We start from the raw sequence: 44,422 nt of genomic DNA, 5'->3' as shown, positions 1-44,422 counted from the left end.
CTAGGTGCTAAAATCCTAACAGAGCATTTAAACATCTTTGTTGGATTAACAGATGAGGCACAAAAAGCAGAGATTATGGTTGAAAAAGAAGAAGAGAAAGTTCTTGAAATGACGATTGAAGAGCTTGACCTTTCTGTACGTTCTTACAACTGCTTAAAACGTGCTGGCATTAACACAGTACAAGAGCTTGCGAATAAAACAGAAGAAGATATGATGAAAGTACGTAACTTAGGACGTAAATCTCTTGAAGAAGTGAAAGCTAAACTTGAAGAGCTTGGTCTAGGACTACGTAAAGACGATTGATAGATAGCGAATTAGTAACGAAGGAGGGAAATACTCATGGGATATCAAAAATTAGGTCGTACAAGTGCACAACGTAAAGCACTTCTTCGCGATTTAGCAACTGACTTAATCATCAGTGAGCGCATTGAAACAACAGAACCAAAAGCAAAAGAACTTAAGTCTGTTGTAGAAAAACTAATCACTCTTGGTAAACGTGGAGATCTACATGCTCGCCGTCAAGCTGCAGCATACATCCGCCACGAAGTAGCAAACGAAGAGACTGGTCAAGACGCTGTTCAAAAACTTTTCAGCGACGTGGCTACTCGTTATGCTGACCGTCAAGGTGGCTACACTCGTATTATGAAACTTGGACCTCGTCGTGGTGACGGTGCTCCAATGGCTATCATCGAGTTAGTTTAATATATGAAGTTCTTAGGGCGTATGGATTCTCTTCTTTTTTAAAGAAAGTGTCTGACGCCCATTTGAACAATATAGGTGCTACAAGGGCGTGACAGTTATTCTCAACTGCTCAATGCCCTTTTTTTATATGTTGAAACGAATTAGCCTAGAGGAGCATAGTAGAGGGGGCTGTATATGTCAAACTCAGTCATAGAAGTGAAAGACTTGTATTTTCGGTATGAAGAAGATGGACCTTATGTGCTAAACAATTTATCTCTTAATGTTTATAAGGGAGAATGGCTTGCAATTGCAGGACATAATGGCTCAGGAAAATCAACACTTGCTAAAATTTTAAACGGCCTCATTCTACCTGAACAAGGTTCTGTGAAAGTAGCAGATCTTATGCTTACAGAAGATTCTGTATGGGATGTACGTCGCCATATTGGAATGGTATTTCAAAATCCTGATAATCAATTTGTAGGTTCAACAGTTGAAGATGACGTTGCTTTTGGGTTAGAGAATAATGGCTTTCCATATGAAGAGATGAGAAAAAGAGTAGAGGAAGCAATTGAAGTTGTTGGAATGAAAGGATTCGAGAAGTATGAGCCACATCGTCTATCTGGTGGTCAGAAGCAGCGAATTGGTATTGCTGGTGTTGTCGCAATGGCACCTGATGTTATCCTTTTAGATGAAGCAACATCAATGCTTGATCCAAAAGGGCGTAGTGAAGTTCTCGAAACCATTCGTTTGTTAAAAAATCAGCGCAATTTAACGATTATCTCCATTACCCATGACCTCAATGAAGTAGCGAAAGCTGATAGAGCAATTGTCCTCAATAAAGGAGAACTTTTTGCAACTGGAACACCTTCAGAGATTTTTGAACTTGGCAGCAAATTGACTGAGATTGGCCTTGATTTTCCACTTGCTAGCCAAATTAGTCATGTTCTGCGGGACAAAGGAATTTCTTTAGAACATATTCATTTAACGACGGACAACTTAGTGGAGGAACTATGGAGATTATATTCAAAAATGTAGAACATCGTTATCAGCTTAAAACGCCTTTTGAACGATTAGCATTAGAAGATGTATCGCTATCCATTCCCTCTGGTCAGTTCGTATCGTTAATCGGTCATACAGGCTCTGGTAAGTCAACAGTTATCCAGCATTTGAATGCCCTTTTGAAGCCAACTAAAGGGAGTATCCAAATAGGAGATCGTATCATTGAAAGTGGTAAGAAAGAAAAGCACTTAAAAGAAGTTCGCAAACGCGTTGGCGTTGTCTTTCAGTTTCCTGAACATCAGCTCTTTGATGAGACTGTTGAAAAAGATATTTGTTTTGGTCCGATGAACTTTGGGGTTTCAGAAGAGGAAGCGAAGAAAAGGGCAAATGAGCTTGCTACAATAGTTGGTTTGCCAAAGGAAGTTCTACAGAAATCACCGTTTGATTTAAGCGGTGGACAGATGCGCCGTGTGGCAATTGCAGGGATTTTAGCAATGGAACCGCAAGTGCTTGTTCTTGATGAGCCAACAGCAGGACTTGATCCAAGAGGGCGTAATGAGATTATGAATTTGATTTCCTCTTTAAATAAAGAACAAGGGTTAACGATTGTACTTGTAACGCACAGTATGGAAGATGCAGCACAATATGCAGATCGCATTATTGTAATGGATAAAGGGAAAGTTTCAATGAGCGGAACACCAAAGGAAATCTTTAAGCAACATGAAAAGCTTAAAGAGATTGGATTAGATATCCCAGAGCCTCTCCAGTTCATATTGGATCTAGAACAGCGTTTGGGCGTCTCCCTTAGTCATGATGCTATTACATTTAAAAAGGCCGTAGAAGAGGTCACAAAGCTTTTTGGAGGACAAGCTCATGATGAATAATATGATTATTGGTCAGTATGTTCCAGGAGATTCTTTTATTCATCGTATGGACCCTCGAGCAAAGCTTATTATCGTTTTTTTCTATGTAGCTGTTATTTTTCTTGCGAATAATATTGTAAGCTACAGCATTATTGGTTTGTTTGCTATTTTAGCAGTACTTGTGAGTCGAGTTCCGATTTATTTCATTATTAAAGGACTAAAGCCAATATTGTTTATTATTATTTTCACCTTTCTCCTTCATATTTTTATGACGAGAGAAGGAGAAGTAATCGCAGACATTGGTTTTCTGAAGATCTATGAAGGCGGAGTTATTCAAGGGATTTATATTTCGCTTCGGTTCTTATTCTTAATTTTACTTACAACCCTGTTAACTCTTACAACAACACCAATTGAGGTAACAGATGGCATGGAGACCCTTTTACATCCATTAAAGAAAGTCCGTTTCCCTGTTCATGAATTAGCACTTATGATGTCTATTTCACTTCGTTTTATCCCCACTTTGATGGATGAAACAGACAAAATTTTGAAGGCTCAAACAGCACGTGGAGTAGATTTTTCGAGCGGACCTATTAAAGATCGCCTCAAAGCTGTTGTTCCACTCTTAATTCCGCTTTTTATTAGCGCTTTTAAACGTGCAGAAGAGCTAGCAACAGCTATGGAAGCAAGAGGGTATCAAGGTGGAGAAGGACGGACAAAGTATCGTCAGCTTAGCTGGGGGTCTATTGATACTATGGCCCTTATCATATTTGTTATTGTTGCTGCTGCTCTATTTATCGTAAGAGTCTAGGAGATGTGAGAGATGCGAAGAATTCAATGTACTGTAGCATATGACGGAACACTGTTTTCAGGCTATCAAATTCAGCCTAATGGCCGTACTGTGCAAGAAGAGATTGAAAAGGCCCTTACCCGTCTCCATGGAGGTAAGGAAGTGAAAATCCATGCCTCAGGACGCACAGATGCGTCTGTCCATGCTAAAGGGCAAGTGTTTCACTTTGATACTACAAGCACTATTAGCGTAAACCAGATTGAGCGCGGAGCTAATGCGCTCTTGCCAGAAGATATTGTAGTAGTTGATACAAAGGAAACGTCAGAAGATTTTCACGCTCGTTTTAGCGTGAAAAAGAAGGAATACCGTTACAAAGTGCTTTGCAGCAAAAGTCGCGATGTGTTCTTAAGGCATTATATGCACCATGTTCCATACGAGTTAGATCGTAAGGTGATGAAGGAAGCTATAAAGGGCGTAATTGGTACACATGATTTTACAAGTTTTTGTTCAGCAAAGACGGAGATAGAAGATAAAGTGAGAACAATCTATGAAGCGGAAATTATTGAAGAAGGGGACGTGCTTACATTTAGATTTGTAGGAAACGGATTTCTTTATAATATGGTCCGAATTTTAGTGGGAACACTTCTTGATCTTGGTAGCGGAAAAAGTTTTACAAAAGATATTTCAGGGATGCTAGAGGCGAAAAATCGCACTCTAACAGGCAAAACTGCACCTGGACATGGGCTATACTTGTGGAAAGTTTACTATGACAACTAAACCTGGTGTAACATCCTCTTGACATTGGGAATACAACAGGCTAATATAACATATGTATGTAATTTTAAACCCACGATTAGCCCCGGAAATTAATCGTGTTTAAAATAAAACGTTCGAAAGTTGAAATTCTAGGAGGGTAAAACATGCGTACAACTTATATGGCGAAAGCAAGTGAAGTAGAGCGCAAATGGCTTGTAATCGACGCAGAAGGTAAAACTTTAGGTCGTCTTGCTAGCGAAGTTGCTTCTATTCTACGCGGGAAACATAAACCAACTTACACACCACACGTTGATACTGGTGATCATGTAATCATTCTTAATGCAGCAAAAATCGAATTAACAGGTAAAAAATTGACTGACAAGATTTACTACCGTCACAGTCAACATCCAGGCGGACTTAAATCTCGCACGGCTCTTGAAATGCGTACTAACTATTCAGAGAAAATGCTTGAACTAGCAATCCGTGGAATGCTTCCAAAAGGTAGCTTAGGTCGTCAAATGTTTAAAAAATTACATGTGTTTGCAGGAGACACTCATCCACATGAAGCACAAAAACCAGAAGTTTACGAACTTCGCGGATAATACGTAAGGAGGGAATTATATTGGCACAGGTACAATATTACGGAACAGGTCGTCGTAAAAGCTCTGTTGCTCGTGTACGTCTAGTACCAGGTAACGGAAACATCGTTGTTAACGGTCGTGAAATCGAGAACTATCTTTCATCTGCAGCACTAAGAGAAGTTGTAAAACAACCTCTTGCTGCAACAGAAACTCTTGGGAACTATGATGTATTAGTAAACGTAAACGGTGGAGGATTCACTGGTCAAGCTGGAGCAATCCGCCACGGTATCGCTCGTGCACTATTACAAGCAGACCCAGAATATCGCGCAACACTAAAACCTGAAGGTCTATTAACTCGTGACGCTCGTATGAAAGAACGTAAAAAATACGGTCTTAAAGGCGCTCGTCGTGCACCTCAGTTCTCAAAACGTTAATATCTTTTATATATCAACGTTTTACAACCCTTTCTCGTATTTTCGAGAAAGGGTTTTTTATTTATTTAGATGTAAAATGACTACCCTTTGAATCCCCAACCTAAGAAATTAGGTTTTTTACTTTTATTATGTTCTAATCTGATAAAAAGAGAATATAACTCCTCCCCATGTTCAATAAGTTCCTCAATTTTGGAATTAGTTGCTTCTAGTATTTTATCTAATGTATTAAATTGAATTCCATTACTTTTACCATTTGAAATATGGCTCAAAGCATTCTGAGAGATTTCTGTAATCTCATGAAATTCAGTCATAGTTATACCTTTTTGTTTCAACAGTTGCTTCATATAATAATACCTTTAATGTATTTTTTAATAGAAATTTCATGTAATAAAGCAAGGAAAAAACGTATTCTACAGCTAAAAAGGCTACAAAGGAACTTTTATTTAACATGGAAGAAGTTCAATTTTACTGAGAAGGATATCAGCGCGGTGGAAATGAATATTTTATCAAGCGTAGAGACTTTAACCGTCATTATCATTTCAGTCACTTGGTTCGTTACGATGCTCCAAAGCGTCCAATTGCTTGGTGCAATGCTTATGCTTATATTTGTCACGAGGCTGTCGATTGGAGGAAATAAAGCCGTTGTTGAAGGTAAAAGTGTTGAGCATATGAATAGCTAAAAATAATACACTAGTTTTGATGATTCAGCCGCCGATTCAGGCGTTTTTTTATAATGATCCTGTTTTCGTTTTGAACGGTTTTTTCCCGTTCCTTTAAATTAGGCTTTTGTATCAGTAACAATACCCATCTATTGTACATAATTTGTTGAAGAGTATTTGAAACATTTAATGTATTCATCTGGTGTACAGTTTTTTCGATTTAACTCGGTTGTTCCCGTTTTAAATTGCTGACACCTTTGTTAATTTATTTGAGGAGGAAAAGAAAATGAATGATTTCCAAAATGAACTTCAAATGTTGAATGTTGGTGATTTCCAAGCGACTCAGGCAGTCACTTGGGATCAAAATCAGTACTATACCGATCAGGATCGACAATTTGTTGGTGTGGGATTTGGTTTTGGCCGATGCTTTAACTGTTTTAACTGTTTTAACTGCTTTAGTTGCTTCCGTTGTTTTAACTGCTTTAGTTGTGCTCGTTGCTCACGTTGCTCACGTTGCTCACGTTGCTCCAGATGTAGCGGCGGTGGCCGTTGTGGTGGCGGCAGCTAAGCCGATTAGTAGTTTATTCTTCTATTTGAGAAGGTCCCCTGCATTGTTGCAGGGGTCTTTCTCTATAAGATAAGACATAACGGACAAATTGCTGTACATACGATGATAGTGGTAGTGTTATTGAACATTTATGGTTACAAGGGGTAAGGAGGAGAGAGATGACAAATTTGAACCCTTCTATGCGTTTGAAAGTGAAGAGGGACACGTTCTATCTCCCTGAACCAAACAGAGGTGTGTATTTTCGAAACAACTTAAGTTCATTCCGTATCGAAGGCAGTGGGATCGATCAGTGGATTGAAAAGTTGTTACCGATGTTCAATGGGGAGTATACTTTAGGGAGTTTGACTAACGGTTTGTCTGGACCATATCGGGATCGGGTATATGAAATTGCAGAAGTGCTGTATACGAATGGGTATGTTCGAGATTTAAGCCAGGACCTTCCGCATCAATTGTCGGATTATCACCTTAAAAAGCATGCATCTCAAATTGAATTTGTGGATAATTTAGTTGGTTCTGGAGCGGCCCGTTTTCAAGCTTTTCGTCAGAACAAAGTGCTGGCAGTTGGCTCTGGTCCTATTTTAAATTCATTGGTCTCTTCGTTGATTGAATCTGGTTTGACTAAGGTCCGGGTGCTAATCACAGACGAGGTTCCGACCAATAGACAGAGGTTAAAAGAACTTGTGGAACATGCACGAAAAATAGACCCAGAGGTTGACTTAAAGGAGATTCCACAAAAGAAGGAGGGGTGGCGAGAAATAGTGAAGCCCTTTGATTCGATTTTGTATGTGAGTCAGGAGGGTGAACTAGAGAAACTTAGACAGCTTCATATAGTTTGCAGGGAAGAGAAGAAAATGTTTCTCCCCGCTATATGCCTGCAACAGGTAGGTTTAGCAGGTCCATTAGTACATCCAGATTCCGAGGTGTGTTGGGAGACAGCATGGCGCCGTTTACACCATTCTGCCTTATTCAAAAATGAGCAACCCCCTGCCTTCTCTGCCACTCCAGGCTCGTTGTTAGCCAATGTAATCGTATTTGAATTGTTTAAAGAGGTTACAGGAGTCATAGGATTGGAACAGAAGAATAGGATTTTTCTTCTGGATTTAGATACATTAGAGGGAAACTGGCATTCATTTTTATCTCATCCACTGGTAACAAGTGGTATATCTGCAGAATGGGTTGAAGATGTCGGAAGCCGTCTCCAAGTAGGCTTAGAGAAAGTTGAGTCAGGTAAATTACTTCTTTATTTCAACCAGTTGACATCAGAGGAATTGGGAATCTTCCATATTTGGGAGGAGGGAGATTTAAAGCAGCTTCCGTTAGCTCAGTGCCGCGTTCAGGCAGTCGACCCGTTGTCGGATGGACCAGCTGAGTTGATGCAAGACATTGTCTGTTCAGGTTTGACTCATGAGGAGGCAAGAAGAGAAGCAGGACTAACTGGGATTGAAACGTATGTGTCACGAATGGTCAGTTTAATCGTTAATACTCTGCCACTAAATAAAAATGTTGATGGAAGTGTAGTAGTACCGGAGGACATTGTCGGGGTTGGAGCTGGTGAATCTTTTGTGGAAGGTGTTGGCCGTGGGTTGCAAAAGTGTTTGGCAGAGGAGCTTAGCAAGCAACAACTTAATCAAAAGTATTCTGTCTCTCGAGTACAGTTGAGTTTTATAGAAGATGAGAGATGTCGGTTCTATTTAGAGGCACTGACTACGATGCAGGGAGCACCAATTATCGGAAGAGGAAAGGAAGTATTCGGTTTTCCTGTAGTATGGGTAGGTACAAAAGATGGATGGTATGGTAGTGCAGATTTAAATATAACAATGGCATTACAGAAGGCATTACAGCAGGCACTTATCAAAGTGCAAAACAAATCGAATACCTCTAATGAACTAGCTTGTGAGGTAACGTCCGTACTTTTGGAAAACAAAATGCCAGTTAGTCTTAGCATTCCTGCGTGTGAAGAGAAGATACAAGCGGACGTCTTACAGGGAGCTATGGAAATATTGGAACAAAACGGAAAACGGGTCTTAGTATTTGAATTAGGGATTGAACCTGTTTTTAAAGAGCAACTAGACGGAGTGTTTGGTGTTTTGCTGCGAGAGGAGGGATCACATTGAGTTCCTTCGTGTTGGTTGTCGGAGAAGGGGTGCTAGCGGACCTTGTAAGCGAAGAACTGTCAGCACACCATCTAGTTATTCGTAAGCCCAATTTTGACGAAGGCGTTCCAAAAAATATTGATTTGGCCCTTTTTTTGGATGACGATTGGGAACCCTCTGTTCACCAAAAGGCGGAAGAAGTGTTACGAAAGACTGGTACCCCCTGGCTCAGAGGCTTCGTTTCATTTGGAGAAGGTGTAGTTGGTCCGCTCGTACGACCAGGTGCAGCAGGTTGCTCTCAATGTGCGGACATGAGACGTCTCATGGGAGGATGTGACCGCACAGAGATGTGGCAGGTGAAACAGAGGCTGGCTGTGACCGGAGGAATGGGAAGTGACCCGTGGGCTTCAAGTATCGGACTTTTGCAAATGGCTTACCTGATTGGGGTTGAGGTACAGAATTTATTACAAGGTGATCAGGCTTATTCGGAAGGTAAGATATGTCTAATTGACTTGAAAACACTGAAGAGCTCATGGCATTCTTTTCTGCCCAACCCATTGTGTTCGGTCTGTGGTCGATTACCCGACGATTCACAGACATTATCCCGAATTTCACTGCAGCCAAGCCTGAAACTCAGTTCCAGTATTTTCCGATGCCGTCAGTTGGATGAGATGAAAAAAGTTATTGTTAAAGACTATCTGGATAATCGTACCGGCCTTTTGAATAGTAAAATGTATGACCTAGTGACTCCATTTGCTGATGCGAGCGTCAATCTTCCTATGTTTGCCGGGGATGAGGGAACAGCTGGCCGGACTCATTCATACGCAGAAAGTGTGTTGACAGCCATTTTAGAGGGATTGGAGCGGCACTGCGGTTTAGAACCACGTGGTAAACGGACAGTGATCTATGATAGTTTTCGTAACCTGAAAAATCAAGCGCTCAATCCATTGAAGGTAGGCGTCCATGCAAAAGAACAATATGCGCAGCCTAGTTTTCCATTTAAATCGTTCGATCCTGATCGTTCTATTAATTGGGTATGGGGTTATTCGTTGTTAGAAGGGCGTCCAATTCTAGTTCCAGAACTCCTTGCCTATTACAGTGTTGGATGTGGGTCACAAGGTTTTATCTATGAAACTTCCAATGGATGTGCGCTAGGAGGAAGTTTAGAGGAGGCCATTTTTTATGGAATTATGGAAGTGGTCGAGCGTGATTCATTCCTGATGACTTGGTACGCGAAGCTGAACCTTCCGCGACTGGATCCTTTTACAGCTGACGACCAGGAATTGGAGTTAATGGTCGGACGGATGCGAGCGGTCGCTGGGTATGATTTATATTTGTATAACTCCACGATGGAACACGGTATTCCAAGTATTTGGGCAATTGCTAAAAACAGAAAGGAAAAGGGATTGAATCTCATCTGTGCGGCCGGAGCTCATCTGGATCCAGTACGGGCAGTGAAAAGCGCAGTTCAAGAGCTTGCTGGTATGATGCTGAACCTTGATGAAAAATTTGAGGCGAACCAGGAGGAGTATGAAAGAATGCTGCATGATTCTTCACTAGTGCGGCAGATGGATGACCACGGCATGCTGTACGGTTTGCCGCAAGCAGAAGAGCGCTTAAGCTTTTTGCTTGACGACAATGGCCCAATGCGATCTTTTAAAGAGGAGTTTAAGTGGAAGTCAAATCATAGGGATCTTACCGATGATTTGCAAGACATCCTTCAGGTGTTCCGTCAGTTAAACCTTGATGTAGTTATAATAGACCAGACGACGCCGGAAACGATACGAAACGGATTGTATTGCGTAAAAGTACTGATTCCGGGGATGTTGCCGATGACATTCGGGCATCACCTTACCCGCTTGACGGGACTTGAGAGGGTATTCCGAATCCCTATGGAGCTTGGGTATACGAATAAACCATTGACACCCGAACAACTCAATCCACATCCCCATCCGTTTCCATAAGAAGTGATTAGGAGGTATAGGATGAGCCTGGAAGAATTTCTATACAATCTGCATTTTGATATTGATAAGGCAAATCAGCCGAACTGGGAAGCGGATTGGGAGGATGCACCACTGGCATATAAACTTTATCGTGGATTACCGGTTGTTCCACTGTCCACGGAAGTACCGCTGACGCTTACTAGAGGAGGACCTCCCGCAAGATTGGACCTTAATAGAGTCAGTCATTTTCTCTGGTATGTATTCGGTTTTACTCAATTGAGCCAATCAGCCTTTCCAATGGATTCCACGGAGCAAGATTCCTACCCTTTGCAGTCGTATCGGCGGTTTGCTCCTTCTGGTGGAGCGTTGTACCCTAACGAATTGTACGTATATTTGAAGGTAGAGGGACTCCCTGATGGAGTCTACCATTATGATGTAGCACACCATAGCCTGGTATTGCTGCGGGAAGGGAATTTCGATTCCTATTTAGCCAGAGCTTTAGGCAATCGGTGTGATATCTCCTCGTGTTTTGGTATTGTCTTTGTGTCTACAATGTTCTGGAAAAATTTCTTTAAATACAACAACTTTGCATACCGACTCCAAGGGTTGGATGCTGGTGTGCTGATTGGACAATTAATGGAGGTAGCGAAACGGTTTGGCTTCGCCTCAGGGGTTTACTTTCAATTTCTTGATACCGCAATCAATCATCTGCTTGGACTATCCGAGCAGGAGGAGAGCGTATATAGTATAATCCCACTATCGGTGGAAGCCACCATTTGGTCTCCTACCGGAAGGGACCTATACGAAGATATTATATCGGAGGAATTGAGACAAGAGCTGCCAGCGATTCAACCAGAACATTTCGAGCGGTCACTTAGTGTTAAAGAATATCCAATGATAACTGCGATGAACGCAGCTTCTAAGCTGGATTCCACACGTTCATTTCGGGTGATCGGGGGGAGGGGAACTGCGGAACGTAGGGATCCCGCGGTGGCATTGCCTAAAATAGAGCCCCTGTCGTATGATCTGGCCGAGGCATGCGGAAATCGGTTTTCTCCCGACATGGATTTCGTGTTGAGGATGGTGAGTCAACAACAACTGGCCACCCTTCTCCTAGAAGCAACGGCTTCTTTTTTATACCGAAATGATTTGGATGTAGTATATAGGAGTAACGTCCCTCGTGTAACAATTTACAGTTGTTTATATAATGTTGAAGGTATTTCAAATGGGGCGTATTATTATGACAGCACAGAACACATGTTAAGAGAAATATGCCCAGGGGACCATCGACTCCATTTACAGACTGGGATGTCTCTGGATAATGTGAATTTGCTCCAGGTACCACTTTGCCTGCATGTAGCTGGTGACAAGGAATTTTATAAAACAGAACTAGGATACAGGGGCTATCGAATCCAACAGATGGAAGCAGGCATGCTCGTGCAACGATTGCTTTTGGCAGCACAAGCTCTCGGGATGGGAGGGCATCCGCTTCTTGGATTTGATGCGAATTTGAGTGATGAACTCTATAAAATGGATCAACAAGGAAGGACCAGCCTAATCCAAATTCCAATTGGTCCCTATCGCCCTCGTCCTTGGCTGAGGGGAAGTTTGCACAGCTGATGAAGGTATAGGGCAATATGTACTTAGTTGTAGGTTAAGAAAACTACTCCCATTAAAGTGTCCATATACTCCACATAAAATGAAATAACACCCATATTTAAAACAGCACTCCACCATCTGGCAAGTGCTGTTTCTTTTTAACTTGGTTTTAATAGCGAAAAAAGCCTGATAAATCAGGTTTTTAGTAAATCATTTTATTTCTAATTTTTTCATATTTAATATATAAATGAAAGAACGTAAAAAATACGGTCTTAAAGGCGCTCGGCGTGCACCTCAGTTCTCAAAACGTTAATTTTACGTTTTGCAAAACCCTTTCTCAGATCTCCGAGAAAGGGTTTTTTTATTTAAACAAATTCCTCTTCTTTAACAATGTATGCAATAGTATTAAAAACTAGCCGTTGTTTCTTTAACTACAAGTTAGTATTTTAAAACACATGAGTATATTGCTTTTTTATTGGCACCTGAGGCATTATTATTAAGATTACAGTGTTAATTAGAATACACAAAAGTGGAAAGGTGAAATACATTTTACTTTTATTTATGACAGGTACGGAATCTATGAATACTCTTTCCAATACATATAAGTTATTGCTACTTGTAAGGTCTGTAAATGCCGTTGTTGGAGCTTCTATGCAAGATAATATAAAGGCTAAATAACCAAAGGAGAAGAACGGTAATGAGTAAAATTATAGAAGATGAACATTATTACAATAACTGCTACAAATTTAGAGACGATATATTAGAATTTGAACGAGTATATATGGTGGATGAGTACCAATTTAATAAAGAGACGTATGAAATGCTAGGGAAGGTATACAAGATCTTGCCATGTTATTTAAGAGATCATGTTGATTCCCCTCATTGGTATGGTTGTGAAGAGAAAGGGGATCAATACTTTATTAGTGTTTCATTTGAAATGTCTGGACTACAATTCTGGGGGAAAGTGCCCATTACACAATTTTCACAATGGGAAAAAGCTTTGCATGAGGGGATAGAAGACTTTCCTTTTAAATATCAATCATAAAGACCGTGATTCTGAAGGAGGATACGATAAATGGAGATAGGAATTAGCACCTTTGTAGAAACAACTCCAGATGTAAGGACAGGAGAAGTAATCAGTCATGCACAACGAATTCGAGAAGTGGTAGAGGAAATTGTTCTGGCAGATCAAGTTGGATTAGACGTATTTGGGGTAGGAGAACATCATCGGGAAGACTATGCTGCTTCTTCTCCTGCTGTTATATTGGCAGCAGCGGCTTCACAGACCGAGAATATTCGCTTAACAAGCGCTGTGACTGTTCTTTCCTCAGCAGATCCTGTTCGCGTTTTTCAAGACTTTGCAACACTTGACGGCATTTCAAATGGGCGTGCTGAGATTATGGCAGGGAGAGGGTCTTTTATTGAGTCATTTCCGCTCTTTGGTTATGATTTAAGAGATTATGAAGAACTGTTTGATGAAAAGTTAGATTTGCTCTTAAAGCTACAAATGTCTGAGAAGATTACATGGAGCGGAAAGCATAGACCAGCTATTGAGAATTTAGGTGTCTACCCAAGGCCTGTTCAAAAACCGTTACCAATTTGGATTGGAAGTGGAGGAAACCAAGAGTCTGTTGTAAGAGCAGGGCTTCTTGGTCTTCCACTTGTGTTGGCGATTATCGGGGGCAGCCCACTTCATTTTGCTCCGCTTGTGGAGCTATATAAAAAAGCAGCAGAGCATGCAGGTCATGACTCATCTAAATTAAAAGTGGCTTCCCATTCTCATGGGTTTATTGCAGATGATACAGAAACAGCTGCTGATAAGTTTTTCCCTCCTACACAATATGCGATGAACAAACTTGGAAAAGAACGTGGTTGGGGACCTTATAACCGCTCAAGCTTTGATGCGGCCCGAAGTTTTGAAGGAGCTCTTTACGTAGGGGATGCAGATACAGTAGCGGAGAAAATCATTCACTTGCGTAAGAACGTTGGGATAGAACGCTTTATGCTTCATGTTCCAGTTGGGACAATGCCACATGAAGATGTCATGAGAGCCATTGAACTTTTGGGGACAAAAGTAGCGCCAAAAGTGAAGGAAGAGGTTGCTCGTTGGGAATCCGTCCAATAGGAAAGGTTCAAAATACACATATAAGGGATGGCTAGATGCCATCCCTTATATGTGTATTTTTTAGTAAGTTTTCATTTATTGATTTATGAAATTTCTCTACTTCTTGACGGATATTAATAGTTGGTTCCCATGAGTGAATTAAGTCAATGACTTTTTCATTTAAATCATATGCTTCCTTGTACTTTCTTTTTCGAGCAAGTATTTGAGCTTTGCCATAATAGCAGTAGATAAGCTCAATTTGATTTGGTTTATTTTGATTATAAAGAAGGTTATTGAACATCTTTTCTGCTTTTTCATAGAAATCGCAATGCATATAGGCTAATCCTAGGTTGAAATATGCTTCAATCGTTTTTTCGCCTCCATATAACATGCTCTTCTCATTTGCTAATTCATAAAAATGAATAGCTTCTTTATAATTTTTAGTCAGTAAACAAAAGTCTCCTTGCATTAATAAAACGCGATGTTTGATAACAGGTACAACAGGGACATTATATATCTTCTTTAATATTTTCTTTGCTTCTTCTATCCGGTCTATTTTTAAAAAAAATTTTGATTTTAAAGCAAGTCCCCAAATCTTAAGATCGTGCGCTTCTTGATGAATCTCATCTGTTGCTTTTAATATGCGGAGTCCTTCTTCTATTTGACTATATGCCTCTTCTAACTTATTGACTTCCATAAGGGCCCATCCAATGATATCAATTCGAATTAAAGCCTCAGAAACTTTATCATTCAGTTGATGAGCGTAATCAGCAGCCTCTAACCCATACTGAATTCTTAGCGGTAGGTTAACCCGACTTAGAAAATGGCTGAGACGGATGATTAAATTCATTACTAATTCTTTCTCAGCATGATTACTTGCCCATTCTAAAACTTTTAAAATATTAGGCCATTCTTGTTTAATTTTATCTAAATCTCGTCCAAGTAAATAGCTCCAATATATGAATTGTGGTTTTTCCCGTTTTAAATGGGTATCTAAATACTCAATATAATACTGGCTCCAACGCTTTCTTGAGTTTTTCTTAAAATCCTCATCAGCATCTAAATGTTGTTTACCATAAGTTACTACTGTTTGATGTGCTAAATAATGTGGTTTATCCCCAATATAATTCTGTTGTACAAGAGCATGAGTACGCAGCTTCTCAACAGCATAATGAAATCTTCGAGAGTCCAACCCAGCGGCTGTAGCCCAACTTTTCTCGTCGGGGGGTCTATGAAAGAAACATAGCACTTGCCATAGCCGTTGAGTATCTTCATTACACTTTCCCCATGTACTGCCAAATAAAAAATCAAATAGCTCAACAAGGGAGTAACCGGCATTTCTTATTTTTTGGATAAGTTGTTCAACAGGGATATTATTATCTAGAATATAAGCAATGCTAAGTGATAGTGCTTTAGGATTGCCAGCAGTAGCTAAAATAAGCTCCTTTTGAACATTTAGAGGAATACTCGATAATTGCTCTATCTTTGTTTTTTTGTTTGAGGAAAGGTAAGTTTGGATATGTCGACTTATTTCATAAGAGAAGAAATCCGATGCTTCCTCCTCCTCAAACCCTTTAAGTTGAATCGTATTTATTTCTAAAAAGCCTGCTTTATATTTTTGATTTAAATTTTCACGAGCGGTTAAAATGACCTTCACTCCTTGAGGAAGGCCCATGACAAACTCGTAAATCTCACTTTCAGCTGTGTCGATACTATCTACAATAAGAAGTAGAGGTTGTTGTTGAGAATAAATTGCTAAGACATTTCGAACAACAAGGCGTTTTTCTGCAATAGATTTGTCAATTTGCTCTGCACGTCCTAGCTGGTAGGCAATCGTATCTAAGAAGTCATTAAAACTTAATCCTTTCCAATCACCATTAATCCAAATAATATGTTTAAATACAGGCCAATCCTGGTTTCTGTTTATCTGTTCAATACATAAATATGCGGCTTCAAGGGCTATTGTAGTTTTGCCCATGCCTGCCCATCCTGCAATAAGACAAACTGGAGAAGGAGAATGAATCCATTGTCTAATAACTTCTAGTTCATGGTGACGACCAATAAATTGTCCTGATCCGCGGGTAGGCAAGTTATGCATTAACGGCTCTTCCTTTAGCTCAGGCTTTGGATGAGAGGGAGGGGAATCAAATAGTTTTGAAATAACCTCGTTGATTTCTCCTTCATTTGGTGGACCAAATGAAGAATCACTTCTCAATATCTTTGCTTTCCTAAAACAAGAAGCTACCCAAACAGGAATTGGTGGTGTAATAGTAGGAATTGAAGTTGTTGCTAATACATTTGTGAACCATTCTTTGTTCATATACTCTTCCTTGATAATAGTCCACAGGATCCCAAAAAGTTTTCCATCGTCTATCCGTCCTGGAATATATTTTAAACCCATTTGTCCCATCCAACTCTTAATGGTGTTAGAAGACACACCTATTTGATACGCAATCTTATCTAAATAAGATTGACCTAGAGAAGCGCTCTCACTTCTGTTTCTTTTTATTTTGTAATTAGGGTGATGCTTTAATGACTTAACACCCTTTGATAGCAAGGCGGCAAACTCCTCATGCTGTTCAAGTTCAGCCATATTGCCCACTCCTGTCTTGGTTATAAAATGAAAAGTACAGTGTGACTGTACTTTTATACAGCGTAAAAGGCTACTGTACATCTAGATGAATATATAGAATGAAATTGTATAATACAGATTCCAAAATGTATGCACTTACATCATAATTCTAGGGAGTATTATAGTCAACTTGAGAAACGAAGAGTGTTATACAGAAAAGGGATTCATATTCTTAACTCTTTTATTAGAAAGGAAAATGATGATGACTAACAATGTACCTACAACAATGAAAGCAGCGGTTATGCATAGTATAAGAGATATTCGGATTGAAACTTTACCAGTGCCACAAATAAAGGATGATGAGGTTTTAGTTAAAGTAATGGCTGTGGGAATTTGTGGTTCCGATTTACATTACTATACAGATGGACGAATTGGTCACTATAAAGTAGAAAAACCAATTATTCTTGGCCATGAATGCGCAGGAGAAGTAGCCGCTATTGGAGCTAATGTTAATCGAGTGAGAGTTGGGGATCGTGTTGCAGTTGAACCTGGTGTCACTTGTGGGACATGTGAAGCCTGTAAGGAAGGAAGATATAATCTTTGTCCAGATGTAGAGTTTTTAGCAACCCCTCCTGTTGATGGAGCATTTGTTCAATATATAAAAATGAGACAGGACTTTGTTTTTCAAATTCCAGATACTCTTTCATATGAAGAAGCAGCTTTAATTGAACCTTTTTCAGTAGGAATTCATGCAGCAGCAAGAACAAAGCTTCAAGCAGGCGAGACAGTAGCTATCATGGGAATGGGACCAGTTGGTTTGATGGCTGTTGCAGCAGCTAAAGCAGTTGGGGCACGGAAAATCATCGTGACAGACTTAGAACCATTGCGACTTAAAGCGGCAAAGGAAATGGGAGCAACACATACGATTAATGTTGCAGAACAAAATCCTATTGATGAAATTAGCAAGATTACAAATGGTAAGGGCGTAGACGTTGCGTGGGAAACAGCGGGAAATCCAGCCACCCTTCAATCTGCGCTCTCCTCATTACAGCGTGGTGGGAGACTTGCTATTGTAGGGTTGCCTGCTCAAAACGAAATTCCTCTTAATATTCCATTTATCGCAGATAATGAAGTTGATATTTACGGTATCTTCCGTTATGCCAACACATATCCAAAAGGAATTAACTTTCTCTCTTCAGGGATAGTTGACGCTAAAAAATTAGTTACTGATCAATACGGATTAGAGGATACGATGGAAGCTATGGAACGAGCACTCAACCATAAAAATGAATGTTTAAAAATTGTTGTGTATCCAAATCAATAAATAGAGAAGGGAAAAGAAGGACGCAGGTTAATATCTTTTAATCTGCATAACAAAACATCACAATGAAAACGGATTCTAGGGGTGTAGTTTATGATAGAGAGGGAACGAACCGCAATAGAAAGGAATTTGAATAAGACGCTTTCTTATTCAAATTCTCGCTTATCATGGATAGAACGATTTGGGTATGGACTTGGTGATATGTCCTACAATATTATCTTTCAGTTCGTGAATGCTTATCTACTTTTTTATTACACAGATATTGGTGGAATCTCACCTGGGATTATTGCAACATTATTTATTGTTGTGCGTGTACTAGATGCTATCTTTGATCCTATAATGGGTGTCATTTTAGATAAAACCAATACAAGATGGGGAAAAGCAAGACCATATTTATTATGGGTTTCAATTCCTTTTGGATTATTCACTGTACTATGTTTTACAACACCGAATTTTGGTGCAAATGGAAACATAGCTTATGCTTATATTACGTATATCCTATTAGGGATGACATTTAGTATGCAAACAATCCCTGTTAATAGTTTAACAGGACGCATCACAAACAACATCCAAGAAAGAACAATATTAACAACAACACGTATGATTCTTGTTTATATTGGAATCCTTCTGTCTATCTCATGTGCAACATCACTTGCAATGGCCTTAGGAGGAGAGAATCAGGCTGTTGGATTTCAATTAACAGCTATCATTTATGCAGCAGTAAGTATTGTTCTAAATCTTACGAGTTTCTTTACCGTTCGAGAGAGAGTTGCACCGAAAAAAAGCAAGAAACACGGTGTTAAGAAAACGCTATCAGTATTATTTAAAAATAAACCATTACTTATTCTAGCTTCATCCTTTTTAGCCTTTGCCATTGGATTTAATATTAAGCTAAGTACAATGGTGTACTACTTTACGTATAATGTTGATCGTAAAGATTTAGTGTTTATGGGAACACTGCTATTTTTCGGAGCAGCTTTAATTAGTAATTTATTTATTCCGTACTTCTCTGATCGGTGGGGAAGAAAGAACGTTATGATCATAACAGCAGCCCTATCGCTGTTTACTTATGCTGGATTGCAGTTAACACCATATTCGTCTCTCACCTTAATCTTTATTTTACTCTTTGCTTCAGGTTTTTTTACAACACCTCTGAATACACTTGCTTGGGGGATGGTTGCAGACTGCGTAGACTATGCCGAATGGAAAACAGGAGTAAGAGCGGATGGAGTAGTAATCTCTAGTATGAGTTTTACAAATAAACTAGGGGTTGCTTTGGCTGGATCGTTTGCAGCACTTTATTTAGGAAAGAACGGATATGTGGCAAATACCGAACAAACCATCACTTCTTTAGATGCTATTAAAAGTATGAATGCATTAGTGCCAGGAGTATTTATACTACTGTCCATTATTATTATTTGTTTCTATCCTTTGAATGAGAAGAAGTATAAAAAGATGATGGAAGAGTTAAATCAAAGACCTTCCCATAAATAAGAAGAAACATATGTTATGCCTTTTTAAAGTCAAAAAATAAAATGAGAGTGATAAAATGCAAAACACCGTAAAGAAAAACTCATCAGTTGTTTGTATTGGGGAGCTATTAATTGATTTCTTTTGTACAGATATTGATGTTGATTTAACAAGAGGAAAACAGTTTTTAAAAAATGCTGGGGGTGCACCTGCTAATGTCTCTGCTGCCATTGCTAAGCTAGGTGGGGATGCCCTATTTAGTGGAAAGGTAGGGGCTGACTCTTTTGGCTACTTTTTAAAACAAACATTAGAGAATCTCAATGTAGATACTTCAATGCTTGTGATGGACAAGGAAGCCATAACAACTCTAGCATTTGTTTCTTTAACAAACGATGGAGAGCGAGATTTCATGTTCCATAGAGGAGCAGATGCGTTGCTAACAATCGATGATATTAATCAGGATAAAATAGATAGTGCTAAGATTCTACACTTTGGGTCTGCAACAGCATTGTTAGAGAATCCTTTTCAAGAGACATATTTAACATTTATGAGAAAGGCTAATGAGGATGGAATATTCACCTCTTTTGATCCAAATTATCGAAGTGACTTGTGGAAAGGAAGAATAGATGAGTTTGTAAATCTTACAAAAGCAGCTATTGCTTTAAGTGACTTTGTTAAAGTAAGCGAAGAAGAATTATACCTTATTACAGACACTACAGATTATTTAGAAGGTATTGATTTTCTTCATGGTCTTGGTGTTAAAATTGTTGCCGTTACGCTAGGTAAAAAGGGGACGCTTCTATCCAATGGGAAGAGAGCAGAGCTTGTTAAAAGCGTTCCAGTCGTTTCCATTGATTCTACAGGAGCAGGAGATGCCTTTGTTGGAGCAACATTATATAGACTAGCAGGTAAGGAAAATCTTGAAGATATTCATATGAATTTTGAACAACTGTACGAAATTATTTCTTTCGCCAATAAAGTAGGAGCTCATGTTTGTACAAAAATAGGGGCAATAGCAGCTTTGCCAAGTATTGAGGAGCTTCATGAATTGAGTATAAGTTAGTTGATGTAGACAGATATATACAAAGACAAAAGACTAAGCAATGCACTATTTCTTTGCTTAGTTTTTTTGTCTTTATTTTCATAACTGCCTCAAATAAGAAGAAAAGGATAAACGTGAGAATGAAAGAATTTAAAGGGTAAATATTATGTAAGAGGTCTTTAGCAGAGCTCGTAAAGCAACATAATAAACGCAGAATATTGGAGGGAGTAACACATTGAAAGCAAACTTTGACTTAACAGGTAAAGTGGCATTTGTTACAGGGGCTGGAAGAGGAATAGGAAGAACAATAGCTGAAGGATTAGCAAATGCTGGAGCTGATGTCATCCTTTTAGCAAGAACGGAAGGTGAAGTTGGAAAAGCAGCGACTGACATTGCCGAAAAAACAGGAAGAACAACTTTGCCGATTGTGTGCGATGTAACGAACAGTTCCTCTATCCAAGAAGCTGTTGATTTTGCTCTTCAGCAATTTCATAAAATTGATATCTTAATTAATAATGCTGGGACAAGTGTGAGAAAGACGAGCTTAGAGCTGTTAGAAGAAGAATGGGACACTGTAATAGATGTAAACTTTAAATCTGTTTTTTTGCTGTCAAGGGCTATTGGAAAACATATGTTGGAACAAAAATGGGGCAGGATTATTAATATAGCTTCTGTTGCTTCTTCTTTAACATTATCCTCTGGAACTCCATATGGACCAAGTAAAGCCGGAGTTGTTCAACTAACACGTCAGTTAGCAAATGAATGGGCTACGGAAGGGGTAACAGTAAATGCGATAAGTCCGTGGTTCTTTAAAACTTCATTGAATGAAGAGGCTTTGGATAATAAGGATTTTAGAACAATGATAGAAAATCGCACCCCTATGAAGAGACTAGGAAATCTTGAAGAATTGCTTACACCTGTTATTATGTTTTGTTCAGATGGAGCAGGCTATATAACAGGACAGAATTTATTTGTAGATGGGGGAGTAACGCATTACGGATTTTAAATCATAACCAAGTAGAAAGAGTCATTTATTACCGTAATAGTTGTTAATTAAGAATGCATCGTAATATTATGATTAAGGAATTCTATATTATTGTAGAGAAAATGCACCAAATCATTATGTTTGGTGCATTTGTTGATTTAAAGTTGTGACTGTTGCCGTTTTAGAACCAAAACTCGGCTTTAAATATGAAAAGATCCCTATCTTATTTTACTTTTTTTACAATTGAAACTTGTTAAGGGAAGATGCCCTCAACTCGTTATTTTTTTGAAATGCGAAAGAATTTTTAGATTTTCTTTCCGTTAATTTTGAGAACTCTTATTCTTGATGAGTTATATCTGGAACAATGCATTTAAAAGGAATGGGGGATGAAAGGACAATAGATGTATTAGCATGACCAAACGGAAGCAGGGAATCTATAAGCTGACTTAAATGCTTCATACTTGAAACAGCAGCTTTCAATAAATAGTTAACAGAACCAGTCAATCGATGGCATTCAATAATATTAGGATTTTCTAAAATCCACTTCTCAAATTCTGAATAAGATTTTATTCGTAGGTCACTTAGCTGGATAAATACAAGAATATCCCTTCCAATGGCTGAAGTAGCCACACGTGCACTAAATCCCTCAATAATGCCTTTTTCTTGTAAGCGCTTTAATCTTTCGGAAATACTTGGACGACTTAGAGATAAACTTTTGGATAATTCACTGATTGTAATACGACCATCTAGTTGAAGAATTTCAAGAAGGCGAATGTCTAATTGATCCACTATATACTCCCCTTTTAAATTGAAGTTAAATGACCAAAAATTTGTACAGAATATAACACTTGTGATCAAAAAAATATTCTTTTTGTTATATAATTCGCTTTAATTATACCTTATCCTTAATGATATAAATATAGTTTTATAATAATTGCATTGTTGAAAGTTCAATTTTACCAATCAAGATTAGGTAATATACACTTTATGAATTTATTGAAGTCACTCTGCTAGAATCTTTTTTCTTAAATAAGCTACTGTTCGGTTCAATAAGAAGGGGGGAAAGAAATGAAAAAAGGATTAGAAGTAGGAGACACTGCTATTGTAACTGATAGAGTAACAAAGGAGATGTTTGCTCAGTTTGAGGGGCAAGTTGTTCACCCAGCTTATTCGACGGTTTCTATGGTTTATCATATGGAATGGGCATCTAGAAAAATTATTTTACCCTATTTAGAAGAAGAGGAAGAAGGAGTTGGTGGAGCTGTATCTGTGAAGCATATTGCACCCACAGCCGAAGGTTCTCTTATAACTGTTGTTGCTACTATAAAGAATATTCAAAGTAACACCATTATCACTAAAGTGGAGGTGCGAAATGAGGAGGAAGTAATTGGCGTAGGAGAAGTCAAACAAGTTATTCTTCCTAAAAGGGAGCTTGAAAAGAAACTGCGTCCTAGAAATTGAATAGCGTAAATTCCATCTTTTTTGAAAGCGTTTTCTATTATAATTGTTGTCATAATGGAGGTATAGTGATGAATGTAATGAAGCAATCTGTCCAAACTACGGAAACTATTTTAGAAAGAACACATGAACATGAACAAATTATTTTTTGTAATGACCCAGAAACAAATTTAAAGGCTATTATTGCTATCCATAATACAACGCTTGGTCCAGCACTGGGTGGTTGCCGTATGCACCCCTATCGCACGGTGGATGAAGCTTTGGAAGATGTGCTTCGTTTATCAAAAGGCATGACATATAAGTGTGCAGCTGCTGATGTAGACTTTGGTGGGGGAAAAGCTGTAATTATCGGTAATCCAGTAACAGATAAAACACCAAATATGTTTAGATCTTTCGGTCAGTTCGTGGATTCTTTAAATGGCCGTTTTTATACAGGTACAGATATGGGAACTTCAACAGATGACTTCATCCATGCTTCAAAAGAGACAAATTGCATTGTTGGAATTCCTGAAGCATATGGGGGAGGCGGTGATTCCTCTATTCCGACAGCTCTTGGAGTTATTTATGGTTTAAAAGCGACAAATAAAGCTGTTTTTAGTACAACTGATCTTTCTGGTAAAACATATATCATTCAGGGGCTGGGGAAAGTCGGTTACAAAGTAGCGGAGCAACTGCTTGAAGCAGGTGCTGATTTATATGTAAGTGACATCAATCAAGAAGCAGTGAAAGCTATTCAAGAACATGCGAAGCAAGTGGGAAGCATTGCTCGCTTTGTAAGCGGAGATGAGGTGTATTCGGTAGATGCTGATATCTTCATTCCTTGTGCGTTCGGGGGAGTTATTAATGATGAAACAATTGAAAAATTAAAAGTAAAAGCAATTGTTGGTTCTGCTAACAATCAGCTTCTTTTAGAAAGTCATGGGAAATTGCTAAAACAAAAAGGAATTTTATATGCTCCTGATTATATCGTAAATGCTGGCGGCTTAATTCAAGTGGCAGATGAACTGTACAACTATAATAAAGAGCGGGTGTTAACGAAAACAAAATCTATTTATACATCATTACTAGAAATTTATAAGGAAGCTGAGCTGGATAATATCACGACTATCGAAGCAGCTAATCGTTTTTGTGAAAAGCGTATAGACGAACGTAGAAAGCAAAATAGCTTCTTCACTCATACAAAGCGTCCTAAGTGGTCTATTCGCAAGTAATAAAAACTTTTATAAATGAGGTGATGATATGAAGTTAGAATTTCCAATATTCCAAATTATTAATGAAGAAGGTCAGTTAACAGATGAAAAGTATAAAGAGAGAATGACAGAGGACCTTGTAAAAAAATTCTACTATAACATGGTTCGAATTCGTACATTTGATCGAAAGGCTATTAGTTTACAGCGACAAGGGAGGCTTGGGACATATGCTCCATTCGAAGGTCAGGAAGCTTCTCAAGTAGGAAGTGCTCTGGCTCTTGAGAAAGATGATTGGGTGTTTCCTACTTATCGTGATCATGGTGCTACGCTGACGTTTGGTGCTAATATGGCTCGTACGTATTTATATTGGAATGGACGTGTGGAGGGCTGTGTGCCTGAAGAGGGGAAAAAGATATTTCCTCCTGCTGTTCCAATTGCTACTCAACTTCCTCATGCAGCAGGCGCTGCAATGGCGGAACAAAGAAAAGGGACGAAAAATGCAGCAATTGCTTATTTTGGTGATGGAGCAACTTCAGAAGGTGATTTTCATGAAGGTTTAAATTTTGCCAGTGTGTTTCAAGCTCCTGTGATCTTTTTTAATCAAAATAACGGCTTTGCTATATCTGTACCAATTGAAAAACAGATGAATTCTAAAACAGTTGCTCAAAAAGCAATTGCCTATGACATGCCAAGTATTCGAGTTGATGGAAATGATGTCTTTGCCGTTTATTTTCAAACTAGAGAAGGGCTTGATCGAGCTCGTAATGGGGGAGGGCCTACTTTAATAGAAGCCATAACATGGCGATATGGGGCTCATACAACCGCGGATGATCCAACTAAATACCGCAATCAATCAGATAGTGATAAAATCCGTGAGGCTCAAGATCCTCTTCTTCGTGTGGAATGCTATATGAAGAGAAACAATTTGTGGGATGAAGAATGGGTAGCCAAAATGATAGGGGAAGTTACAAGTGAAATAGAGCAGGCAATCAAAGAAATGGAAGCCTTTCCAAAACCAAATGTAAATGATTTGTTTGATTATGTATTTGAGAAGCCAGTATGGCCTATTACAAAACAAAAAGAACAATATTTTCAATTAAATGGGAGGGAAGATTGATGGCTATCAGTAGAGAGAAACTAGCGGAAGTCTATGATACAAAAACTCACGAGTTAACTCTTGTTCAGGCTATAACAGATGGTTTGTCTATTATGCTAAAAGAGGATGAAAAAGTTCTTTTGCTTGGTGAGGATATTGGTAAAAACGGAGGAGTATTCCGCGCTACAGATGGTTTACAGGAACAATTTGGAGAAGGAAGGGTCATTGATACACCGCTTAGCGAAGCAGGAATTATTGGTACATCTATTGGTATGGCTATCAATGGATTCAAACCAGTAGCGGAGATGCAGTTTCTTGGATTTATTTATCCTGCATATGAACAAATTATGACCCATGTATCACGTATTCGCATGCGAACGATGGGCCACTATACAGTTCCAATGGTTATCCGTGCTCCATATGGGGCAGGTATTCGTGCTCCAGAAGTTCACTCAGACAGTGTAGAAGCTTTGTTCACACATATGCCTGGTATTAAGGTTGTATGTCCGTCTTCCCCTTATGATGCAAAAGGATTGCTTATTGCAGCAATTGAAGATCCGGATCCTGTTTTATTTTTAGAGTCAATGAGAATCTATCGTTCTACACGTGGAGAAGTGCCAAAGGAAAAATACACCGTCAAGATTGGGAAAGGAAGAAAGCTCAAAGACGGAGATGATGTCACCCTTATTACTTGGGGAGCAATGGTACCTGTTGCAATGAAAGCTGCCCAGCAGGCCGAAAAGCAAGGGATGAAGTGTGATGTTATTGATTTACGCACTTTATATCCCATTGATAAAGACATCATAGCAGAATCGATTCAAAGAACAGGCCGTGCTGTCATTGTCCATGAAGCACATGAAACAGGTGGCTTGGGCAATGATATTGTTTCGATTATTAATGATACTTCCTTTTTGTACATGAAATCACCAATTGAACGTGTAACAGGATTTGATGTGCCAGTTCCATTTTTCGCATTAGAAGATCATTATCTTCCAACTTCTCAGCGAGTATTTAAAGCAATTGAAAAAGTGATGCATTTTTAGGAGGGATGAACAGTGGTTGAAGTAAAACTTCATGACATTGGTGAAGGAATGACAGAGGGAGAAATTATTCACTATTTTGTTAAGGAAGGGGACACGGTCACAGTGGACCAACCTCTTTTAGAAGTTCAAACAGATAAAATGGTTGCAGAGCTTCCTTCTCCAGCCTCAGGGAAAGTTAAAAATATTATCATTGACACAGGTGATACGGTAGAAGTTGGTACAACGCTTCTTGTGCTAGAAACAGAAGAAGGGAAGACTGCAGAGTCAAAAGGAGAGAAGCTATTAGCAGAGCTTTCTTCTGAAAAAATAGAAGAGTTACCAACAACATTAAATCAAGAAGATGCTGTTGCTCAAAAGACTGAAAAAAGGTTTATCATTGCAGCACCTTATACAAGAAAAGTTGCACGTAAGTTTGGTGTAGATATTAATGAAGTTACAGGTACAGGAAAATCAGGGCGTATCACGGTAGAAGATGTGCACCAATTTGTAAAAAATCGTGATGAAGGGTCTTCTTTAGAAGAAAGGCAAGAGACGTTTTCTCAAGTGAGTGAAGAGGAAGCTGAATTAAAACACCACATTCAAAGGCAAGGAGCACAAAATGAAGGAAAAGAAATGATGCCATTTAGGGGGCGTCGTAAACAAATTGCTAAAAAAATGACAAAATCTCTTTATACCATTCCTCATGTTACACACTTTGAGGAGGCGGATTTAACCGAACTGCTTGCTTACCGAAATGATCTAAAGGAAATGAATATGAAGGTTTCCGTCGCTGCTTTCTTTATTAAAGCCATTGCTGTGGCATTAAAGAAATTTCCGGTTTTTAACGCCAAGCTTGATGAAGAAAATGAAGTTATTTGTTTAGAAAAAGAGTATAACATCGGAATTGCTACAGATACAGAAGAAGGCCTAATTGTACCTGTTATTCATCATGCTGATAGATTGTCTGTCCGTCAAATTCATGAAAAACTGAAGGAATTAACAAGAAAGGCACAAGAAGGCAAGCTTACAATGGACGATATGAGAGGAGGAACATTTACAGTTAGTAATGTTGGTCCTTTAGGAAGTATTGGTGCAACTCCAATCATTAATCATCCAGAAACTGGATTAATCGCATTTCATAAGACGAAAAAAATGCCTGTTGTAAGAGAGAACGACGAGATTGTAATTCGATCGATTATGACGATGTCAATGGCGTTTGATCATCGCGTCGCGGACGGCGCTACAGCTGTTGCTTTTACAAATCGCTTCAAGTATCTGATTGAAAACCCAAAGGTATGGCCAATTGAATTAGCTTAAAGAGAATACAGATTCAGATAACAGGGGGGCTTCCCCCTGTTATTAGGTGATGTATGAAAGGAGCGAGAACGTAGGAGAGTAAGAAGGCCAATATTATTATATGCTTAAAAATTAGATTTTCTTAAAGTAGCGAATGATCGAAAAGGCATTAATTATAGATTAAGTTAAACAAAGTTTGTATCCCGCAAATGGTCATGAATTCATTGCAATCTCATATAGATTGGAGCCTCTATGGAAATAGACTTTAACAAATTTGACTGAAAAGAAAAACCATTACTTAATACTTAGAAAGAGAAGAACTATCATTCATTTAAAAAAACATTCTCAATGCACAGTGAAAGGGATTCATTTAATAGAATCAAGGGGGAATAAGCGATGGAATCAAGCAATTCACCACTTCAAAAGAAACTACTACCACGACATATAAGTTTAATGGCAATGGGGGGAGCAATAGGAACTGGAATCTTTAAGGGGAGTGCTGAAACAGTAACGTTAGCAGGACCAGGTGTTATTTTTACTTATATGTTTGCAGGGATTTTGCTTCTAGTTGTTATGGGAGCTATAGCAGAGATGGCTATTGCTTATCCAGATACCAATATGAAAGGATTTGTTCGTCTAGCCTTTGGTAAGCGGGTGTCTTTTGTAACAGGTTGGTTGTATTGTTTTATGTGGCTCTCTGTATGCGTTATTGAAGTAATTGTAGCAGGGAGCTTTTTTCAGTATTGGTTTCCTTATATTCCGCTTTGGGTATTGAGTTTGGGCTGTGCAGTCTTAATTATTGGGATTAATATGATGAATGTTAAAAATTATGGGGAGTTCGAATTTTGGTTTGCTGGTATTAAGATTGCGATGATTATGGTATTCATCGTTTTGGGAGCAAGTATTCTATTTGGAATTACCCCAAGCAACCAGTCGAATTACTTGCAAAACTTTACAGAGCATGGAGGTTTTTTCCCCAATGGATCAATGTCAATAATCTCAGCACTGTTAATTGTAATGTTTTCATATGGAGGCTCTGAATTAATTGGATTAACTATAACAGAAGCAAAAGATGCTGAACGTATTTTACCTAAGGTTATTAAAAGTTTTATTTGGAGAATTGTCTTGTTTTATACGCTGCCAATCCTCATAATTTGTGGTTTAATCCCTTGGAATGAAATAAGCGATCAATCAAGTCCGTTTGTTCAGGTATTATCAATGTCTGGTTTGCAGGGAGCAGCCCATATTATGAATTTTATTTTAATCACGGCTGTCTTATCTGCTGCTAACTCTGGTATATATGGTTGCACGCGAATGCTCCATTCTTTAGCTTTAGGAGGGGAAGCTCCCCAGACTTTCTCTTATGTATCCAAAAACGGTGTTCCGTCATATAGTTTAATGTTAAGTGCAATTGTATTAATCGTCGGCTCTATGATTACGTATGTTGCACAAGATCAGGTATTTACTATATTAATGGCGGTTCCTGGTTTTGTCGTATCATTAATATGGATTAGTATTTGTTTATCACAACTAAAACTTCGTAAATCATATCCTAAAGAACCAAGCTTCAAATTATGGGGATTCCCTTATGTAACAGCATCTACAGCAGTAGTCTTAATTATTATTTGTATCATGTTTGTATTAAATGAACAGAATCGGACAAGTATTATTGCCTGCCTTCTTGTTTTGGCTATATTAGTCGGAGTTTCGATTATAAAATTTAAACGTGTTGATGCACAGAAGGCTGATTCAGGAGAAAAGAGGATCATGTAGATTTGTAATATGTCTTAGGACCTTTAGCTTTATTGAAATAGAGAAATGAAACTGCTATGCTGAAATAACATTTAAGATAACACTTGCTTTAGTCATATATGAATTTCGAAACTTAAGGGGATTAAAATAAAATGAAAGCCCAAAGGAAATGCCTTTGGGCTTTTTAAATTTACAAATTCATTGTCAAAAGAGTAAGGGAACAGATCCTTTTTAATTCATGAATAGTGTATATTATTGTGTTCCTTTTATATCACCACAATATAACTTCGTTGTGTATTTTCATTTGCCGTTCTATTTGTATATAGATTGATAATGCTTAATCTCTATATTTTTAAAAGTAGCGGTTCCACCTTCAGAAAAGAGAGTTATGCCGTCATCCCCTAAAGGAGGAAATACTTGACTAGAATGAACCACTTTTCCATCATCTATAAATACTTCAACAGTCGTTTTATCAACAAGTATTTTCAAGTGAACTTCTTTCTTATTTGTATCAAAAGGAGCTTTGCTTTCAATATATTGATTACTCTCATCTGGCTGATCTGTTAATCCTCGATTTACATAAGAGTAGGCTCCTTCAGCAAAGATACCAACGTCAACATGTCGCTTTTTATCAGAAGATTCGCGGAGACGTAATCCAACATTGTGAAGGTCTTCCCATGAAACATCTGCTTCTAGTTTGTAAGCAACTCCTTCAGTATCAAGCGTTTTTGATCCATCTACTTTAATCTCTTCATATTGGTCCGTAGTTTTAGTTAACTCATTCAAGCTTTCATTAGGCTGTGATGCTAAGTAGTAGTTGTTGTCATCTTGCTTTTTCAGCTCTATTCGACGAACGATAGAATCAATCCCATTGAATCCTTCTTTTACAGTAGGCGTGTTGTCTGCATAGTCCCAGTTGTTCATCCATGCTAAGGCATAGCGATGGTCTAATTTGTCGTCATTTAGTCCATCTTCAAAAGTGACACCGCCATACCAATCAAATCCATGGTCAAGCCACTGGGGCTCTTCTTGGTCTGGAACAAATTCTTTTCCATTGTATTCACCAATCCAATAAGCATAAGTATTCGGTTTTCCTGCTGCTTTACCATTTGCGCTTGCTCCAAGAATCCATTTGATTGATCCATCGTCTGCGCGCATCATGTAAAGATCAGGACATTCTACAAGCCCGATGTTTTCTGTTTCAAAGCCTCCTGTATACTTCCAAACTTTTAGATCATCAGATTCATAAAATCCAATCTTTGTTCCTTCTGCCATAAGCATGACCCACTTATTTGCTCCGTCATCCCAAATGATTTTTGGATCGCGGAAATCTTTTGTACCAGGATTTTTTAAAACAGGCTCATCACTATAAGATTTGAACGTTTTTCCTCTATCTTTGCTGTACCATAGAAACTGTTCTTGCTGACCGCTCGCAGAAGGTTGGGTCACAATGGCAATAACGCTATTCTTCCCGAACCCTGCCGTATTCTGAGCATCTACTACAACTGAACCTGACCATGGATCGCCGTTTTTATTTGTATACTTAGGTATTGCTACACTTTCATCTTTCCAATGAACAAGATCAGTAGAGGTTGCATGACGCCATTCTGTTCCATTTCCATTAGGATAATCTCCATTATAAAGATAGTAATAGTGATACTTTCCATCTAGATAGATTGGCTTCTGAGGATCATTTTTCCACTTATCAGGACTTGTGAAATGATAGTTGGCACGATACGTTTCTTTATCTGTCACTTTATGTTCATCCTCTTTCTTAGGCTCTGATTGCTTGATTAGAAACCCACCAATGGCAAGAAGAAGGCAAACAAGAGAAACAAATATCCATTTCTTTGATTTTTTATTTGGTATGCTTTTTGTCATATAGAGTCACCACGCTTTAATTCTAGGTTGTATAGGATAATAAAAAGAAAATACCAATAAGTATTGGTATTTTCCTTTTGTATTATTTATCAACTGTAATTTGTCCTTGTTCAAGGATGCTATCTTTTACAACAGAAGATTTATTTCCATCAAGAGAAAGTTTGAAGCTTGGAGCAAATGTTGATTTATGATCTGCAAAGTAGCCTCTGTTTGTCATATAGCTTGTGACAACAACATCGTCGCTGTTCTTTTGAGGAATTGCATAGTGAGCATAGTTCCAAGTCACATCGTTCGGGTCAAGGTCTTGATGTAGAACAATTCCTGTTTTGTTCATTGGCTTGTAAGGGCCTGTTAGAGAGTTAGAAACATATCCTAGCATATAGATGTCTTGATCATCAATGCCATCAATCGTCATTTTAGATCCACGGCTACTTGTGAATAAGTACCATTTTCCATCTTTTTTGAAGACGTTTGGACGCTCAATTTCATCTGTTACTGTATTTGAAGTGATTAATGGTTTCATAACTTTTTTAAGTGTATAATCGTCATTAATTTCAATGATTCCCATTGCACCGTTTGCTAATTCAGCATATTCTTTTTTAGGACTTTGTAATAGTTTACTTTTTTCGTCTTGGAAGAAGGCATTGCTCTTACTATAATAAGCTCTGTTGTATAAAGAGTCTTCTCCTTGATAGCCTGTATCCTTTCCTGTATTAGCTTCAAACACAAGATATTTATGGCCGTTGTCTTCAACATAGTGAGGATCTCTAAGCGTGTGGTTATCTTTAAAATCTACCTTACCTTTGCTAAAAGCTTGTTCAACCTGTTGGTAAATTGATCCGTCTCCATCAAAGATTGATTTGTGATCTTCTACACCGTCGACGTTAAGTGTGCCGTCTTTTACTTCAGATACGTTTACTTGTGCTGTTGTGAGCGTTTGTTTACCGAAAAGGTTTTTGCTTTCATCAAAGCCTGTTCTGTTTGTATAGAATAAACGAATTTCTCCATCAGAAGTAAATGTTGCAGAACCCGACCATTCTTCAGCTTGATCTTTTAAGTTTTCATCATTTGCTTTGAATTTATCGCTATCATCAAACACGCGACCAGCATTTTTCCAAGCATCTAGTGAATTATCACCAACTTTTTTATAGAACATGTAGATAAATGTGTCACTAGCATTTTTCGGATCTCCAGCTAAACCAAACACAATGTTGTAACCTTTGTATTCAGCTACTGTACCATCTGCATTTTGTAGTGGCCATGTATCCCAAACATCCATTTCAATTTTATTTCCGTTTTCATCAACTTTCGTTGCTGAAGGAATGTTTTTGATTTTAGATGCGTCGAATTGAGGCACCGTAAAGTTTGGATTTCCATGTTGATTGATCATGTTTTTCATATCAAGTCGAGTCATATGAGAAAATCCATAATCTTCGTTATGATCTTGAGCAGCTTTTGGTGCTGCATGAGCAACTGCTCCGCTTCCTCCTGCTAAAATTGCTGTACTAAGGGTAATTACGCCTGCTTTTTTCGCCAAACCTTTGAAGTTCATATTCTTCCTCCTATGTAGTGGTAGGGGACGGAATATTACCTTTCTGCTTGTCCGTCCATGTGTTAACAATTAAATTATAGGGGAGTGCTTGCTTGCTGAATATGGAGGATATTGATTGAAATTTAGTCTTGAATTGATATATGAGGAAATAAAAAAGAGAGGCTTAAGGAAAATAAGGTATCTCTTACTCTCCTTGAGCACTCTCCCAAGCATATTGATATCTTTTTAATAGCTGAGTTTGGGTTAATCGTTTTGCAACATATTGCTGTGTAGCAGCGCCGAATTGTTCTCTAACTCCAACAGGAAAATATAACGTGCTAGCTGATACTGTTCTGCCTTCTTTATAATAACGAAGTGTTTCAGTAGCTAATGGGCCCGATTGATTTGACGGGATGTTTTTAAAAGCAGGGATAAATCTAAACTGCTTTGTCATAAATTCTTGGCCTTCTTTAGAGGATACCATCCAGTCGAGAAACTTTTTGGCTGCCTGTTTTTTTTTCGGGGTCGTTTGTTTATTAATGACCCAGTAATTCGGAGTGTTCACAATTAATGATTGTTCACCGTGATTATTACTAAGAGGAATAGGCATAATACCCACATTCAGATTAGGGGAACGTTGATCAATTAACGGTTGAATCCAATTTCCTTGTAGGGCAATGGCTGCTTCTCCTTTAGAGAATATATCCATTTCCATGGTGTAATCTGTTTCAAGCGGGTCACTGTTTCCGTATTTCAGTGTCACATCTAAAAGGTGGGTAAGATCTTTGAACTTTTGGTTATTCGTAATCGTTTTTGACCCGTTATTTAATTGAGTAATATAAGCATTTGGATCTTTTTGTTGAAGGAAAGCAATATTCATCAAATGATCGCCTAGCTGCCACTTTTCATAATAACCTAAAGCAAAAGGAGTGATTCCTGCCTTCTTGAGTCTTTCTGCTGTTGTTTCTAATTCATTTAATGTAGTCGGTAACTGTTGAATGCCTGCTTTTGCAAATAAATCTTTATTGTAGATAAACCCGTATCCTTCTATATTCATTGGCATACCGTATACTTTTTCACCTGATTTTATAGACGCTAGTGTTTTTGGTAAGGCTTGAGGTACCCAAGGTTCTCCTGATAAATCTTCTAAATAATCATGCCACAATTCAGCGCTTTTTCCGCCTTGATTTGTAAAAATATCAGGTCCTTTACCAGCAGCTAATTCTGCCTTCAAATCAGATAAGTCATCGATCGCGCCTCCAACGGTATGAACTTCTATATTAATATGAGGATGCTCTTTTTCAAAAGCTTGCACCATTTCTTCAAACGGAGCCGCGATTTCTACTTTAGGATTTCGAATACTTAAAGTGATCTCATCTTGTTTCACTTCTTGAGTCTCTTTCTTAACCTTTTGTTGACACCCGTATAAAGATAAGCTAAGCGTTCCAATCAAACATATATTTAATAGCTCTTTTTTCATTTTGTCACTCCTGAAAACGATCGGTGTCTAACTAGCTACTTACTACTGTTAGTTTTTTTTCTTTTCTATATTCAAAGGGAGTTAATCCAACTACTTTTTTAAACAGTTTAGAGAAGTATTTTTCATCTTGATAACCGAGCAGTAAAGAAATGGAGTAAATCGTTTCTTCGGTATCTTCTAACCACTGCTTTGCTCGTTGGATTCTTAATTTTGTCATATATTTAGAAAGCGGCAATCCTGTTTCTTGTTTGAACTTCCGTGAAATATGCTCTCGACTAAAGAAAAACAGGTTCGATAGCTTCTCTAAACTTAATTCTTCCATATAGTACATGTCTACATATGAAACAATGTCTTTCATACGACGAGCAGCGTGAAGTTCATCCAACTTATGAATCGAACGATACTGGTGATTGTCTAATGCCTCTTGTAAGAACTGAAAAGCGTCTAAGATATGAGATAATGAAGATAACGATCTCCCGCTTACAAAGCGAACGGGAATATCAAATTCCTGACTTATCCATTCTTCAACTGTTAACCATTCATTGCGTACCGTGATGATAACACAAATGTTTCGATCACTTTGAAGGGAAAAGGCATTTCCTAGCTTTCGTTCTTTCAGCTCATCGGATAAGGCTTTAATGTACGGCTCCGCATAATGCATTTGATAGAAAGAAATTAAAGCCATCTCATATTGATCAGAAAGAGGAAGATAGGGAAGAATGTCTGTTGATTTGTATGCTTCTCCCATACATGCATCTGTTATTAACTGTTCAATACGGAGCTTTTGGAAGTCTTCATCAAGTGTTTCCTGCCCACTATGGGAATTTTGCTCGTTTTTCCATGCTTGGACAGCTTCTGCTAATGTATGATTAAAGGGTTCTTCTTCAATTGGTTTCAATAGATAATCGAAACTACGATGTTTAATGGCTTGTCTCATAAAGGAATAATCGTTATATCCAGTCACAAAGATTACTTTACCTGGATATGAGATACTATCTAACCATTCAATCATTTCTATTCCACTCATTTTAGGCATCTTAATATCTGTAAAGATAATTTCTGGTTTTGTAGCTTCAATAATATGTTTTGCTTCTTCTCCATTACTCGCTTCTAAAATATCAGTAATGCCGTACTTTTCCCATTGACCTAGATAACGTATAACTTCACGTACATTCACTTCATCATCAATAATTAAAGCCTTCACACTTTTTCCTCCTTACAAAAATCTATCAATTAATCTTCTTTTAAAGGTTGTTCTTCAAGAGGGATGGCGATTTTAACAATAAAGCCATCTCCGTTGTTTCGATCAATTTCTAGATGTGCTTGTGTTCCGTAATTTAGAATAAGTCGATCATGGATATTTTTTAGACCGATATGTTTGTGCCCTTGAGAAGAGTTAAGAGAAGAGTGATAAATGTTTTCCTGCAATCTCTTGAGTTCTTCATCCGTTGTACTAGCGCCATAACTTTCGACAACAAGGTGTAGAAATGATTTCTGCACTTCTCCATAAATGTTCAGTGGGGCATCATAGAAACCTTCTTCATAGCTATGTTTAAAAAAGTTTTCAACAAGCGGCTGAAGAATCATACTAGGAATTTGCATATTTAAAATAGGATCACTTATATGAATAGAATAATGAACTTCTTTCCGAAAGCGTTCCATTTGAAGAGTAAGGTAAGCTTTGATATATTCTACTTCTTCTTGAACTTTGACCCACTTGTTTGCATTAATTGAATAGCGCATCATCTTAGATAAAGATGTAATTAAATGATAAACGCGTGGAGCATTGGATCTTAAAGCAACCGCACCTATTGATTGTAAAGCGTTGAAAAGGAAATGAGGATTCACTTGTGACTTTAAGGCTCTTAATCGATTTTCCTTGTTCTCAATCTCAAGCTTGTATTCCCGATTAATATGGAGATTAATTCGATCCATCATTTCTTTTATATGAAGTTCTAGATAACCAATTTCGTCTTCTCTTTTATCATTAAAATCAATATTCATATTTCCACCTTTTATGGTTCGTACTTTCTGGGTAAGAAGCTTAAGTGGATGGGTAATCTTATATGAAATCAAGCTAATCATGAATACTCCAAGTAAGCCAATAATGATTCCGACAATAATAAAAGTATAGGAAGTTTTTCTAGCATCATCGAATAGGATATGACTTGGCGTAATCTTAACAAGCTTCCACCGATCAAGCGGTCCAGATAAGGTATTAGCTAAGATAATATCATCACCTGTTTCGGCGTTTCTCTCTATTTTTCGTTGTAAATGAGGCGAAACCGCTTGTCCAATAAGCTCAGTATCATTTGCATAGACAATTTTATTATCTTCGTTGATAAGCAAGACAGATTCTTGGTCTTTACCAATTAAATTGTTACATATGCGTGCATACCTTTCGTAATCCACATCCATTGAGATTGTACCAAGAAATTCATTAGATAATACATCCACAATCTTATGATGAAATGTAATTACTTTTGTCTTGTCAGATTGAGGAACAATAGCTGAATTATTGTAATTTTGGATGGAATGTGGTGGCTGAATAACGTATTTTATGTTTGAATTATAAAGCTCTTTAATAAAGGGCTTCTGTAAGAAACTGGGCTTAGATTTACGTGCACTCGCAGTTGCATTATAGACGGTTAATGCCTCTTTATCTTTATCCATATAAAACTGAATTTGACGAATCTCATTCCGCATTAATGAGAAGTTCTCCAAACTTTTCTCTAAGTAATTTGAGTCCTCAACTTCATTATTTAAAATCTGAAATAGTTTAGGATCACGATATAAAATATAAGGAAGGTTAATCATTTCCTCGAAATATTGTTGAAGCTCTGTTGAATTTTCGCGAAGCTGTTCACGGCTATTTTTCAGCTCTTGCTGCTCTACGCTATGTTTTGTATAGCTATAAATAAAAAAGACAGATAGAAAATAGGGTAAAATGATAAAGATTAGTAACATGAGCAGTAGGCGATTCTGGATGCTCTTCATAGAAGCTCCTCCTTGTATTCAAGAAACCAATTATAGAGTGTAGAGAAGTAATTCTGCTAGGATAGAATGTGTGGAAACCGGTAGCTTCTTACAAGGAGAGTAACAGAAGCCCCTTTACTATCAGGACACATTTAGTACCTCAACTATAACAAATCACTTCGAAGCGTCAATCATACATAAGAATGAGTGAAGATTTACCTATAGTATGTGAATTTTTAACCAATAGGAGCACTAATTTTATAAAGCTGTGATTTATGCTTGTATTGCTTAATAAAGAGAAGAAAAAGTTCTTTGTTTTGGTTCTTCACTAGGATTAGAGAAAGTTATGTAGAAAAGGATATACTCTTCCTTTTATTTACGTTTTAAGTTAGCACCTTTGGATAAAAGGGATAAATTTCAAATTAGAAGTAGCTCTTGTATCAAAACTTCACTATAATTAACTTTGTTAAACATTAGAGAGGAGTGAGCCTGTGGTTTCAAAAGACTCACAATTAAAGCTTGTTGTAACAGGGCTATTATTAGCTATTTTAATGTCTGCAATGGACAACACTATTGTTGCAACAGCAATGGGGACTATTGTTTCTGATCTTGGTGGATTAGATAAGTTTGTTTGGGTGACCTCTGCATATATGGTGACTGTAATGGCTGGAATGCCTATTTTCGGTAAGCTGTCTGATATGTACGGTCGCAAACGTTTTTTTATTTTTGGTCTTTTAGTATTTTTATTAGGTTCAATTTTATGTGGTACAGCCACAAGCATTGAACAACTCAGCATTTATCGAGCAGTACAAGGCGTTGGAGGCGGAGCGCTTATGCCAATTGCTTTCACAATTGTATTTGATATTTTTCCTCCCGAGAAACGTGGAAAGATGACAGGTCTTCTTGGAGCGGTATTTGGAGTTTCAAGCGTATGTGGTCCTTTACTTGGTGCTTATATTACAGAGTATATTAGCTGGCAATGGATTTTTTATGTAAATGTACCGCTTGGTATTGTATCCCTTCTTTTAATTATTAAAGCTTATAAAGAATCAACAGAGCGGAAAGAACAAAGGGTGGATTGGCTAGGAGCTGCAACGCTCGTTATTGCAGTTGTCAGCTTGATGTTTGCTCTTGAACTTGGTGGTAAAGAATATAGTTGGCAATCACCACAAATTCTAGGGTTGTTCGGATCTTTTATTTTATTTTTTATTATCTTTATTTTTACAGAACGAAAAGTTTCAGATCCAATCATTTCTTTTTGGATGTTTAAAAACCGTCTTTTTGCAACAGCTCAAATCTTGGCATTCCTTTACGGAGGCACATTTATCATCTTAACAGTATTTATTCCTATCTTTGTTCAAGCTGTTTATGGCGGTTCTGCAACAAATGCAGGGTTGGTATTAACACCAATGATGTTAGGATCTGTTGCAGGAAGCGCAATCGGTGGGATTTTTCAAACGAAAACAACGTTCCGCAATCTTATGTTTCTTTCAATTGTCTCCTTTGCAGCTGGCATGGTGTTACTAAGTACAATGACTCCTGAAACAGCAAGATGGATGCTAACTATCTTTATGGTATTAACAGGTTTTGGTGTTGGTTTCTCATTTTCAATTTTACCAACAGCATCAATTGAAAAACTTGATGTGCGCTACCGAGGATCCGCAAACTCTACAAACTCTTTTGCTCGTTCTCTTGGAATGACAATTGGCGTAACTGTATTTGGAACAATTCAAAGTAGTCACTTTACAAGTGAATTAAAAGAAAGCTTTGGAAGTGCAGGAAGCAGTGGAGCAATGGCAAATGTTGAAAACCCAAGCGCTCTTTTTGAGGGAGGCGCTCGTGCAATGATTCCAGAGCCTGTTCTATCAAAAATTGTGCATGCTATGTCAACATCTATTACAGATGCTTTTACATTTGCTCTTATTCCAATTGGTCTTGCTTTTATTACAGTACTTATGATGGGAAAAGCCCGCATAGCTGTAAGAAAGCTTGAAGTGAAAGAAAATATACTAAACAAGTAGAAGGCAGAGAGTAGAACTCTCTGCCTTTTTGTTCCTGTGTATAAAGTTGGCGGTCGGTCACAATAAAAGAAAAGGAGGATGGCGAACGTGACCGTAATTACAACATTTAAAGAACGAAGAAGAGAAAAAGAAATGAAGTATGAACGAAAAGTAATGAGCGGAATTTCGCTTGAGAAACTATATAAAGAAATGATGCGCTATTTTCAGCCGCTCATGTTTTATTCAACAAAGAATAACCGTTCTGTTGAGGAAGGGTGCTTAGATATAGCAGTTGAGGCTTTCTTACTTGGAGCAAAATATAGCAGGTTTGGTTATTATGGAGAACAGGAAGAGAAAGTACGGGCAAGATCTGAAAAAGAGGGAAAAAAGCTTGTTTCTGCTCTTTTCGATTATCTTTCCTTTTGGACAGAAGATCATTATGAGCTGCCAACAGGTGATGGTTTGTATATGCTTTGTGAAGCCTACGTTGATGGCTGGTGGACAGAAGGTTTTCGATTTGGAAAGAAAAGATACGCCTTAAAATTGTCCTAAAATAATCATAAATCCTCTTCGCTCACCATATAGAAAATAGTAGGTAGGACGAGCGGGGGGAGCACGATGAAAAAAAAGCTTTGGTTAGGGACTGTTATTATCGTCATCTGTTGTCTTTTTCTAGGCGTTCAGCATTACTTTACAAATAAAGGTTCAATTGGTTCTTGGAATCTCCCGTTAAGCGGTAAAATTATTGTCTTGGATGCAGGGCATGGAGGGGCTGACGGGGGAGCAGTTGGTAGAGATGTGTTAGAGAAAGAAGTAACGCTCTCCATTTCCCTGATGATTAGGGATTACCTTCAAGAACAAGGAGCACTTGTTATTATGACGCGTGAAAAAGATGAAGACTTAGCAGACAAAGATACAAAAGGGTATAGCAGACGCAAAGGAGAAGATTTAAGAAAACGTCTAGAAATTATCAATCATTCCAGTGCTGATATGTATTTAAGTATCCATCTTAATGCAATTCCCTCTCCGAAATGGAGCGGAGCTCAAACATTTTATAATGGATCAAAAGAAGAAAATAAGAACCTGGCTACATGGATTCAATCGGAATTCAGAGGAAACTTGAATAATACGAATCGAGAAGCAAAAAGAATTCAAAATATTTATCTTGTTGAAAATGCTGATATTCCAGGAGCACTTGTTGAAGTTGGCTTTCTTTCCAATCCAACAGAGCATGATCTTTTAAAAACAGAGGAATATCAGAAGAAAGTGGCTGCTTCAATCTATAGAGGGATTTTACATCACTTAACAGCAAAAGCACCTCCGAAAGAGTGAGGTGCTTTTTGTTTGCGCTCACGAAACAAAGGGAAAATATGATATAATTCAGAATGTAAACGAATTCAACGGGGAAGGTGAAAACATGCTCACAGAAAAGGAAGTTCACGCACTATTGTCAAGGGTAGAAGAGCCGTTTTTACATAAAACATTAGGAGAGTTAGACGGCATTCAAGAAATTAAGATTAAAGAAGAGAAAAAACATGTGAGCGTTAAACTGCTTGTTGCTAAAACAGGAACAGCAGAACAGATGCAGCTTCAAGGAACAGTAGTAAATTTATTAAAAGAAGCAGGTTTTGAAACAGTTGGCCTTCGCTTTGAAGCACTGCCGCAAGATAGTGTGGCAGCGCAGGAGCAGCCATCGCTTTTAAATACAAAAGATACAACATTTATCGCGATTGCCAGCGGTAAAGGAGGCGTCGGAAAATCAACCGTTTCTGTTAACTTAGCAATTGCTCTTGCAAGGCTTGGAAAGAAAGTCGGTTTGATTGATGCTGACATTTATGGGTTTAGCGTCCCTGATATGATGGGAATTGAACAACGTCCAACCGTTGAAAATGATCGAATTATTCCGGTTGATCGTTTTGGTGTGAAAGTTATTTCAATGGGCTTCTTTGTGGAAGATAATGCACCTGTCATTTGGAGAGGGCCTATGCTTGGTAAAATGTTGACAAGCTTCTTCCAAGAAGTAGAGTGGGGGGAGTTAGACTACCTTCTGCTTGATTTACCGCCAGGAACAGGCGATGTTGCGCTTGATATTCATTCTATGCTTCCTGCTTGTAAAGAAATCATTGTGTCAACTCCCCATCCAACAGCCGCTTTTGTAGCAGCAAGGGCTGGTGCAATGGCTATTCGTACAGACCATGAAGTCTTAGGAGTTGTAGAAAACATGGCATACTTTGAAAGTGAAGCTACGGGAGAGAAAGAGTACGTGTTCGGCAAAGGTGGGGGAGAAAAGTTAGCAGAGGAATTAGCTGTTCCACTGCTTGGAAAACTTCCGCTACAGCAACCAGATTGGAATGAGGAAGAATTTGCTCCATCTGTATATGGTGAAGATCACCGTTTAGGAAAGATCTATAGTGAAATTGGTGAAAAAGTTATTTCTCTTTGTATACAAGAACAGGATCATAATGTATAAAGGTAAAAGGCGTTGCACATATGCAACGCCTCTTTACTACACTTATTCTTCTTTCTTTTCCTCAGCTTCAGCTTCTTTTACAGCTTTGTCTATCATTTCTTGCACTTTTCCTTTATATGTTGGACTTTCAAATGTTTCAGTTATAACGGTTTGAAGATGTTTTCGATATTCTTTACTCTTTAATAGCTTTGTGACTTCTTTTTCCATCTCGGGATTTTTAAGAACATCCATTAGCATTTGCTGATATTCAGGATCTTTCATGAGCTTTTTAATGATTTCTTCATGTTCATCTTGAAGAGATGTAGCAAGTGTTTTAGCAAACTTGGGATCTTTGAAAGCTTCAGTCCAGAACTTTGAGCCTTTCTCAGATGACAGTGTATCTTGAATTGTTTCTTTGATCAATTTCTCATCTATAACTATCTCTTTTTTTACTTCATCATCCTTTAGCACTTGCTTTAGTGCTGCTTTTCCATCGTCTGTTTTAAGGATATCTACTACCATCTTTTTTGTTTGATCGTAGTCCATCTCACTTCCTTCTGCCTCTTGTGGGGCACAACCAGATGAAGAAAAAACAAAAATTAGGGCATATAGGAGCAAAAGAGCTCTTCCCATAATTGTAACGCTCCTTTCAAATACCTTCTGTAAAATGTCTTATTCTTAATATGAAAGGAAATAGAAAAAATATTCACGTTCTCAAGTCGTTAACAGGAATTACATTTTCTTTGTGGTAAATAAGATATAAGGGGACTTACACGAAATAAAAAGAACAATTAATGGGGGAGAACAGATGAAAAGTCGAAACCTTGTACGTTTCTTTTTATCAACACTTTCAGTTGGGGCTGTCATAACAGTATTTGTTGGATTTACATTGAACTGGGGAGAATATAAAGACCTCTTTATTCAAGGTGAAATAGGTGAGATAGTAGGAATTACTATTTGGCTAATTGGTGTAGGCTGCATTTTTAGTTTAATTAGTCAGATGGGCTTTTTTTCTTACTTAACTGTTCACAGATTTGGACTTGGTATCTTTAAGTCCTCATCACTTTGGAATTCAGTGCAAGTTGTTTTTATTCTTTTTGTTCTATTTGATCTTGTATATTTTAGATACACATTTTTTGCTGAAGCAGGAGAATCAATCACTAATTACCTTTTCCTTGCTCTTACCCTTTTAGTAGTTGGTCTTGCCTTCTCATATGTAAAAATGAAGCAAACAAACCGAACAGCATTTATTCCAGCTTTATTTTTTTTAACTGTTGTGACGATTGTGGAGTGGTTTCCAGCACTAAGAACAAATGAGGAAAGTTGGCTGTATCTTATGTTAATCCCATTGATTATCTGCAATATCTACCAACTTTTGATGCTTCCGAAGTTTTTGGAATCTCCTCATATAATAAAAGAAGTGAGAGAAAGTAAGTAAAAAAAAGCCCTATCCTTCAATAAGGGAAGGATAGGGGTTATTTAATTTCTTCACTTTTAGAAGTGGCGCCAGAAATCAAACTTGAAACTGTTGTTGTTTTTAACTTCTTCTTTGAAAGTTCTCTAATAATAGAAGGAAGAGCTTCATTCGTTTGCTGAGCAGAATCAGATGCATGAAGAAGAACAATGTCACCGCCTTTGATTTTCTCGGTTGCGTTTCTTACAATCTTATCTACACCAGGATTTAACCAGTCTTCTGTGTTAAGGCTCCAATGAACTATTGTATAATTATAGGCTTCCGCAATTTTTAAAGTTTCTTTGTCAAAATGTCCATTAGGTGGTCTAAGTAGTTTGATCTTGTCAACGCCGAGTGTTTTAAATGCTTTTTCAGATTTAGCGATATCTTGGCGGATTTCTTGTGCTTCCAAACTTGTATAGCTTTCATACGCGTAACCCATAGAACCAATCTCATGTCCATCTTCTTGAATTCGCTTTACAATTTCAGGATGTCTCTCTGCCCATGAAGCAGATAAAAAGAAAGTAGCATTATCAATATCGTGTGAGCGTAAAGTATCTAAAATCTCTTCAGCCTTCTCATCTCCCCAACTAATATTGAATGTGAGAGAAACTTTGTCTTTTATTGTCCCATTTTCATAAATTGCTTTTGGGCCATCTTTGCTTGAGAAAACAGGAATGTGAAATAACGTCTGAGTAAGTAGAAAACCACCTGCAAAAAATGATAGTATTAAAACCAATACAATCTGTTTTGCTCGACTTCCGTTAATCGTATAGAAAAAATTCATGTTTACCCCCTTATGAAACAAGCTATCTTGTCTCATAATATGTAGGGGTTAACTCCTTCATAACATGATTTTTAAAAAAGAATAAAAAAAATGAAATTTAGTGTTGACGTTTCTTTTGAAACTTGTTATATTATTACTTGTCGCTGCTACGGTAGCGCAAAACGAACAACACTTAAAAAAACATTTTCAAAAAAGTTGTTGACACACTTCGGAAGAAGTGATAAGATATAAAAGTCGCTGTTAACGACAAGTGAAGTGATTGACCTTTGAAAACTGAACAAAATACGTCAACGTTAATTCTATTTTATTTTTAAAACAACGTTTCTTATTAGAAACAAAAAGCTATGGACATCGAAAGATGAAACCAAACTTTCTATGGAGAGTTTGATCCTGGCTCAGGACGAACGCTGGCGGCGTGCCTAATACATGCAAGTCGAGCGGAGTTTTGAAAAGCTTGCTTTTCAAAACTTAGCGGCGGACGGGTGAGTAACACGTGGGCAACCTGCCCTTGAGACGGGGATAACTCCGGGAAACCGGAGCTAATACCGGATAACACATATCTTCGCATGAGGATATGTTAGAAGGTGGCTTTTA

40 protein-coding genes, 1 rRNA gene and 1 pseudogene are annotated in these 44,422 nt (G+C 38.0%); 32 read left to right on the top strand and 10 right to left on the bottom strand.

Features of this window, described 5'->3' with window-relative positions:
* The 8 genes from BM012_RS24150 to rpsI (BM012_RS24115) form a co-directional block, all read left to right on the top strand.
* On the top strand, positions 1-303 hold a 303-nt coding region (locus BM012_RS24150), incomplete at its 5' end, for a DNA-directed RNA polymerase subunit alpha C-terminal domain-containing protein (protein WP_328586503.1).
* A 36-nt stretch (positions 304-339) separates the two neighbouring features.
* Positions 340-702 (top strand): 50S ribosomal protein L17, encoded by a 363-nt coding sequence (rplQ, locus tag BM012_RS24145; RefSeq protein ID WP_040056346.1) that lies wholly within the window; start codon positions 340-342, stop codon positions 700-702.
* Positions 703-876: 174 nt separating this feature from the next.
* Entirely contained in the window at positions 877-1,716 is an 840-nt protein-coding gene (locus BM012_RS24140; protein ID WP_061802646.1) for an energy-coupling factor ABC transporter ATP-binding protein, read from the top strand.
* On the top strand, positions 1,692-2,564 hold the full coding sequence (locus tag BM012_RS24135; protein ID WP_061802647.1) for an energy-coupling factor ABC transporter ATP-binding protein: 873 nt from the start codon (positions 1,692-1,694) through the stop codon (positions 2,562-2,564). Before BM012_RS24140 ends, BM012_RS24135 begins: the two co-directional genes overlap by 25 nt.
* Positions 2,554-3,351 (top strand): energy-coupling factor transporter transmembrane component T family protein, encoded by a 798-nt coding sequence (locus tag BM012_RS24130; RefSeq protein WP_061802648.1) that lies wholly within the window; start codon positions 2,554-2,556, stop codon positions 3,349-3,351. Before BM012_RS24135 ends, BM012_RS24130 begins: the two co-directional genes overlap by 11 nt.
* A gap of 12 nt (positions 3,352-3,363) precedes the next feature.
* Positions 3,364-4,107 carry a tRNA pseudouridine(38-40) synthase TruA gene (gene truA, locus BM012_RS24125; RefSeq protein WP_061802649.1) on the top strand — a complete coding sequence of 248 codons (744 nt, stop codon included), beginning with the start codon at positions 3,364-3,366 and terminating at the stop codon, positions 4,105-4,107.
* Positions 4,108-4,250: 143 nt separating this feature from the next.
* A complete protein-coding gene (rplM, locus tag BM012_RS24120; RefSeq protein ID WP_019394039.1) occupies positions 4,251-4,688 on the top strand; it encodes a 50S ribosomal protein L13 in 438 nt (145 codons plus the stop codon).
* A 20-nt stretch (positions 4,689-4,708) separates the two neighbouring features.
* Positions 4,709-5,101, top strand: a complete 393-nt coding sequence (gene rpsI / locus BM012_RS24115; protein ID WP_019394038.1) for a 30S ribosomal protein S9 — start codon at positions 4,709-4,711, stop codon at positions 5,099-5,101.
* Positions 5,102-5,181: 80 nt separating this feature from the next.
* Here rpsI (BM012_RS24115) and BM012_RS24110 read toward each other — a convergent pair whose 3' ends face one another.
* Entirely contained in the window at positions 5,182-5,445 is a 264-nt protein-coding gene (locus BM012_RS24110) for a helix-turn-helix domain-containing protein (protein WP_074842926.1), read from the bottom strand.
* Positions 5,446-5,589: 144 nt separating this feature from the next.
* On the opposite strand from BM012_RS24110, the gene BM012_RS24105 reads away from it, so the two are divergent.
* The 8 genes and pseudogenes from BM012_RS24105 to BM012_RS24070 all read left to right on the top strand — a co-directional run bounded on the left by BM012_RS24105 (position 5,590) and on the right by BM012_RS24070 (position 14,088).
* Positions 5,590-5,781: a hypothetical protein gene (locus BM012_RS24105; RefSeq protein WP_074842924.1), complete on the top strand. Its 192-nt coding sequence runs from the start codon at positions 5,590-5,592 to the stop codon at positions 5,779-5,781.
* A 265-nt stretch (positions 5,782-6,046) separates the two neighbouring features.
* The gene (locus BM012_RS24100) at positions 6,047-6,328 is read left to right on the top strand and encodes a heterocycloanthracin/sonorensin family bacteriocin (protein WP_074842922.1); all 282 of its coding nucleotides are present in this window, start codon (positions 6,047-6,049) and stop codon (positions 6,326-6,328) included.
* 158 nt (positions 6,329-6,486) lie between these two features.
* Positions 6,487-8,442 carry a putative thiazole-containing bacteriocin maturation protein gene (locus BM012_RS24095; protein ID WP_061802653.1) on the top strand — a complete coding sequence of 652 codons (1,956 nt, stop codon included), beginning with the start codon at positions 6,487-6,489 and terminating at the stop codon, positions 8,440-8,442.
* Positions 8,439-10,385 (top strand): TOMM precursor leader peptide-binding protein, encoded by a 1,947-nt coding sequence (locus BM012_RS24090; protein WP_061802654.1) that lies wholly within the window; start codon positions 8,439-8,441, stop codon positions 10,383-10,385. The genes BM012_RS24095 and BM012_RS24090 overlap by 4 nt, the downstream gene beginning before the upstream one ends.
* 21 nt (positions 10,386-10,406) lie before the next feature.
* Positions 10,407-11,984: a SagB family peptide dehydrogenase gene (locus BM012_RS24085; RefSeq protein WP_061802655.1), complete on the top strand. Its 1,578-nt coding sequence runs from the start codon at positions 10,407-10,409 to the stop codon at positions 11,982-11,984.
* A 226-nt stretch (positions 11,985-12,210) separates the two neighbouring features.
* Positions 12,211-12,276, top strand: a pseudogene (gene rpsI / locus BM012_RS24080) (30S ribosomal protein S9); the annotation flags it as partial.
* A 384-nt stretch (positions 12,277-12,660) separates the two neighbouring features.
* Positions 12,661-13,008, top strand: a complete 348-nt coding sequence (locus BM012_RS24075; protein ID WP_197232386.1) for a hypothetical protein — start codon at positions 12,661-12,663, stop codon at positions 13,006-13,008.
* A gap of 30 nt (positions 13,009-13,038) precedes the next feature.
* Positions 13,039-14,088 carry an LLM class flavin-dependent oxidoreductase gene (locus tag BM012_RS24070; RefSeq protein ID WP_061802656.1) on the top strand — a complete coding sequence of 350 codons (1,050 nt, stop codon included), beginning with the start codon at positions 13,039-13,041 and terminating at the stop codon, positions 14,086-14,088.
* 31 nt (positions 14,089-14,119) lie between these two features.
* Here BM012_RS24070 and BM012_RS24065 read toward each other — a convergent pair whose 3' ends face one another.
* On the bottom strand, positions 14,120-16,660 hold the full coding sequence (locus tag BM012_RS24065) for a tetratricopeptide repeat protein (protein WP_061802657.1): 2,541 nt from the start codon (positions 16,658-16,660) through the stop codon (positions 14,120-14,122).
* Positions 16,661-16,901: 241 nt separating this feature from the next.
* On the opposite strand from BM012_RS24065, the gene BM012_RS24060 reads away from it, so the two are divergent.
* The 4 genes from BM012_RS24060 (at position 16,902) to BM012_RS24045 (ending at position 21,478) form a co-directional block, all read left to right on the top strand.
* Positions 16,902-17,963, top strand: a complete 1,062-nt coding sequence (locus tag BM012_RS24060) for an NAD(P)-dependent alcohol dehydrogenase (protein ID WP_061802658.1) — start codon at positions 16,902-16,904, stop codon at positions 17,961-17,963.
* 90 nt (positions 17,964-18,053) lie between these two features.
* Entirely contained in the window at positions 18,054-19,454 is a 1,401-nt protein-coding gene (locus tag BM012_RS24055; RefSeq protein WP_061802659.1) for a glycoside-pentoside-hexuronide (GPH):cation symporter, read from the top strand.
* Positions 19,455-19,509: 55 nt separating this feature from the next.
* Complete coding sequence (locus tag BM012_RS24050) at positions 19,510-20,493, top strand: carbohydrate kinase family protein (protein WP_061802660.1); 984 nt, start codon at positions 19,510-19,512, stop codon at positions 20,491-20,493.
* Positions 20,494-20,707: 214 nt separating this feature from the next.
* Positions 20,708-21,478 carry an SDR family NAD(P)-dependent oxidoreductase gene (locus tag BM012_RS24045; RefSeq protein ID WP_061802661.1) on the top strand — a complete coding sequence of 257 codons (771 nt, stop codon included), beginning with the start codon at positions 20,708-20,710 and terminating at the stop codon, positions 21,476-21,478.
* 315 nt (positions 21,479-21,793) lie between these two features.
* Here BM012_RS24045 and BM012_RS24040 read toward each other — a convergent pair whose 3' ends face one another.
* On the bottom strand, positions 21,794-22,246 hold the full coding sequence (locus BM012_RS24040; RefSeq protein ID WP_061802662.1) for an Lrp/AsnC family transcriptional regulator: 453 nt from the start codon (positions 22,244-22,246) through the stop codon (positions 21,794-21,796).
* Between the two features lie 279 nt (positions 22,247-22,525).
* Here BM012_RS24040 and BM012_RS24035 point away from each other — a divergent pair, with 279 nt between their 5' ends.
* The 6 genes from BM012_RS24035 to BM012_RS24010 all read left to right on the top strand — a co-directional run bounded on the left by BM012_RS24035 (position 22,526) and on the right by BM012_RS24010 (position 29,292).
* The gene (locus BM012_RS24035; protein WP_061802663.1) at positions 22,526-22,918 is read left to right on the top strand and encodes a thioesterase family protein; all 393 of its coding nucleotides are present in this window, start codon (positions 22,526-22,528) and stop codon (positions 22,916-22,918) included.
* Positions 22,919-22,986: 68 nt separating this feature from the next.
* On the top strand, positions 22,987-24,126 hold the full coding sequence (locus tag BM012_RS24030) for a Leu/Phe/Val dehydrogenase (RefSeq protein WP_061802664.1): 1,140 nt from the start codon (positions 22,987-22,989) through the stop codon (positions 24,124-24,126).
* A 28-nt stretch (positions 24,127-24,154) separates the two neighbouring features.
* Positions 24,155-25,222, top strand: a complete 1,068-nt coding sequence (gene pdhA, locus BM012_RS24025) for a pyruvate dehydrogenase (acetyl-transferring) E1 component subunit alpha (RefSeq protein ID WP_061802665.1) — start codon at positions 24,155-24,157, stop codon at positions 25,220-25,222.
* On the top strand, positions 25,222-26,244 hold the full coding sequence (locus BM012_RS24020; protein ID WP_061802666.1) for an alpha-ketoacid dehydrogenase subunit beta: 1,023 nt from the start codon (positions 25,222-25,224) through the stop codon (positions 26,242-26,244). The genes pdhA and BM012_RS24020 overlap by 1 nt, the downstream gene beginning before the upstream one ends.
* A 12-nt stretch (positions 26,245-26,256) precedes the next feature.
* Positions 26,257-27,540 carry a dihydrolipoamide acetyltransferase family protein gene (locus BM012_RS24015; protein ID WP_074842921.1) on the top strand — a complete coding sequence of 428 codons (1,284 nt, stop codon included), beginning with the start codon at positions 26,257-26,259 and terminating at the stop codon, positions 27,538-27,540.
* A 375-nt stretch (positions 27,541-27,915) separates the two neighbouring features.
* On the top strand, positions 27,916-29,292 hold the full coding sequence (locus tag BM012_RS24010; protein WP_061802667.1) for an amino acid permease: 1,377 nt from the start codon (positions 27,916-27,918) through the stop codon (positions 29,290-29,292).
* Between the two features lie 291 nt (positions 29,293-29,583).
* Here BM012_RS24010 and BM012_RS24005 read toward each other — a convergent pair whose 3' ends face one another.
* The 5 genes from BM012_RS24005 to BM012_RS23985 all read right to left on the bottom strand — a co-directional run bounded on the left by BM012_RS24005 (position 29,584) and on the right by BM012_RS23985 (position 37,160).
* Positions 29,584-31,152, bottom strand: coding sequence for a glycoside hydrolase family 32 protein (locus tag BM012_RS24005; protein WP_061802668.1), 1,569 nt, complete (start codon positions 31,150-31,152; stop codon positions 29,584-29,586).
* 82 nt (positions 31,153-31,234) lie between these two features.
* Positions 31,235-32,704, bottom strand: coding sequence for a glycoside hydrolase family 68 protein (locus BM012_RS24000; RefSeq protein ID WP_061802669.1), 1,470 nt, complete (start codon positions 32,702-32,704; stop codon positions 31,235-31,237).
* Between the two features lie 184 nt (positions 32,705-32,888).
* Positions 32,889-34,163: an ABC transporter substrate-binding protein gene (locus BM012_RS23995; protein WP_061802670.1), complete on the bottom strand. Its 1,275-nt coding sequence runs from the start codon at positions 34,161-34,163 to the stop codon at positions 32,889-32,891.
* A 31-nt stretch (positions 34,164-34,194) separates the two neighbouring features.
* Entirely contained in the window at positions 34,195-35,367 is a 1,173-nt protein-coding gene (locus tag BM012_RS23990; RefSeq protein WP_061802671.1) for a response regulator, read from the bottom strand.
* 29 nt (positions 35,368-35,396) lie between these two features.
* Entirely contained in the window at positions 35,397-37,160 is a 1,764-nt protein-coding gene (locus BM012_RS23985) for a sensor histidine kinase (RefSeq protein ID WP_061802672.1), read from the bottom strand.
* Between the two features lie 470 nt (positions 37,161-37,630).
* On the opposite strand from BM012_RS23985, the gene BM012_RS23980 reads away from it, so the two are divergent.
* The 4 genes from BM012_RS23980 to BM012_RS23965 all read left to right on the top strand — a co-directional run bounded on the left by BM012_RS23980 (position 37,631) and on the right by BM012_RS23965 (position 41,609).
* Complete coding sequence (locus tag BM012_RS23980; protein WP_061802673.1) at positions 37,631-39,160, top strand: MDR family MFS transporter; 1,530 nt, start codon at positions 37,631-37,633, stop codon at positions 39,158-39,160.
* Positions 39,161-39,247: 87 nt separating this feature from the next.
* A complete protein-coding gene (locus tag BM012_RS23975) occupies positions 39,248-39,691 on the top strand; it encodes a DUF2521 family protein (RefSeq protein ID WP_061802674.1) in 444 nt (147 codons plus the stop codon).
* Between the two features lie 66 nt (positions 39,692-39,757).
* Positions 39,758-40,471, top strand: a complete 714-nt coding sequence (gene cwlD, locus BM012_RS23970; protein WP_061802675.1) for an N-acetylmuramoyl-L-alanine amidase CwlD — start codon at positions 39,758-39,760, stop codon at positions 40,469-40,471.
* Between the two features lie 85 nt (positions 40,472-40,556).
* Entirely contained in the window at positions 40,557-41,609 is a 1,053-nt protein-coding gene (locus tag BM012_RS23965) for an Mrp/NBP35 family ATP-binding protein (protein WP_061802680.1), read from the top strand.
* A 42-nt stretch (positions 41,610-41,651) separates the two neighbouring features.
* Here the strand turns inward: BM012_RS23965 and gerD are convergent, their stop codons facing one another.
* Complete coding sequence (gerD, locus tag BM012_RS23960; protein ID WP_061802676.1) at positions 41,652-42,221, bottom strand: spore germination lipoprotein GerD; 570 nt, start codon at positions 42,219-42,221, stop codon at positions 41,652-41,654.
* A gap of 175 nt (positions 42,222-42,396) precedes the next feature.
* Here gerD and BM012_RS23955 point away from each other — a divergent pair, with 175 nt between their 5' ends.
* The gene (locus tag BM012_RS23955; protein WP_061802677.1) at positions 42,397-43,026 is read left to right on the top strand and encodes a KinB-signaling pathway activation protein; all 630 of its coding nucleotides are present in this window, start codon (positions 42,397-42,399) and stop codon (positions 43,024-43,026) included.
* 37 nt (positions 43,027-43,063) lie between these two features.
* On the opposite strand, the gene pdaB is transcribed toward BM012_RS23955, so the two are convergent.
* Positions 43,064-43,828, bottom strand: coding sequence for a polysaccharide deacetylase family sporulation protein PdaB (gene pdaB / locus BM012_RS23950; RefSeq protein WP_061802678.1), 765 nt, complete (start codon positions 43,826-43,828; stop codon positions 43,064-43,066).
* Between the two features lie 372 nt (positions 43,829-44,200).
* Here pdaB and BM012_RS23945 point away from each other — a divergent pair.
* Positions 44,201-44,422, top strand: a 16S ribosomal RNA gene (locus tag BM012_RS23945); the annotation flags it as partial.

The organism is Priestia endophytica DSM 13796 (assembly GCF_900115845.1).
GTDB lineage: Bacteria > Bacillota > Bacilli > Bacillales > Bacillaceae_H > Bacillus_I > Bacillus_I endophytica.
This window is presented reverse-complemented; position numbering and strand designations above follow the sequence as displayed.

What these genes read in the sequence shown, in the direction of transcription:
- rplM (WP_019394039.1), top strand. Translation starts at nt 4,251, where the DNA reads ATGCGTACAACTTATATGGCGAAAGCAAGTGAAGTAGAGCGCAAATGG.
- BM012_RS24020 (WP_061802666.1), top strand. Translation starts at nt 25,222, where the DNA reads ATGGCTATCAGTAGAGAGAAACTAGCGGAAGTCTATGATACAAAAACT.
- truA (WP_061802649.1), top strand. Translation starts at nt 3,364, where the DNA reads ATGCGAAGAATTCAATGTACTGTAGCATATGACGGAACACTGTTTTCA.
- pdhA (WP_061802665.1), top strand. Translation starts at nt 24,155, where the DNA reads ATGAAGTTAGAATTTCCAATATTCCAAATTATTAATGAAGAAGGTCAG.
- rplQ (WP_040056346.1), top strand. Translation starts at nt 340, where the DNA reads ATGGGATATCAAAAATTAGGTCGTACAAGTGCACAACGTAAAGCACTT.
- cwlD (WP_061802675.1), top strand. Translation starts at nt 39,758, where the DNA reads ATGAAAAAAAAGCTTTGGTTAGGGACTGTTATTATCGTCATCTGTTGT.
- BM012_RS24050 (WP_061802660.1), top strand. Translation starts at nt 19,510, where the DNA reads ATGCAAAACACCGTAAAGAAAAACTCATCAGTTGTTTGTATTGGGGAG.
- BM012_RS24070 (WP_061802656.1), top strand. Translation starts at nt 13,039, where the DNA reads ATGGAGATAGGAATTAGCACCTTTGTAGAAACAACTCCAGATGTAAGG.
- BM012_RS24110 (WP_074842926.1), bottom strand. Translation starts at nt 5,445, where the DNA reads ATGAAGCAACTGTTGAAACAAAAAGGTATAACTATGACTGAATTTCAT.
- BM012_RS24005 (WP_061802668.1), bottom strand. Translation starts at nt 31,152, where the DNA reads ATGACAAAAAGCATACCAAATAAAAAATCAAAGAAATGGATATTTGTT.
- BM012_RS23955 (WP_061802677.1), top strand. Translation starts at nt 42,397, where the DNA reads ATGAAAAGTCGAAACCTTGTACGTTTCTTTTTATCAACACTTTCAGTT.
- BM012_RS24140 (WP_061802646.1), top strand. Translation starts at nt 877, where the DNA reads ATGTCAAACTCAGTCATAGAAGTGAAAGACTTGTATTTTCGGTATGAA.
- BM012_RS24075 (WP_197232386.1), top strand. Translation starts at nt 12,661, where the DNA reads ATGAGTAAAATTATAGAAGATGAACATTATTACAATAACTGCTACAAA.
- BM012_RS24095 (WP_061802653.1), top strand. Translation starts at nt 6,487, where the DNA reads ATGACAAATTTGAACCCTTCTATGCGTTTGAAAGTGAAGAGGGACACG.
- BM012_RS23985 (WP_061802672.1), bottom strand. Translation starts at nt 37,160, where the DNA reads ATGAAGAGCATCCAGAATCGCCTACTGCTCATGTTACTAATCTTTATC.
- BM012_RS24060 (WP_061802658.1), top strand. Translation starts at nt 16,902, where the DNA reads ATGACTAACAATGTACCTACAACAATGAAAGCAGCGGTTATGCATAGT.
- BM012_RS24085 (WP_061802655.1), top strand. Translation starts at nt 10,407, where the DNA reads ATGAGCCTGGAAGAATTTCTATACAATCTGCATTTTGATATTGATAAG.
- BM012_RS24030 (WP_061802664.1), top strand. Translation starts at nt 22,987, where the DNA reads ATGAATGTAATGAAGCAATCTGTCCAAACTACGGAAACTATTTTAGAA.
- BM012_RS24065 (WP_061802657.1), bottom strand. Translation starts at nt 16,660, where the DNA reads ATGGCTGAACTTGAACAGCATGAGGAGTTTGCCGCCTTGCTATCAAAG.
- gerD (WP_061802676.1), bottom strand. Translation starts at nt 42,221, where the DNA reads ATGGGAAGAGCTCTTTTGCTCCTATATGCCCTAATTTTTGTTTTTTCT.
- BM012_RS24100 (WP_074842922.1), top strand. Translation starts at nt 6,047, where the DNA reads ATGAATGATTTCCAAAATGAACTTCAAATGTTGAATGTTGGTGATTTC.
- BM012_RS24055 (WP_061802659.1), top strand. Translation starts at nt 18,054, where the DNA reads ATGATAGAGAGGGAACGAACCGCAATAGAAAGGAATTTGAATAAGACG.
- BM012_RS24010 (WP_061802667.1), top strand. Translation starts at nt 27,916, where the DNA reads ATGGAATCAAGCAATTCACCACTTCAAAAGAAACTACTACCACGACAT.
- BM012_RS23995 (WP_061802670.1), bottom strand. Translation starts at nt 34,163, where the DNA reads ATGAAAAAAGAGCTATTAAATATATGTTTGATTGGAACGCTTAGCTTA.
- BM012_RS23965 (WP_061802680.1), top strand. Translation starts at nt 40,557, where the DNA reads ATGCTCACAGAAAAGGAAGTTCACGCACTATTGTCAAGGGTAGAAGAG.
- pdaB (WP_061802678.1), bottom strand. Translation starts at nt 43,828, where the DNA reads ATGAATTTTTTCTATACGATTAACGGAAGTCGAGCAAAACAGATTGTA.
- BM012_RS24135 (WP_061802647.1), top strand. Translation starts at nt 1,692, where the DNA reads ATGGAGATTATATTCAAAAATGTAGAACATCGTTATCAGCTTAAAACG.
- BM012_RS24000 (WP_061802669.1), bottom strand. Translation starts at nt 32,704, where the DNA reads ATGAACTTCAAAGGTTTGGCGAAAAAAGCAGGCGTAATTACCCTTAGT.
- BM012_RS24035 (WP_061802663.1), top strand. Translation starts at nt 22,526, where the DNA reads ATGAAAAAAGGATTAGAAGTAGGAGACACTGCTATTGTAACTGATAGA.
- BM012_RS24130 (WP_061802648.1), top strand. Translation starts at nt 2,554, where the DNA reads ATGATGAATAATATGATTATTGGTCAGTATGTTCCAGGAGATTCTTTT.